The 57,316-nt window shown below is 59.7% G+C and carries 52 protein-coding genes and 1 pseudogene (1 of these 53 cut by a window edge); 21 read left to right on the top strand and 32 right to left on the bottom strand.

Translation table 11 applies throughout. From position 1 onward, the window contains the following. A protein-coding gene (locus USG84_RS00265) for a pyridoxal phosphate-dependent aminotransferase (protein ID WP_151413403.1) crosses the window boundary here: on the bottom strand, positions 1–76 show its 5' portion. It extends 1,085 nt beyond the left edge of the window; only the first 76 of its 1,161 coding nucleotides appear in the window; the start codon lies at positions 74–76; its stop codon lies beyond the left edge, outside the window. A 122-nt stretch (positions 77–198) separates the two neighbouring features. Here USG84_RS00265 and USG84_RS00260 point away from each other — a divergent pair, with 122 nt between their 5' ends. From USG84_RS00260 to USG84_RS00250, 3 genes are read left to right on the top strand one after another with little or no spacing between them, the layout of a single operon-like run. Then, the gene (locus USG84_RS00260) at positions 199–813 is read left to right on the top strand and encodes a methylthioribulose 1-phosphate dehydratase (RefSeq protein WP_151413402.1); all 615 of its coding nucleotides are present in this window, start codon (positions 199–201) and stop codon (positions 811–813) included. After that, positions 810–1,499 carry an acireductone synthase gene (gene mtnC / locus USG84_RS00255; protein ID WP_151413401.1) on the top strand — a complete coding sequence of 230 codons (690 nt, stop codon included), beginning with the start codon at positions 810–812 and terminating at the stop codon, positions 1,497–1,499. The genes USG84_RS00260 and mtnC overlap by 4 nt, the downstream gene beginning before the upstream one ends. Beyond that, entirely contained in the window at positions 1,496–2,038 is a 543-nt protein-coding gene (locus USG84_RS00250) for a 1,2-dihydroxy-3-keto-5-methylthiopentene dioxygenase (RefSeq protein WP_253541204.1), read from the top strand. The genes mtnC and USG84_RS00250 overlap by 4 nt, the downstream gene beginning before the upstream one ends. A gap of 53 nt (positions 2,039–2,091) precedes the next feature. Here USG84_RS00250 and USG84_RS00245 read toward each other — a convergent pair whose 3' ends face one another. Beyond that, positions 2,092–2,562, bottom strand: coding sequence for an SRPBCC family protein (locus tag USG84_RS00245; RefSeq protein WP_151413400.1), 471 nt, complete (start codon positions 2,560–2,562; stop codon positions 2,092–2,094). Between the two features lie 42 nt (positions 2,563–2,604). Further along, the gene (gene mtnA / locus USG84_RS00240; protein WP_151413399.1) at positions 2,605–3,621 is read right to left on the bottom strand and encodes an S-methyl-5-thioribose-1-phosphate isomerase; all 1,017 of its coding nucleotides are present in this window, start codon (positions 3,619–3,621) and stop codon (positions 2,605–2,607) included. 105 nt (positions 3,622–3,726) lie between these two features. Here mtnA and mtnK point away from each other — a divergent pair, with 105 nt between their 5' ends. Continuing rightward, complete coding sequence (mtnK, locus tag USG84_RS00235) at positions 3,727–4,926, top strand: S-methyl-5-thioribose kinase (RefSeq protein ID WP_253541200.1); 1,200 nt, start codon at positions 3,727–3,729, stop codon at positions 4,924–4,926. A gap of 55 nt (positions 4,927–4,981) precedes the next feature. On the opposite strand, the gene USG84_RS00230 is transcribed toward mtnK, so the two are convergent. The 4 genes from USG84_RS00230 to USG84_RS00215 are packed head-to-tail and all read right to left on the bottom strand — an operon-like array spanning position 4,982 to position 9,799. Further along, positions 4,982–6,223 (bottom strand): LVIVD repeat-containing protein, encoded by a 1,242-nt coding sequence (locus USG84_RS00230; protein WP_253541198.1) that lies wholly within the window; start codon positions 6,221–6,223, stop codon positions 4,982–4,984. Next, a complete protein-coding gene (locus tag USG84_RS00225) occupies positions 6,220–7,284 on the bottom strand; it encodes a sugar ABC transporter substrate-binding protein (RefSeq protein WP_253541196.1) in 1,065 nt (354 codons plus the stop codon). The genes USG84_RS00230 and USG84_RS00225 overlap by 4 nt, the downstream gene beginning before the upstream one ends. Positions 7,285–7,304: 20 nt before the next feature. Next, the gene (locus tag USG84_RS00220) at positions 7,305–8,300 is read right to left on the bottom strand and encodes an ABC transporter permease (RefSeq protein ID WP_151413398.1); all 996 of its coding nucleotides are present in this window, start codon (positions 8,298–8,300) and stop codon (positions 7,305–7,307) included. Next, positions 8,297–9,799, bottom strand: a complete 1,503-nt coding sequence (locus USG84_RS00215) for a sugar ABC transporter ATP-binding protein (protein WP_151413397.1) — start codon at positions 9,797–9,799, stop codon at positions 8,297–8,299. Before USG84_RS00215 ends, USG84_RS00220 begins: the two co-directional genes overlap by 4 nt. A gap of 159 nt (positions 9,800–9,958) precedes the next feature. Between USG84_RS00215 and USG84_RS00210 the strand changes: the two genes are divergently transcribed. From USG84_RS00210 to USG84_RS00195, 4 genes are all read left to right on the top strand, one after another. Continuing rightward, a complete protein-coding gene (locus tag USG84_RS00210) occupies positions 9,959–11,047 on the top strand; it encodes an oxidoreductase (RefSeq protein WP_253541193.1) in 1,089 nt (362 codons plus the stop codon). A gap of 57 nt (positions 11,048–11,104) precedes the next feature. Beyond that, positions 11,105–11,848 carry an SDR family NAD(P)-dependent oxidoreductase gene (locus USG84_RS00205; RefSeq protein ID WP_061098910.1) on the top strand — a complete coding sequence of 248 codons (744 nt, stop codon included), beginning with the start codon at positions 11,105–11,107 and terminating at the stop codon, positions 11,846–11,848. Positions 11,849–12,031: 183 nt separating this feature from the next. Further along, a complete protein-coding gene (locus tag USG84_RS00200) occupies positions 12,032–12,337 on the top strand; it encodes a type II toxin-antitoxin system RelE family toxin (protein ID WP_253541190.1) in 306 nt (101 codons plus the stop codon). Further along, positions 12,309–12,713: a helix-turn-helix domain-containing protein gene (locus USG84_RS00195; RefSeq protein ID WP_032670385.1), complete on the top strand. Its 405-nt coding sequence runs from the start codon at positions 12,309–12,311 to the stop codon at positions 12,711–12,713. Before USG84_RS00200 ends, USG84_RS00195 begins: the two co-directional genes overlap by 29 nt. Here the strand turns inward: USG84_RS00195 and USG84_RS00190 are convergent. From USG84_RS00190 to entC, 7 genes are all read right to left on the bottom strand, one after another. Continuing rightward, entirely contained in the window at positions 12,710–12,907 is a 198-nt protein-coding gene (locus tag USG84_RS00190) for a YbdD/YjiX family protein (RefSeq protein ID WP_126544125.1), read from the bottom strand. The genes USG84_RS00195 and USG84_RS00190 overlap by 4 nt on opposite strands. Positions 12,908–13,023: 116 nt before the next feature. Continuing rightward, positions 13,024–15,129, bottom strand: coding sequence for a pyruvate/proton symporter CstA (gene cstA, locus USG84_RS00185; protein ID WP_061098912.1), 2,106 nt, complete (start codon positions 15,127–15,129; stop codon positions 13,024–13,026). A gap of 149 nt (positions 15,130–15,278) precedes the next feature. After that, positions 15,279–15,692 (bottom strand): proofreading thioesterase EntH, encoded by a 414-nt coding sequence (entH, locus tag USG84_RS00180; RefSeq protein ID WP_151413396.1) that lies wholly within the window; start codon positions 15,690–15,692, stop codon positions 15,279–15,281. Further along, positions 15,692–16,444, bottom strand: a complete 753-nt coding sequence (gene entA / locus USG84_RS00175; RefSeq protein WP_151413408.1) for a 2,3-dihydro-2,3-dihydroxybenzoate dehydrogenase EntA — start codon at positions 16,442–16,444, stop codon at positions 15,692–15,694. The genes entH and entA overlap by 1 nt, the downstream gene beginning before the upstream one ends. Beyond that, positions 16,444–17,298: an isochorismatase family protein gene (locus USG84_RS00170; protein ID WP_151413395.1), complete on the bottom strand. Its 855-nt coding sequence runs from the start codon at positions 17,296–17,298 to the stop codon at positions 16,444–16,446. The genes entA and USG84_RS00170 overlap by 1 nt, the downstream gene beginning before the upstream one ends. 10 nt (positions 17,299–17,308) lie before the next feature. Beyond that, complete coding sequence (gene entE / locus USG84_RS00165) at positions 17,309–18,919, bottom strand: (2,3-dihydroxybenzoyl)adenylate synthase EntE (protein ID WP_320738099.1); 1,611 nt, start codon at positions 18,917–18,919, stop codon at positions 17,309–17,311. A gap of 9 nt (positions 18,920–18,928) precedes the next feature. Beyond that, the gene (gene entC, locus USG84_RS00160) at positions 18,929–20,104 is read right to left on the bottom strand and encodes an isochorismate synthase EntC (protein WP_061098917.1); all 1,176 of its coding nucleotides are present in this window, start codon (positions 20,102–20,104) and stop codon (positions 18,929–18,931) included. Between the two features lie 187 nt (positions 20,105–20,291). Between entC and fepB the strand changes: the two genes are divergently transcribed. Continuing rightward, positions 20,292–21,251, top strand: a complete 960-nt coding sequence (fepB, locus tag USG84_RS00155; protein ID WP_151413394.1) for a Fe2+-enterobactin ABC transporter substrate-binding protein — start codon at positions 20,292–20,294, stop codon at positions 21,249–21,251. 476 nt (positions 21,252–21,727) lie between these two features. On the opposite strand, the gene entS is transcribed toward fepB, so the two are convergent. Continuing rightward, complete coding sequence (gene entS, locus USG84_RS00150) at positions 21,728–22,975, bottom strand: enterobactin transporter EntS (protein ID WP_151413882.1); 1,248 nt, start codon at positions 22,973–22,975, stop codon at positions 21,728–21,730. 108 nt (positions 22,976–23,083) lie between these two features. On the opposite strand from entS, the gene fepD reads away from it, so the two are divergent. From fepD to fepC, 3 genes are read left to right on the top strand one after another with little or no spacing between them, the layout of a single operon-like run. Then, positions 23,084–24,088: a Fe(3+)-siderophore ABC transporter permease gene (fepD, locus tag USG84_RS00145; RefSeq protein ID WP_151413883.1), complete on the top strand. Its 1,005-nt coding sequence runs from the start codon at positions 23,084–23,086 to the stop codon at positions 24,086–24,088. Further along, the gene (fepG, locus tag USG84_RS00140) at positions 24,088–25,077 is read left to right on the top strand and encodes an iron-enterobactin ABC transporter permease (protein WP_253543472.1); all 990 of its coding nucleotides are present in this window, start codon (positions 24,088–24,090) and stop codon (positions 25,075–25,077) included. Before fepD ends, fepG begins: the two co-directional genes overlap by 1 nt. Then, complete coding sequence (gene fepC / locus USG84_RS00135) at positions 25,074–25,874, top strand: iron-enterobactin ABC transporter ATP-binding protein (protein WP_151413884.1); 801 nt, start codon at positions 25,074–25,076, stop codon at positions 25,872–25,874. Before fepG ends, fepC begins: the two co-directional genes overlap by 4 nt. Positions 25,875–25,936: 62 nt before the next feature. Here the strand turns inward: fepC and entF are convergent, their stop codons facing one another. Genes entF through fes form a run of 3 tightly spaced genes read right to left on the bottom strand, consistent with a single transcriptional unit; the run spans position 25,937 to position 31,210 of the window. Continuing rightward, positions 25,937–29,794, bottom strand: coding sequence for an enterobactin non-ribosomal peptide synthetase EntF (gene entF / locus USG84_RS00130; protein ID WP_253541175.1), 3,858 nt, complete (start codon positions 29,792–29,794; stop codon positions 25,937–25,939). Continuing rightward, positions 29,791–30,003, bottom strand: coding sequence for an MbtH family protein (locus USG84_RS00125; protein WP_151413885.1), 213 nt, complete (start codon positions 30,001–30,003; stop codon positions 29,791–29,793). Before USG84_RS00125 ends, entF begins: the two co-directional genes overlap by 4 nt. 10 nt (positions 30,004–30,013) lie before the next feature. Then, positions 30,014–31,210 (bottom strand): enterochelin esterase, encoded by a 1,197-nt coding sequence (fes, locus tag USG84_RS00120; RefSeq protein ID WP_151413886.1) that lies wholly within the window; start codon positions 31,208–31,210, stop codon positions 30,014–30,016. 146 nt (positions 31,211–31,356) lie between these two features. Here fes and USG84_RS00115 point away from each other — a divergent pair, with 146 nt between their 5' ends. Together USG84_RS00115 and entD are read left to right on the top strand one after the other, a co-directional pair. Beyond that, positions 31,357–33,597, top strand: a complete 2,241-nt coding sequence (locus USG84_RS00115) for a TonB-dependent siderophore receptor (protein ID WP_253541172.1) — start codon at positions 31,357–31,359, stop codon at positions 33,595–33,597. 62 nt (positions 33,598–33,659) lie between these two features. Next, a complete protein-coding gene (gene entD / locus USG84_RS00110; RefSeq protein ID WP_151413887.1) occupies positions 33,660–34,334 on the top strand; it encodes an enterobactin synthase subunit EntD in 675 nt (224 codons plus the stop codon). Here entD and sitD read toward each other — a convergent pair. From sitD to betT, 6 genes and pseudogenes are all read right to left on the bottom strand, one after another. Beyond that, on the bottom strand, positions 34,288–35,127 hold the full coding sequence (sitD, locus tag USG84_RS00105) for an iron/manganese ABC transporter permease subunit SitD (protein ID WP_320738098.1): 840 nt from the start codon (positions 35,125–35,127) through the stop codon (positions 34,288–34,290). The two genes, entD and sitD, sit on opposite strands and share 47 nt — an antisense overlap. After that, entirely contained in the window at positions 35,124–35,972 is an 849-nt protein-coding gene (gene sitC / locus USG84_RS00100; RefSeq protein WP_047355404.1) for an iron/manganese ABC transporter permease subunit SitC, read from the bottom strand. Before sitC ends, sitD begins: the two co-directional genes overlap by 4 nt. Continuing rightward, on the bottom strand, positions 35,969–36,775 hold the full coding sequence (locus USG84_RS00095) for a manganese/iron ABC transporter ATP-binding protein (RefSeq protein ID WP_061098929.1): 807 nt from the start codon (positions 36,773–36,775) through the stop codon (positions 35,969–35,971). Before USG84_RS00095 ends, sitC begins: the two co-directional genes overlap by 4 nt. 2 nt (positions 36,776–36,777) lie before the next feature. Then, positions 36,778–37,689 (bottom strand): annotated as a pseudogene (locus USG84_RS00090) (metal ABC transporter substrate-binding protein). Between the two features lie 203 nt (positions 37,690–37,892). Beyond that, the gene (nadS, locus tag USG84_RS00085; RefSeq protein ID WP_022650557.1) at positions 37,893–38,177 is read right to left on the bottom strand and encodes a NadS family protein; all 285 of its coding nucleotides are present in this window, start codon (positions 38,175–38,177) and stop codon (positions 37,893–37,895) included. A gap of 138 nt (positions 38,178–38,315) precedes the next feature. Beyond that, positions 38,316–40,349, bottom strand: a complete 2,034-nt coding sequence (gene betT / locus USG84_RS00080) for a choline BCCT transporter BetT (RefSeq protein WP_151413888.1) — start codon at positions 40,347–40,349, stop codon at positions 38,316–38,318. Positions 40,350–40,477: 128 nt separating this feature from the next. Here betT and betI point away from each other — a divergent pair, with 128 nt between their 5' ends. The 5 genes from betI (at position 40,478) to USG84_RS00055 (ending at position 46,986) form a co-directional block, all read left to right on the top strand. Next, complete coding sequence (betI, locus tag USG84_RS00075; protein WP_253543471.1) at positions 40,478–41,065, top strand: transcriptional regulator BetI; 588 nt, start codon at positions 40,478–40,480, stop codon at positions 41,063–41,065. A gap of 13 nt (positions 41,066–41,078) precedes the next feature. Then, positions 41,079–42,551 (top strand): betaine-aldehyde dehydrogenase, encoded by a 1,473-nt coding sequence (gene betB / locus USG84_RS00070; RefSeq protein ID WP_253541157.1) that lies wholly within the window; start codon positions 41,079–41,081, stop codon positions 42,549–42,551. A 13-nt stretch (positions 42,552–42,564) separates the two neighbouring features. After that, positions 42,565–44,244 carry a choline dehydrogenase gene (gene betA, locus USG84_RS00065; RefSeq protein ID WP_151413889.1) on the top strand — a complete coding sequence of 560 codons (1,680 nt, stop codon included), beginning with the start codon at positions 42,565–42,567 and terminating at the stop codon, positions 44,242–44,244. A gap of 273 nt (positions 44,245–44,517) precedes the next feature. Continuing rightward, on the top strand, positions 44,518–45,258 hold the full coding sequence (locus USG84_RS00060) for an SDR family oxidoreductase (protein WP_253541154.1): 741 nt from the start codon (positions 44,518–44,520) through the stop codon (positions 45,256–45,258). A gap of 33 nt (positions 45,259–45,291) precedes the next feature. Beyond that, positions 45,292–46,986 (top strand): thiamine pyrophosphate-binding protein, encoded by a 1,695-nt coding sequence (locus tag USG84_RS00055; protein WP_151413890.1) that lies wholly within the window; start codon positions 45,292–45,294, stop codon positions 46,984–46,986. A gap of 33 nt (positions 46,987–47,019) precedes the next feature. Here USG84_RS00055 and USG84_RS00050 read toward each other — a convergent pair whose 3' ends face one another. The 5 genes from USG84_RS00050 to budA form a co-directional block, all read right to left on the bottom strand. Beyond that, positions 47,020–47,718 carry a GNAT family N-acetyltransferase gene (locus USG84_RS00050; protein ID WP_151413891.1) on the bottom strand — a complete coding sequence of 233 codons (699 nt, stop codon included), beginning with the start codon at positions 47,716–47,718 and terminating at the stop codon, positions 47,020–47,022. 107 nt (positions 47,719–47,825) lie between these two features. Further along, entirely contained in the window at positions 47,826–48,299 is a 474-nt protein-coding gene (locus USG84_RS00045) for a cold-shock protein (protein ID WP_151413892.1), read from the bottom strand. Positions 48,300–48,430: 131 nt separating this feature from the next. Beyond that, positions 48,431–49,201: a (S)-acetoin forming diacetyl reductase gene (locus tag USG84_RS00040; protein WP_151413893.1), complete on the bottom strand. Its 771-nt coding sequence runs from the start codon at positions 49,199–49,201 to the stop codon at positions 48,431–48,433. Between the two features lie 20 nt (positions 49,202–49,221). Beyond that, positions 49,222–50,943, bottom strand: coding sequence for an acetolactate synthase AlsS (gene alsS, locus USG84_RS00035; protein ID WP_414146768.1), 1,722 nt, complete (start codon positions 50,941–50,943; stop codon positions 49,222–49,224). Continuing rightward, positions 50,915–51,694, bottom strand: a complete 780-nt coding sequence (gene budA, locus USG84_RS00030; RefSeq protein WP_061098944.1) for an acetolactate decarboxylase — start codon at positions 51,692–51,694, stop codon at positions 50,915–50,917. The genes alsS and budA overlap by 29 nt, the downstream gene beginning before the upstream one ends. Before the next feature lie 105 nt (positions 51,695–51,799). Between budA and USG84_RS00025 the strand changes: the two genes are divergently transcribed. Continuing rightward, positions 51,800–52,681 (top strand): LysR family transcriptional regulator, encoded by an 882-nt coding sequence (locus tag USG84_RS00025; RefSeq protein WP_253541151.1) that lies wholly within the window; start codon positions 51,800–51,802, stop codon positions 52,679–52,681. A gap of 72 nt (positions 52,682–52,753) precedes the next feature. On the opposite strand, the gene USG84_RS00020 is transcribed toward USG84_RS00025, so the two are convergent. Together USG84_RS00020 and USG84_RS00015 are read right to left on the bottom strand one after the other, a co-directional pair. Then, positions 52,754–53,116, bottom strand: coding sequence for a cupin domain-containing protein (locus USG84_RS00020; RefSeq protein ID WP_253541148.1), 363 nt, complete (start codon positions 53,114–53,116; stop codon positions 52,754–52,756). Between the two features lie 75 nt (positions 53,117–53,191). Then, positions 53,192–54,010, bottom strand: coding sequence for an AraC family transcriptional regulator (locus tag USG84_RS00015; RefSeq protein WP_151413895.1), 819 nt, complete (start codon positions 54,008–54,010; stop codon positions 53,192–53,194). 249 nt (positions 54,011–54,259) lie between these two features. On the opposite strand from USG84_RS00015, the gene USG84_RS00010 reads away from it, so the two are divergent. After that, the gene (locus USG84_RS00010) at positions 54,260–54,715 is read left to right on the top strand and encodes a hypothetical protein (protein ID WP_151413896.1); all 456 of its coding nucleotides are present in this window, start codon (positions 54,260–54,262) and stop codon (positions 54,713–54,715) included. A gap of 225 nt (positions 54,716–54,940) precedes the next feature. Here USG84_RS00010 and USG84_RS00005 read toward each other — a convergent pair whose 3' ends face one another. Then, on the bottom strand, positions 54,941–56,983 hold the full coding sequence (locus tag USG84_RS00005) for a P-loop ATPase, Sll1717 family (protein ID WP_063408938.1): 2,043 nt from the start codon (positions 56,981–56,983) through the stop codon (positions 54,941–54,943). Between the last annotated feature and the right edge of the window lie 333 nt (positions 56,984–57,316).

Raw genomic sequence — 57,316 nt, 5'->3', positions numbered from 1 at the left:
GGGCGCTCATCTGCGTAAAGATGGTGGTACCGAGACCGGGAAGTTTACTCTGCGGGATCAATGCGTTATTGCTCATTTTGTTGTGCCTGCTTGTAATACTTATGTTGCTGCCACTATAACACGATGTTAGTCTTTGGCAATCAAGACGCTTAGACGTCTATATGCTATAAATATTCCTGGCCGAGAGGGTAAAAGGAAATGACAGACAACCTGCAACTCACGCAACTGGTCGACGCCTGCCGCTGGATCGGCGCCAAAGGCTGGGCACCCGCCACCGGCGGCAACATGTCGGTACGTCAGGACGAACATCTGTGCTGGCTTAGCGAATCCGGCAAAGACAAAGGCAGCCTGACGACGGAGGATTTTCTTCAGGTTGAGATCGCCACCAGCCGCGCGCCGTCCGGTCGAAAACCGTCGGCGGAGACCGGGCTGCACACCCTTATCTATCGCCTGTTCCCGGAAGCCAACGCCGTCCTGCACGTTCATACCGTTAACGCCACGGTGCTGTCGCGTCTGGTCAAAGAAGCCGAGCTGAATATCAGCGGTTTCGAGATGCAAAAATCGCTTGCCGGGCAGACTACCCATCTGGATACGGTCGCCATCCCGGTATTTGATAACGACCAGGACATCAACGCCCTCGCCTCACGAATCGCCCATTACGCGCAGGAACGCCCGCTTAATTATGGTTTTCTTCTGCGCGGCCATGGCTTAACCTGCTGGGGACGCGACGTGGCCGAAGCCCGCCGTCATCTGGAAGGATTAGAGTTCTTATTTGAATGCGAAATGCGTTTACGACAACTGGAGAGAGTATGATTCGCGCGATTGTGACGGATATTGAAGGGACCACCAGCGATATTCGTTTTGTCCATGATGTTTTGTTTCCCTACGCGCGTGAGCGGCTGGCGGCCTTCGTGAGCGCCCAGCAGTACGCCGAGCCGGTGAAATCCATTCTGGACAATCTGCGCGAGGAAATCGGTAGCCCGCAGGCCAGCGTGAGCGAGCTTATCGACACCCTGTTTGCCTTTATGGATGAAGACCGCAAATCCACCGCGCTGAAAGCACTGCAGGGGATCGTCTGGCACGACGGCTACGTGAACGGCGACTTTACCGGCCACCTCTACCCGGACGTGCTGCCTGCGCTGGAAAAGTGGAAAGCGCAGGGGATTGATCTCTATGTATATTCCTCTGGCTCCGTCGCCGCGCAGAAACTGTTATTTGGCTACAGCGACGAAGGTGATATTACTCATCTGTTCAGCGGCTATTTTGATACCCGCATCGGCGCCAAGCGCGAGGTGCAGTCTTATCAGAACATTGCGGCGCAAACGGGCATCGCCCCGTCGCAGATCCTGTTCCTGTCCGATATTCATCAGGAGCTGGACGCGGCTGAACGGGCAGGCTTTCGCACCCTGCAGCTGATTCGCGGCGATGATGACGGCGCAAGCCATCACCATCAGGTCCACCAGTTTGACGAGATTAATCCGGAGCAGATCCCTTCATGAGCGCATTAACCATTTATTCCGATAAAGACGCCAGCCAGCACCAGTGGCACAGCACCGACGCCGCCGAAATTGCTCAACAGCTGAACGCTAAAGGCGTACGTTTTGAACGCTGGGACGCGGACCGCGATTTGGGGCAGGATCCTGCGCCCGAAGCCGTGATCGCAGCGTATCAACATGCGATCGACAAGCTGGTGGCGGAGAAAGGCTATCAGAGCTGGGACGTAATCAGCCTGCGCGCCGACAACCCGCAGAAAGCGGCGCTGCGCGCGAAGTTCCTGAACGAACACACCCACGGCGAAGACGAAGTGCGCTTTTTCGTGGAAGGCGCGGGATTGTTCTGCCTGCACATTGGCGATGAAGTCTATCAGGTTCTTTGCGAGAAAAACGACCTGATCTCCGTGCCCGCAGGCACGCCCCACTGGTTTGATATGGGCTCAGAGCCGAACTTTACGGCCATTCGTATTTTCGACAATCCGGAAGGCTGGGTTGCTCAGTTTACGGGCGATGCGATCGCGGATGCCTATCCGCGCCTCGCATAATCTTTTCTCCCTCTCCCTGTGGGAGAGGGCTGGGGTGAGGGCACCAGCGCGCGCTACGCGTTAAGCCCCTTCACATACCCCACCAGCTGATCCAGCACAATCCCCCACCCTTCGTGGAAGCCCATCTGCTCGTGCTGCTCGCGAATTTCCTTCGTCGGGTGGCGCGCAATCGCCGTGTAGCGGGTTTTGCCCTCGCCCACATCCTCCAGCAGCAGGATCGCCGTCATAAACGGCTTTTCAGCCGGCTTCCAGCCCTCGGTATAGCCGTCGGTAAAGACGAGCTTGTTCCCCGGGTCGATTTCAAGAAACACGCCCCGGTTATCCATCCGCTGCCCGTCCACCTCAAACACGGTGTTGAACCGCCCGCCCACGCGCAGGTCGAGGTCGCACTCGGTCACCTTATGGGGAGCAGGAATGAAGAAGTTTTTGATGTGCTCGGGCGTGGTCCAGCAGAGCCACAGCAGGTCGCGCGGTGCATCCACCACGCGCTCCAGTTTTAAGTCTGTTTCAGGATCGAGCGTCACGATGTTGTCCTCTTAAGGGAACCCCTTAAAGGATAGCCGGACTCAGGCAAATTTCCCTTCCGCAACCTCCAGGGGCGTGACCACGCCCGTATCCAGCACCCAGCCGCTAATCAGCGAGGCAGGCGTGACGTCAAACGCCGGGTTATAGACCTGCGCGTCTTCCGGTGCCCACTGCACCGCGCCAAAGCTTCCGGCAACGCCCGTCACCTCGCTGGCGGCGCGCTGCTCAATGGGGATCGCCTCTCCGTTCGGGCAGTCCGGATCGAGTGTCGTTTGCGGAGCTGCCACGTAGAACGGAATGCCGTGGAACTTCGCCAGCACCGCCAGAGAATAGGTGCCAATCTTGTTCGCCACGTCGCCGTTGGCGGCGATACGGTCTGCCCCCACCCACACGGCGTCCACCTGCCCTTTCGCCATCAGGCTGGCGGCCATGGAGTCGGTAATCAGCTGATACGGCACGCCCAGCTCGCCGAGTTCCCACGCGGTTAGCCTGCCGCCCTGTAAGAGCGGACGGGTTTCATCCACCCAGACGCTGCTGACGTTACCCTCCTGATGCGCGCGGGCAATTACGCCCAGCGCCGTACCGACGCCCGCCGTTGCCAGCCCGCCGGTGTTGCAGTGGGTCAACAGACGGCTGCCGGGCTTCACCAGCGCGCTGCCCGCTTTTGCAATCGCCTCGCAAAGCCGTTTGTCTTCGTCAATCAGGCGCAGCGCTTCCGCGACCAGCGCCGGAACAAATTCTTCCTGCCACAGCGCCCGCTTCATGCGGTCGAGGTTGTTCATCAGGTTCACCGCCGTCGGGCGGGACGCGCGAAGCGTGTCCAGCGCCGCCGCAAGCTCGTCGCGGCTTTTGCCGTTTTCCGCCAGCAGCGCCAGCAGCAGGCTTGCAGAGAGACCAATCAGCGGCGCGCCGCGCACGCGCAGAGCGTGGATATGCCCAACCAGTGCTTCAACCGTCGAGGCATCCAGCCAGCGTTTCTCCTGCGGAAGCGCCTGCTGGTCGAGAATAAATAGCTGATTATCCGCCACCCGCAGGCTGGTCGTCTGTAATGTCTGCATGTCGTTAATTCCCTGTTGCGTTGTTGTAGCACATTGTGTCAGGATGAAATCCAGATGTATAGACGTCTACATGTCTTAATAAGTAAAACTCGTGAGGAGCAGGCCATGTCGCAATACCGTACCTTTACCGCTCAGGACGCCGTGGAGTATGCCAGGCAGTTTGGCGGACTTGACGATCCTTCATCGCTGGTAGAGGCGCAGGAGGTAGGCGACGGCAACCTCAATCTGGTCTTTAAAATTTTTGACGGCGCGGGCGTGAGCCGCATCATCGTTAAGCAGGCGCTGCCCTACGTGCGCTGCGTCGGCGAGTCCTGGCCGCTGACGCTGGATCGCGCTCGCCTTGAAGCGCAAACCCTGGTTGAGCACTACCAGCACAGCCCGCAGCACACCGTGAAAATCCACCACTTTGACCCGGAACTGGCGGTGATGGTAATGGAAGATCTCTCCAGCCATCGCATCTGGCGCGGCGAGTTAATCAACAACATCTACTACCCGCAGGCGGCGCGCCAGCTGGGGGAATACCTCGCGCACGCGCTGTTCCACACCAGCGACTTCTACCTGCATCCGCACGAGAAAAAAGCGCAGGTGGCGAAGTTCATCAACCCGGAGATGTGCGAGATCACCGAAGATCTGTTCTTCAACGATCCGTACCAGGTCCACGAGCGCAACAGCTATCCGGCCGAGCTGGAAAAAGACGTAGCGGCCCTGCGCGACGACGCCCAGCTAAAAATTGCCGTGGCCTCTCTGAAGCACCGCTTCTTCTCACACGCCGAAGCCCTGCTGCACGGGGACATCCACAGCGGGTCGATTTTCGTGGCCGACGGCAGCCTGAAGGCCATCGACGCAGAGTTCGGCTATTTCGGGCCGATTGGCTTTGACGTCGGCACCGCCATCGGCAACCTGCTGCTGAACTTCTGCGGCCTGCCGGGGCATCTTGGCATTCGCGATGCCGCCGCCGCCCGCGAGCAGCGCCTGACCGATATTCAGGAGCTGTGGAACACCTTCGCGGAACGCTTCCAGGCGCTGGCAAACGAGAAAGCCCGCGACGCCGCGCTCAGCGCACCGGGCTATGCCTCCGCATTCCTGAAAAAGGTCTGGCACGACGCCATTGGGTTCTGCGGCACCGAGCTCATTCGCCGCAGCGTCGGGCTTTCCCACGTCGCGGATATCGACAGCATCCAGGACGAGGCCATGCGCCACGAATGCCTGCGCCACGCGATAACGCTCGGGAAAGCGCTGATCGTCATTGCTGACCGCATCGACGGTGCGGAAGAGCTGGTGGCAAGGGTGCGGCAGTACAGCTGATTTTTACCCTCTCCCCTTTGGAAAGAGGGTTAGGGTGAGGGGCATCAAACCGCACTCACCCCAAATACTCAATCACCGACAGCCCGCCGTTATAGTCCGTGCTGTAAATAATCCCCTGCGCATCCACAAACACGTCGCACGACTGGATCACCTGCGGGCGATTCGGCCGCGTGTCCATCATCCTCTCCGGTGCCGCGGGCACCAGCGCCCCCGTTTCCACCGGGCGATACGGGTTGGAAATGTCATACGCGCGCACGCCCGCGTTCTGATACGTCGCAAAAATCAGCGTCGAGCTGACGAAGCTCCCCGGCCGATTCTCGTGCAGGTTGTGCGGGCCAAAGTGCGCCCCTTTTGCCACGTAGTCGGTTTCATTCGGCTGCGGGAAGGTCGAAATGCTCACCGGGTTCGACGGCTCGCGGATGTCAAACAGCCAGATCAGCTTCTCGCCGTCCTGCTGGTTATCCAGCACCGCTTCGTCCAGCACCACCAGCAAATCGCGGTCCGGTAAGGGCAGCGCGGTGTGCGTCCCGCCGCCAAACGGCGGGCTCCAGTTGCGGTGGCTAATGAGCTTAGGCTGGGTACGATCCTTCACGTCCAGCAGCGTTAAGCCGCCGTCGCGCCAGCTGCCGTAGGCGGTATCGCCCGCGATAATCGCATGGTGCAGCGCGTAGCGTTTCCCTTCAGGCCAGCTGGGCTGTTCGCCTGCGGCCTGGTTCATCCCCGGCAGCCACCAGCGCCCCGCCACCTCGGGCTTACGCGGGTCCGCCAGGTCGATGGTCAGGAAAATGTAGTCGGTAAAGCCGTCGATCAGCGCCGACACGTACGCCCAGCGCCCGCCCACGTACCAGATGCGGTGAATGCCGATGCCGCTCAGCGACAGAAAGCCGATTTCGCGCGGCGCGTCCGGCGTGGAGATATCAAACACGCGCAGCCCGGCGCTCCAGCCCCTGTCCTGCACGTCGCTAACGGTCTCCCCTACCTGGCGGGTGTAGTAGACCTTCTCGTCGGCAAAGCGGGCATCGGCAAACAGATCCCGGGCGTTAATCACCAGCAGCAGATCGTCATGCGCCTGTAAATGGACGTTCCAGGTGCCCGGCGGTGCGGGCACGTAGCCCGCCGCTTTCGGTTTTTTCGGGTCGCGCACGTCAACAATCGAAAAGCCCTGCGACACCATATGGCCGATATAGGCGAAGCCGCGATGCACCATCAGCTGCACGCCGTCCGGTCGGCCGCCCTGGTCGCTATGGCCAATCAGCCGCATATTGCGGCTGTATTCTGGCGTGGGAAGGATGCTCATTTATTTTTCGCTTCCAGCGTCGCAAACCACGGCGCAATAAAATCTTCCGTCTGGCCCCAGCCAGGAATGATTTTCCCCAGCGACGCCACGTTCACCGCGCCCGGCTGGGCGGTCAGCAGCGCCTGCGGAATGGCTGCCGCTTTGAAATCGTAGGTCGCAGGCGTCGCTTCCCCGGCAATCTTGTTGGCTACCAGGCGCACGTTGGTCGCGCCAATCAGCTTCGGATCCACCGCCACGCTCACTGACCACGGGCTACCCGGCTCGCGCATCAGCTGTAAGTCCTGGTTGGAGATGTCGATGCTGTAGAGCTTGATCTCGGTGCGTCCGTTCTCTTTCAGCGCCTTATACGCGCCCTGGCTGAAGGCGTCCCAGGTGCCCCAGATGGCGTCGATTTTGCCTTTCGGGTATTTCGCCAGGATCGCCCCCACCTTGTTGGCGGTGTCGCCCTGCACGTCAGAGGAGACCGCGCCGATGGACTCCAGCTCTTTAATCTCCGGGTACTGCTTTTGCAATTCTTTATAGGCAGCCTGACGGCGCTCCATCGGCGGGAAGCCCGCCACCCACAGCTTGACGATATTCGCCTTGCCGTTGAAATCTTTTGCCAGCTGGCCGAAGGAGAGGTTCGTCAGGGAGGCATCGTCCTGCTGCGTCACGGTCACGCCCGGGATATCCCCATTAACGGCGGTATCAAACACGGCGACTTTAATCCCGGCATCCACCGCCTTCTTCACCAGCGCGGTGGAGTACGGATCGCGGCCCTGAGAGAGAATGATCCCGTCATACTTCTGGCTGATGGCCTGGTTAACGAAGTCCTGGAATTTGGCGTCGTCCCCGTTGCTCAAAAAGGTGCTGACCTTAAAGCCAAGCTTTTTCCCTTCCTGAATCGCCCCGGCAACAAACTGCGTGGTGTTGTCGTCCGAGCCGAGGTTACGGATCACCGCAATGCGGATCGGGCCGTCGTGGTTCGCAATGGCAGCCGGAACCGGCGCGGGCGTGGCCGCGAAGCCCGGCAGTGCCGTGAGTAACCCCAGTGCCACCAAAGAGAGCGCAATCTTTTTCATTTTTTTATCCCGTTGTGTTGTCAGCGTTTTTGTATGTAGGTGATCGCCAGTGCCGCCGCGAGCACCAGCCCTTTTATTATGTCCATCGCGTAATACGGCACGGAGAGCATCACCAGCCCGTTCGACAGCACACCGAGAATAACCGCTCCCACCAGGGTCCCCAGCGCGTTCGGCTTGCCGGACCCGGCCAGCGAGAAGCCAATCCACGCCGCCGCCACCGCGTCCATCAGATACCCGCCGCCCGCGTTCACCTGCGACGACCCGATGCGCGAGGCCAGCAAAATCCCGCCCAGCCCCGCCAGCAGCGAGGCGATGACGTAGGCCGCCACCCTGTAGCGCGTGGTGCGAATGCCCGAGAGGCGCGCCGCTTCCGGGTTGCCGCCAATGGCGTACATCCGGCGTCCATGAGTGGTCAGCGACAGTCCAAGCTGCGCCAGAAGGGTCACCGCCAGCATGATGATGACGATGGTCGGCACCTGCCCCAGCAGGCTGAACGCCGCCGGAATGGTGCCTTCCGCCATGTCGCCGCTCGGCAGCACCATGTTCTCGGTAATCGACCCGCCGTAGCTGTAGGTCATCGCCACGCCCTGGATAACAAACAGGCTGGCGAGCGTCGCGAGCATGTCCGGGATGCGCAGGATGACGATCAGAAAGGCGTTAAACAGGCCGACCAGCGTGCAGAGCGCGAGGGTGATCAGAATCGACTCGGTGGTACCGAAGCCGTGCCAGACAAAAAGCGAAATCACCAGCGCGTTCGCCAGCGACGCGGTCGATCCCACGGAGAGATCGAACCCGCCGACGGTCAGCGAAATCGACACGCCGACGGCAATCACCGTCACGATGGCGATCGAGCGCAGAATGTTAATGATGTTGTTTGGGTCGAGGAAGCTGTCCGACGCCAGGCCAAAGATTGCCACCAGCGCGACGACGGTCAGCAGCATGCCCCACTTATAAAGAAAATCAAAAAGTTGCTGACGGCCAGACGCCGCCGCCGTTACTGAAAGGGCCTTGCTCACGACGCCGTTCCTCCGGTTGAATAATAAAGTAGTGTCTCTTCGCGGGCCTCGGCCCCGGCGATTTCCGCCACGATGCGCCCGTCCCACAGGACGCAGATGCGGTCGCACAGTCCCACCAGCTCGGCGAACTCGCCGGAGGCGTAAATCACCCCTTTGCCCTCGCGCGCCAGGCCGTCAATCAGCTGGAACAGATCGGTTTTGGCCTTTACGTCCACGCCTTTGGTCGGCTCGTCAAATATCAGCACGCTGGCGTCGTTGCGCAGCCATTTGCCGATGGCGACCTTCTGCTGGTTGCCGCTGGATAAGCGGCGCAGCACCTGCCCCGGCCCGCGCGTTCGCACGCCGACCCGGGCGATGACCTCTTCCGCCCAGCGCCACGCCTGACGATGGCCGAACAGGCTCCAGCGCGAAAAGCTGTTATCGGCGCTCACGGCAAGGTTCATGCTCACCGGCTCGTCGATAAAAATACCCTCCTTGCGCCGCTCCTCCGGTACCAGCGCCAGCCCGCGCTGCACGGAGTCGGCCGGGTCGCGCGGGGACCAGGCCTGATGATTCAGCTCACCGCGCGCAACGCGGCTTTTGGTGGCGCCAAACAGCGCCTTGCAGAGTTCGGTTTTCCCCGCCCCCGCCAGCCCGGCAATCCCGAGAATTTCGCCTTTGCGCAGGTGCAGGGAGATATCTTTAAGCAGCGCGTCGTCGTGCAGCCCTTCCACCCGCAGCAGCGTTTCGTCGCCGTGCGGCGGCCGCGCGGGCGGGTAGATATCGCTCAGCACGTGGCCGAGCATCTTTTCGACGATCTCCTCTCCGCTCAGATCCGCCATCGGGCCGGACTCGACCAGCCTGCCGTCGCGCAGCACCGTCAGGGTGTCGCAGATGGCCTTCAGCTCGTGAATGCGGTGGGAGATAAACACCACGCCGATGCCCTGCTCTTTTAAACGTCTCACCACCGTAAACAGGCGCTCGCTCTCGTGCGCGTCCAGCGGCGCGGTGGGCTCATCAAGAATCAAAAAACGGCAGTGTTGGGACAAGGCGCGTGCCAGCAAAATCTGCTGCTTTTCGGCCAGCGAACAGCCGTCGATGGAGCGGCGAACGTCCAGCGTAACGTCGAGCTGCGCCAGCGCCTGCCCCGCCTGCTGGCGGATGTCGCGCCAGCGGTAGCGGTGCCCCGGCTGCGCCAGCTGGTCGAGCATGATGTTTTCGGCAATGCTCAACCCCGGGATCAGCGCCACGTCCACCTCCTGCTGCACGAGGTGGATGCCCAGCCGTTTGGCGTCCAGCGGCTCGCGAATGCTTACCGGCTGGTTGTTGATGCAGATTTCGCCTTCATAGTGGTCGTGCGTCCCGCACAGCACCGCCATCAGCGTTGATTTCCCCGCGCCGTTGGCGCCGATCAGCGCGTGCACCGATCCGCCGTTCAGCGTGAAGTCCACGCGCGACAGCGCCTGAAAGCCGGAAAAGGCCAGGCTGATACCGCGCATTTCAAGGCGACTGGAAACCATCCGCGTAAATCCTTCATAACTCTTCTGATTTATCGAATTTTTCACAGCTCCGGTTGACTGACAACGACGGAAAAGGCATAAGATAAAGCGAAATATTATTAGCCATCCGGATGTCCAGACATAACATCGGGTTAGCGCTTGCGAAAAAAGGACAACACCATGAGCAACACCGACATCCGCGTCGTGCCCGGCCCGGCGAACTACTTCTCTCATTCCGGAAGCCTTGCGCATCTGAATGACTTCTTTACCCCGGAACAGCTTTCCCGTGCGGTATGGATTTACGGCGAGCGCGCAATAGAGGGCGCGCGCCCGTTCCTGCCGGAGAGCTTTAACGCGCCGGGGGCGAAGCACCTGCTGTTTAAAGGCCACTGCAGCGAGCGCGACGTCACCCATCTGGTGAACGAGTCCGGCAGCGATGCCAGCGTGGTGATTGGGGTGGGCGGCGGCGCGGTCATGGACACCGTCAAGGCCGTGGCGCGCCGCTTAGGGGTGCCGTTCGTGGGCATCCCCACCATTGCCGCTACCTGCGCCGCGTGGACCCCGCTCTCCGTCTGGTACAACGATGCCGGGCAGGCGCTGCAGTTTGAGATCTTCGACGACGCCAACTTCCTGGTGCTGGTGGAGCCGCAGATTATCCTCAACGCCCCGGCGGAATACCTGCTGGCGGGGATCGGCGATACGCTGGCGAAGTGGTACGAAGCGGTAGTATTGGCACCTGAGCCGGAGAACCTGCCGCTGACCGTGCGTCTTGGCCTTAACGGCGCGCTGGCGATCCGCGACGTGCTGCTGGAACACAGCGAGCAAGCGCTGGCCGACCAGCAGCGCGGCGAGCAAACGCAGGCGTTCCGGGACGTGGTGGACGCGATTATCGCCGGCGGCGGGATGGTCGGCGGCCTGGGCGAACGCTACACCCGCGTGGCGGCGGCGCATGCGGTGCACAACGGCTTAACCGTGCTGCCGCAGACGGAAAAATTCCTCCACGGCACCAAGGTGGCCTACGGCATTCTGGTGCAGAGCGCCCTGCTCGGCCAGGACGACGTGCTGGCGCAGCTGGTGGCGGCATACCGGCGCTTTAACCTGCCGACCACGCTTCGCGAGCTGGACGTCAACATCAATAACCGCGACGAGCTGGACAGGGTCATTGCCCACACCCTGCGCCCGGTGGAGTCGGTTCACTATTTACCCGTTACGCTAACGCCTGACGTTCTGCGCGCCGCGTTTGAGAAAGTGGAATCCTTCCACCGTTAATCGCGCCGACGGGCTATACCTAATGATGGTTCTCACCACTCTCGTAACGAGGTCATCATGCAGATCGATTTAACAGGTAAAAAGGCGCTGGTTACCGGCGCCAGCCGCGGGCTGGGTCGTGCGATTGCCCTGTCGCTGGCGCGCGCCGGTGCCGATGTGGTCATCACCTATGAAAAATCCGCCGATAAAGCCCAGGCGGTCGCCGATGAGATTAAGGCGCTGGGGCGGCACGGCGAGGCCGTTCAGGCGGACAGCGCCAGCGCGCAGGCGATTCAGGATGCCGTCACCCATGCGGCGCGATCCCTCGGCGGGCTGGACATTCTGGTCAACAACGCCGGGATTGCGCGCGGCGGCCCGCTGGAGTCCATGACGCTGGCGGACATCGACGCCCTTATCAACGTCAACATCCGAGGCGTGGTCATCGCCATTCAGGAAGCGCTGGTGCACATGTCCGACGGCGGGCGCATCATCAACATCGGCAGCTGTCTGGCGAACCGCGTGGCGCAGCCGGGCATTGCCGTTTACTCGATGACCAAATCTGCACTGAACTCCCTCACCCGCGGACTCGCCCGTGATTTAGGGCCGCGCGGTATAACCGTCAACCTGGTTCACCCCGGCCCCACCAACAGCGATATGAACCCGGAAGACGGCGAACAGGCTGACTCTCAGCGTCAGCTTATTGCATTGGGTCATTACGGTCAGCCGGAAGACGTCGCGGCGGCGGTCACCTTCCTCGCCAGCCCGGCTGCCGGTCAGATCTCCGGTACCGGTCTGGACGTGGACGGCGGTTTGAACGCCTGATCGCATATTTCCTGCAAGCCTCTGTCGCCCGGCAGAGGCCTTCTCAAGCGCTCTCGACGATTCGCGTTTTGCCGCTTTCTCCCGCTTTTTCTCAGCTCTACAGTACCCCATTAGAAATTCGGAATTTATCTAATAGTCTTATTATTTCCTTATATTTTGTGTGGGCGTACAGTGGAGGTACGGATGAAGATTGTCTGGTCCAATGGTGCAAAAAAGGCGTTTTCAAAGATTGACGAGCGGTATCAGCGACGCATTGAGGTAAAGCTTACTGAGCTGGATGACCGCTCGGCTCCCCGGCCCGATATCAAAAAAATATCGGCGACCGAAGATCGTTACCGGTTACGCGTAGGCGATTACCGCATCATCTATACGCTTCGGGACGATCCCGATAACCATTGTTATGTTTTGGCCGTCAAGCGCAGAACTTCAACGACTTACCTGCATGAGGAGAGTGCCACCTATGGCTGTACAGCTAATCAAGGACGATAACGGGAAAACGCAGTACGCCGTTATTCCCTATCACGAATATTTTCGTATGCTCTTACAGATGTCGGAAATTGACGACGAAACCGATGACGACCTGGAGGATATTGAAGTCGAACACGATAGCCTGGATGACGTGGAATTGCCCGGAGAAGTGTGCAGCATCATGACCTGGCAGAACGTCAGCCTGCAGGCCGCGTGGCGTATCCTGCGCGGCATGTCCCAGCAGGAGGTGGCGGAGAAACTCGGCATCAGCCAGTCCGCCGTGTCACAGCTGGAAGCGCTGGACTCCCGTCCGCAAAAGCGCACCCGCGAAAAGCTGGCGGCCATCTACGGCTGTAAACAGGAGCAAATCAGCCTCTATTTACCCAAAGAGGGTTAACAGCACTTTGCCCCGCCCTTACCGCCGTAGCGGGCGTCCTGGCGGTTGCGGAAAAATTCTTCGTAGGTCATCGGCGTCTGGTCCGGATGGTTGACGCGCATATGCTCGACGTAGTTGTCGTAATCCGGCACGCCAATCATCATTTTGGCGGCCTGGCCCAGGTACTTACCTGCTTTGGATAGGGTGTCGAACATAGGTCGTTTCTCACATGTTCCCCTCACCCTAACCCTCTCCCCATAGGGGAGAGGGAACTTACAACACCCTCTCCCCTATGGGGAGAGGGCCGGGGTGAGGGGTATATTTGGTTAAATTAATGCGCCCCTTTCGCCTGGGTCACAATCTCTTCCAGGTTTTCAGGCATCGGCTCATACGGTGTCTCTTTCGCCGTTGGCTTGTCGACTTTCAGCGCAGCCAGCGCGGTTTTGAGAGAATACAACGCCAGCACCACAACCACCACCATAAAGAAGATGGTCAGCCCGGCATCCAGACGGTTGTTGAACACCAGCTGCGACAGCTGCGACTCGGTGTACTGAGCCGGGATCTTGCCGCTGTCGATCATCGCCTGGAACTTGTTGGCGATCGCCAGGAAGCCCACCTTGTTGTCCGGGCTGAAGGCTTTCTGCCAGCCCGCCGTCAGGGTACAGATCAGCAGCCAGGCGGTTGGCACCAGCGCCACCCACGCGTAACGCTGGCGCTTCATCTTGAACAGCACCACCGCGCAGAGCATCAGCGCCATGCCCGCCAGCATCTGGTTGGCGATACCGAACAGCGGCCACAGGGTGTTAATCCCGCCCAGCGGATCCACCACGCCCTGGTGCAGGAAGTAGCCCCACGCCAGCACGCACAGCGCCGTCGCCAGCAGGTTAGCCGGGAGCGAGTCGGTACGCTTCAGGTTCGGGGAGATGACCCCCAGCAGATCCTGCAGCATAAAGCGCGCCGCACGGGTTCCCGCATCCACAGCCGTCAGAATAAACAGCGCTTCGAACAGGATGGCAAAGTGATACCAGAACGACACGTCCATCAGCCCGCCCAGCGCGCCGTGAAGGATGTAGGCCATGCCCACCGCAAGCGTAGGCGCCCCGCCCGCGCGGGAGATGATCGACTGCTCGCCCACCTCATTAGCAATATGCGTCAGCGTTTCCGGAGTAATCGCAAAGCCCCAGCCGCTCACCACCTGCGCGGCGGATGCCACCACGTCAGCGGTGCCCGCCGGGGCCAGTACCGCCATCGGGCTATTCATCGCGAAGTAAACGCCCGGGTCGATAATGCAGGCCGAGACCAGTGCCATAATCGCGACGAAGGACTCCATCAGCATGCCGCCGTAGCCGATCAGGCAGGCCTGATTTTCATTGGCCAGCATCTTCGGCGTGGTGCCGGAGGCAATCAGCGCGTGGAAGCCGGACACCGCGCCGCAGGCGATGGTGATAAACAGGAAAGGGAACAGGTTGCCGGTCCAGACCGGGCCGGTACCGTCGATGAACTTGGTCAACGCAGGCATGGTCAGGGTCGGACGCATAATCAGAATGCCGATTGCCAGCCCGACGATGGTGCCGATTTTCAGGAAAGTAGAGAGGTAGTCGCGCGGGGCCAGCAGCAGCCACACCGGCAGCACCGCCGCCACGAAGCCGTAGCCCACCAGCATCCAGGTCAGCTGCACGCCGGTAAAGTCGAAGAACGGTGCCCAGGTCGGGCTTTCCGCCACCCAGCCGCCGGAGATAATCGCGAACACCAGGAACACCAGGCCAATCACCGACACTTCACCAATGCGGCCCGGGCGCAGGTAGCGAATGTAGATCCCCATAAACAGGGCCAGCGGAATGGTAAAGGCGACGGTATAGGTCCCCCACGGGCTGTGGGTCAGCGCTTTCACCACGATCATCGCCAGCACCGCGAGGATGATTACCATGATCATAAAGGTCGCCACCAGCGCGATCACCCCGGCGGTTGCCCCCATCTCCTCTTTCACCAGCTCGCCCAGAGAACGGCCGTCGCGGCGGGTGGAGACGAACAGCACCATAAAGTCCTGCACCGCGCCCGCCAGCACCACGCCCGCGAGGATCCAGATCATCCCCGGCAGGTAGCCCATCTGCGCCGCCAGCACCGGCCCTACCAGCGGGCCCGCTCCGGCAATCGCCGCAAAATGGTGACCGAACAGCACTTTTTTGTCGGTCGGCACGTAGTCCAGTCCGTCATTGTGACGCACGGCAGGCGTCATACGCGTGCCGTCAACCGCCAGCACGGTATTCGCGATATAGCGGCCATAAAAACGGTACGCGATCAGATAAATGCAGACGGAGGCGACGACGATCCAGAGCGCATTGATCTGTTCCCCCCGGTTGAGGGCGATATAGCCCAGGGCAAAGGCTCCCACAACGGAGAGCACCGCCCACGTAAGGTATTTCCCTGAGTTGTTCATAGTTGTTTTCCGTTGTTGTGAAACATTGAGATGTTACATTTTGTTTCTAGAACAACGGATAAAATTTAACAACTTTGAAACGCAATAATGCGTGGTCAAACCAGAGATTTACACCACAGTGTTAAGCCGATCACTTTCAGCTGGATGACCTACCCCAGCACCATCGTACTCAACCGACAGGTGCAGCACCGCCGCCCCTGCTCGTCGAATACCACGATCTCCCAGCTCTGGCTCGAACGCCCCAGATGCAGCGGCTGACATACGCCGCGCACCTTACCGTGAGAGACCGCGCGATGGTGCGTGGCGTTCAGCTCCGTGCCCACCACGCTCTGCCCGTCGCGGGTCATCAGAAAACCGGCCATTGAGCCGAGCGTTTCCGCCAGCGCCGCCGACGCCCCGCCGTGCAGCAGGCCAAACGGCTGATGGGTGCGCGCATCCACCGGCATCTCCGCTTCCAGCGTGTCGTCCCCAAGGCGGGTATAGATAATGCCCAGGTGCGCCACCAGGGTGTTCACGCTGGTGGCGTTCAGTTCTTCAAGCGATAAATGACGTTTCCAGATCATCACGCCCCCAGCGTGGAGCCGCCGTCCACCACGATATCCTGCAGGGTAATATGGCTGGCGGCATCGGATGCAAGGAACAGCACGGTGCTGGCAATCTCCCGCGGACGGGCGATTTTGCCCAGCGGAATGCCGAGCTTAAACTGCTCGCCAAAGCCGCGAATGCGCTGCTGTTCTGCGTCGTCGCTGGTCCACAGGGTGCGCTGCATGTCGGTGTCCGTTGAGCCGGGCGACACCAGGTTACAGCGCACGCCGCTGCCCGCCAGCTCCAGCCCGACGGTCAGAGCCAGGCTTTTCAGCGCCGCCTTCGACGCGCCGTAGGCGCTCATGCCGATGCGCGGCGTATGTGCCGCGTCGGAGGCCACGGTGACAATCGCCCCGTCCTGCTGACGGCGGAACTGGCCCATCGTCTGCTGGAACAGGTTGAACGCGCCACCTACGTTGACCGCGAAGGTCTGCTGCCAGTCCTCCAGCAAGAGCTCATCCGTCGCCCCCATGCGCAGAATGCCCGCCGCGTTAACCAGCACGTCAAGGCGTTCAAGCGACGCCAGCGCGCGCCCGCAGACCTCGCCCACCTGCGCGGCGTTCGCCACGTCCAGCGTCTCGGTGGTAAAGGGATAATCGTCCTGCGGAAAGGCCAGATCGAACCCGGTCACCCGCGCGCCCGCCTCTACAAACGCCAGCGCCGTCGCATAGCCAATCCCCTTCCCCGCGCCCGTTACCCAGACGGTTTTACCGGTGAAATCAAAACCCATCACTTCACCTCGCGGGAGAGCAGCGCCCACCAGGCGTCGAGGGTAGGATTTTTTGCCAGCATCACGAAGTCAATGTCGCCGTGCACTTTGCGCCAGCGGGCGGCCAGCGCCATCATGCGCACCGAGTCCAGACCGTAGTCGATCAGGTTTTCGTCATCCATCGGCTCGTCGGATTCGTCCAGCAAAGGCAGGATCAGCTCGCGCAGCGCGGCCTTCGAGGCCGGAACGGACGGCAGCAGCTCGTCGGTCATCACCACGCGGCCCGAGCGTCCGGCCACGTAGTTGAGCGACATCAGGTGCTCGTCGCGGGTAAAATCCGCCAGCGCGTCGGCAATAAAGAACGGCTTGATGTCGCGCATAAAGGCGTCGGTGGCGGTGGTCATGCAGCCGATGTGCGCATAAACGCCGGTAATCAGCAGCTGGTTGCGGCCGGTCTCTTTCAGCATCTGCTCCAGCGGCGAGCGGTGGAACGCGCTGTAGCGCCACTTCACCAGCACCGTGTCCGCTTCGTCCGGGGTCAGCTCAGCAACGATGCGCTGCTGCTCCGGCGAGCGGGTCAGCCCCGGTCCCCACATGTCGTTCAGCAGGGCGCGGTCTTCGTCGCTCTGCTCTTTCGGCTGGGCGGTATAGTACACGGGGATATTGTGTTCTTTGCAGTAGGCGCGCAGTCTGGCGATGTTCGCCACCACCTGCTGCATCATTGCGCTGTTTTCGCCCCAGAAGTTCAGGAAATACTCCTGCATATCGTGGATCAACAGCGCGGCGCGCTCCGGCTCAAACGCCCAGTTCACCTTGTTGGTCGGCAGCTCTGCGGCGGTTGGCAGCGCGTATGCGGTTAATTTTGGAATAGCCATATTCTGTTCCTCAGCCCCGGGCGCGTTCAGCGAGCCACAGGCGCAGCTGTTTCTTATCGACTTTGCCGACCGGCGTCAGCGGAAGCGCGTCCACGCTCTCCACGCGGTCCGGCAGCTTGAATTCGGCAACGCCCTGCTCGCGCAGGAAGCGGCGTACCTCGACCGCGCGCAGGGGCTGTTTCACCACCAGATACGCGCAGCTTTTTTCGCCCAGCAGGCTGTCCTCCATGCTTACCAGCGCGGCGTGGATCACCGCCTCGTGGCGCAGCAGCAGGTTTTCGATCTCTTCGGCGGCGATCTTCTCCCCGCCGCGGTTTATCTGATCCTTCTCGCGCCCCTGCACGGTGATGTAGCCCTGCTCGTCGATGGCGATCAGATCGCCGGAGCAGTAGAAGCCGTCGGCGTCGAAGGCGCTGGCGTTGTGTTCCGGACTGTTGAAATAGCCGCGGAAGGTATACGGACCGCGCGTCATCAGACGCCCAACCTCCCCGCGCGGCAGCGGGTTGCCGTGCTCGTCCGCGACCCACACCTCGTCATCAGGGCACATCGGACGGCCCTGGGTGTTGATGATGCGCTCGAGCGCGTCGTCGAGCGCGGTGTAGTTCACCAGCCCTTCCGCCATGCCGAACACCTGCTGAAGCTTGCAGCCGATTTCCGCCGGAATACGCGCCGCGAGCGTGGCGGAGAGGCGCGCGCCGCCCACCTGGAGCAGCCTGAGGGATTTAAGCTGCGCGTTGCCCGCGCCGTCGGCAATCGCCTGCAGCCACAGGCTCACCGCCGGAGGGACCAGCGAGGTGACGTTGATCTGATGCTGCTCAATCAGCGGGAAGCAGAGCGTGGCGCTCGGATCGTTCGCCAGCACCACGCAGCCGCCCGCCGTGAAAACGCCTAACGATCCCGGCGAGCTCATGGCGTAGTTATGCGCCGCGGGGAGCGCGTTCAGGTAACGCGTTTCGGCGGTAATGCCGCAAATCTCGTTGCTGCGGCGGATGCTGTAGTCGTAGTCATTGTGCGTGCGCGGGATCAGCTTCGGCGTGCCGGTGCTGCCGCCGGAGAGCTGGAAGAAGGCCACCTCGTCGGCGGGCGTCGGGTTCGGGATAAAGTTGTCCGCCGGGCGGGCAATCGCCGCTTCCAGCGCATGTTCGCCCTTATCGCCGCGCAGCAGCACGGCGCGAACCGAGCGATGTTCATCCACGAAGGTGTTAAGAAAATCATCGCCCGCGAACAGGGCATGGTCGCGATCGGCGATCAGCACGGCGGGTTTGATCTGGGCGGCGTAGGCGTTCAGCTCGCTGCGCTGATGGCTAAAAAGCGCGTTAACCGGCGCGACGCCGATCTGCAGCAGCGCGAAAAAGGTGATGTAGAACTCGGCCACGTTGCCGAGCTGCACCAGCGCGGTCTCGCCGCGGTGCAGTCCCTGCGCCTGAAGGGCGGACGCGAGGTTATTCACCGCCTGATGAAACGCGCGGTAGGTGATGTGCCGCTCGCCGTCGATAATCGCCACCGCATCGCTGTCCGCACGATCCGTCAGGATGTGGGTCAGGGGCCGATCCTGCCAGTAGCCTTTCTCACGGTAGTGGCGGGCAAACTCCTCGGGCCAGCGGGTAAAGGGAATAGTCATGAGCGTTCCTTAGTGCAGGCCAAACACGTTGAGCATGGTGGAGAGCTTCACGCCCGTTTCGCGCCACTCGCCCACCGGCGAGGAGGCCGGCACAATGCCCGCGCCGGCAAACAGGCGAACGGTATTTTCGCGAAGACGCGCGCAGCGGATGGTCACCACCCACTCGCCGTTGCCTTCGCTGTCGCACCAGCCGACGATGCCGCCGAACAGCTCGCGGTCGAACGGCTCCAGTTCGGCAATCAGTTCTTTTGCCGCCTGATGCGGGAAGCCGCTCAGGGCCGGGGTCGGGTGCAGCAGGCAAGCCAGCGTCAGGGCGTTTTCGTTCTCGCGCGCGTCACCTTCTACCGGCGTTGCCAGGTGCCACAGCGTCGGCGTGGTGATGAGCTGCGGGGAAGACGGCATGCTCAGGTGATGGCTGCGCGGCGCCAGAATGGCCTTCATCGCCTGGGTCACCAGGTCGTGTTCGTGGCGGTCCTTTTCGGAGGCCAGCAGCTTATTGCCCGCTTCGCGATCCAGCACGTCGTCCGGCTGACGGCGCGCGGAGCCTGCCAGCGGCAGCGAGCTGAAGTGCCTGCCCTCTTTGCGCAGCAGCAGTTCCGGGCTGGCGCCGAGCAGCACGCCTCCGTCCTCCAGCGGCACGTGGAAGTTAAAGCTCGCCGGGTTCTGGGCGATCAGGCGCTCCATCAGCGCGCCGCTGTCCATTTTTTTGTCGGTGGCGATATCAATCAGGCGCGACAGCACCACCTTGTTCACCTGCGGCGTGGCGGTCAGCGACGCGGCGCGAGCGACCATCTCTTCAAAAACGGGCTGAGCGGGGATCTCGGTGCGCTGTTCCACCTTCAGCGCCTGCGCGCCGGAGAAATAGCGCGCGGACTGCTGACGTGCGGGACGGGAAAACGTCTCCCAGCGTTGCGGAATAAACAGCGAAGACGGCTTGCGGGTATCGAACGGGATGGCCCCTACCATGACCGGATGGGCGATGCCGCTGGCTTTCGCATCCCGAAAAGCACGGGCTAATTTCTGCTGGAACTGCCCCGCCGGATCGTCGCCGCCGACGGCAGGTTCAGAGAAGCGGGCAAAACAGCCTGAGGTGGTAAAACTGCGGTAAGGCGACATAAAGAAAAAGCTGTCTGATTGCAGCGCGGTCGCGGTGTGCTGAACTTCCTCAGCCAGGGACGTGTCCATATCATCCTCCTCAAAATGATAAAAGAAGCAATAATGATTATCATTTATATTTTCGTCGGCTAACCTAATCCCACAGCGCCCCGCTGTCAACCGTCGGGTAAAGACTTGTGCGACAAACCCTTGCATCCGTTCTCCACAACCATGAAAATGAGAAGCATTATCTTCAACAAAAACAGGATGCCGCTCAGTGAAACTCCCTGCCGTTTGCCGCAATACCCTTTTTTTGACAGGACTTTTTGTTTTAGGACTAACCTCAGCCACCGCCGCAGACTGGCCGCGCCAGGTCACCGACAGCCGCGGCGTGCATACGCTTGAGCGCAAACCGACGCGCATTGTCTCCACCAGCGTGACCTTAACCGGCTCCCTGCTGGCGATTGACGCGCCGGTCATTGCCAGCGGCGCAACCACGCCGAACAACCGCGTGGCGGACGCGCAGGGTTTCCTGCGCCAGTGGGGGGATATTGCAAAACAGCGTAAGGTTGCGCGGCTGTACATCGGCGAGCCGAGCGCCGAAGCGGTCGCCGCGCAAATGCCGGACCTGATTTTGATCGGCGCCACCGGCGGGGATTCCGCGCTGGCGCTGTACGATCAGCTCTCCGCCATCGCCCCGACGCTTATCATCAACTACGACGACAAGAGCTGGCAGGCGCTGCTGACGCAGCTGGGAACCCTCACCGGACACGAAAAACAGGCCGCGGATCGTATTGCCGCGTTTGATAAACAGCTCGCGCAGGTGAAACAGCAGATGAAGCTGCCGCCGCAGCCGGTCAACGCCATCGTCTACACTGCCGCCGCGCACTCGGCCAACCTGTGGACCGCGGAATCCGCGCAGGGCAAGCTGCTGCACCAGCTGGGCTTTACGCTGGCGGACCTGCCCGCCGGGCTGCACACCTCCCAAAGCCAGGGCAAACGCCACGACATTATTCAGTTGGGCGGGGAAAACCTGGCGACGGGGGTGAACGGCGAAGGGTTGTTTGTCTTTGCCGGCGACCAGAAAGACGTGGAGGCGATTTACGCCAACCCGCTGCTGGCGCATCTGCCGTCGGTGAAGAACAAACGCGTCTGGGCGCTGGGAACGGAGACGTTCCGCCTGGATTATTACAGCGCGATGTTGGTGTTAGACAGATTGAATGCGTTGTTTAAGTAAGCATTTTCCCTCCCTCTCCCCGTGGGCTGAGGAATCCCCACAAATTAATGCGAGCAGTGAACAATCCCCTCGCCCCTTTGGGGAGAGGGTTAGGGTGAGGGAAACATACGGCAGTGGTGGTCATTCCGTTCACTTTATGTTCCTTGCTACTCTGTAAATCCTGTTTCGGTGAACGTGCCTGGGCGGCTCAATCGCCGCCGCCCTGGCGACCCGGGCTCCCGGCGGTAAATCGCCGCTTCGCGGTACCCTCAGCTTATTCCTTCAGGCTATCGGGTCGGGCATGAGCCTGCATCCCTGCAGGCCACGCCCTCTCGGCGCATCCCTGCGCCTCGCCCCGGCCTTACGGAAACGCTTCGGCGATTTACAGCCGGACCAGGGCGTCGCTGAAAGACTTAAATCGTTCTGAAACAACGTTATTGCTTCTGTTTAAAAATTAGGATTCCTCAGCCCCGTGGGAGAGGGCCGGGGTAAGGGCATCAGGCCGCACCGTCGTTTAACACAACCTCCTGCCTGAACCGCCGCAACTCCACCAAAACCGCCAATAAAATTACGCCAACAACGGCTAACGCAAACCCGCTGCTGCTCGCCGACGCCACCGGGGTCATTATCGCTCCCAGCCCGCCGAGGATCGCCGCACCGATCGCATCGCCCGTCACGTTCTGCGCGGTCCACAGGCCGTTAATGCGCCCAAGCATCCCTTCCGGCGTCTGGGTCTGGATCAGCGTGTACTGCAAAAGCGAGCTGATGGCGCTCAGCCAGCCGAAAATCACCAGGCACAACACGCCCAGCGCCCACACCGGCATCAGACTAAAGAAGCCAATGGCGATAAACGAGGCCAGCGTGGCTAGCAGCATAATCAACCCCGGACGCGCGCTCTGCGCCAGGTTGCCGCTGGTCAGCGCCCCCAGCGCCGCGCCGAGCGGAATGGCCGCGTACAGCACGCCAATTTCCGAGGCGCTCATCTGCCACTCGCCCGCCAGCGCCGGGTAGAGCACGCGCACGGCGCTCGCCATGGTCAGCAGGCCGCCGAGCAGCGCAATGCCGCCAATCAGCGGGTTACTGAACAGGAAACGAATTGCAGCCATCAGCGATTTCAGCGGATGCTCGCGCGGCTGCGGCGGAGGCGGCAGGAGCGGCAGGCGCAGCAGCGTCAGGGTGGTGATAAACGTCCCCGCCGCCGCCAGCCCGTAGTTCCACGCCACGTTGCCGGTCGCCAGCAGCAGCCCGCCCACCATCGGCGAAATCACCGACCCGAGGCGCACGGTAAGCATGGTGATCGCCCCCGCCTGCATCAGGTTCTCGCGCCCGACCAGCGCAGGCGTCGCCGCCAGCAGCGCCGTCACGCCCAGCGAGGCGAAAAAACCGTCCCACAGGCCAAGCGCGTAAATGGCAATCAGCGACGGCTCCGGCAGCATGGCGTTCAGGCACAGCCCGATAAAGCCCACGCCGCAGGTGCCGCGCGCCAGCAGGATCAGCTTCTTACGTTCGTAGCGGTCCGCCAGCACGCCGCCGACCATCAGGCCGATAAACATCGCCCCGCCGGTTAAGGTGACGGATAACCCCACCAGCCAGCTGGAGTGCGTCATGGTCTGGATCTGGACCGGCACGGCGACGCCGAGCAGGCCGAGGGACAAAATGGAGATAAAGCGAGCGATAAAAACGGCGCGATACGCCGGGTGCGTTTTCAACAGGCTGAGGTTGAGCAGCCAGGATTTTTGATTCATGACAAAGCCTTGAGTCTATTTCTACCCATTCCATGGGCGCACATGCTAACATAGCCAAATAAGATAGATAACGATAATCACTATCATTATCAAATCATGGATGTTGCTATGTCGTTTTCCTCTTCTGCGGTGCGCGCCGTTGCCGTGCCCGCTTTATTGCTGCTTTTGAGCCTTGCGATTGCACTCAGCCTGCTGGTCGGCGCAAAGCCGCTGCCCGCGTCCGTTATTGTTGATGCGCTCTCCGGCACCTGTCAGAGCGCGGACTGCGTCATCGTGCTCGACGCCCGCCTGCCCCGCACCCTTGCCGGACTGCTGGCCGGTGGCTCGCTCGGCCTTGCCGGAGCCCTGATGCAAACCCTCACCCGCAACCCGCTGGCGGACCCCGGCATTCTCGGCGTCAACTCCGGCGCCAGCTTTGCTATCGTGCTCGGCGCGGCGCTCTTCGGGTTGACGTCTCCCTCTGAACAGCTGGCGATGGCCTTCTGCGGCGCGCTGGCCGCCTCGCTGGTGGTCGCGTTTACCGGCAGCCAGGGCGGCGGGCAGCTGAGTCCGGTTCGCCTGACGCTTGCGGGCGTCGCGCTCGCGGCGGTGCTGGAAGGCCTGTCCAGCGGCATCGCCCTGCTCAACCCGTACGTCTACGACCAGCTGCGCTTCTGGCAGGCCGGCTCGCTGGATATCCGCACCCTTGAAACATTAAACGTGGTGGCAATCCCGGTCATTATCGCCGCCGCCGTGGCGCTGTTTTTAAGCCGGGCGCTGAACAGCCTGAGCCTCGGCAGCGACACCGCCACCGCCCTCGGCAACCGGGTTGCGCGCACGCAGCTGATTGGTCTTTTAGCCATCACGGTACTGTGCGGCAGCGCGACCGCCGTGGTCGGCCCGATAGCCTTTATCGGCCTGATGATGCCGCACATGGCGCGCTGGCTGGTGGGGGCGGATCACCGCTGGTCGCTGCCGGTAACGCTGCTGGCCACTCCTGCCCTGCTGCTGTTTGCCGACGTGCTGGGCCGCCTGCTGGTCCCCGGCGAGCTGCGCGTTTCGGTGGTGAGCGCCTTTATCGGCGCGCCGGTGCTGATCTTCCTGGTGCGCCGCAGGCGCGGAGGTGGCGCATGATGGCTTCGTCCCGTCGTTTAGTTATCGGCGTCTCCCTGCTGACGATCGCTATTCTGCTGCTGGCGGTCTGGAGCCTGCGCAGCGGCGCGGTGACGCTCGATTTTACGCAGGTCTTTCATGCCCTCACAGGCAGCGCGCCGCGCAACATCACCATGGTGGTGACGGAGTGGCGACTGCCGCGCGTGGCGATGGCGATTCTGGTCGGCGCGGCGCTCGGCGTGAGCGGCACGATTTTTCAGTCTCTGATGCGAAACCCGCTGGGCAGCCCGGACGTGATGGGCCTCAACACCGGGGCCTGGAGCGGCGTGCTGGTGGCGATGGTGCTGTTCGGCCAGCACCTGACGGCGATTACCTTCACGGCGATGGCGGGCGGCATTCTGACGTCCTTACTGATCTGGGCGCTGGCCTGGCGCAACGGCATCGACACCTTCCGCCTGATCATTATCGGGATTGGCATCCGCGCCATGCTGATGGCCTTTAACACCTGGCTTTTGCTACAGGCATCGCTGGAAACGGCGCTCTCCGCCGGGCTGTGGTACGCAGGCTCCCTCAACGGCCTGACGTGGGGCAAAACCTGGCCCGCCGCGCCGCTGATTGTGCTGATGTTTATCGGCGCGCTGCTGCTGGTGCGGCGTATGCGCCTGCTGGAGATGGGCGACGACAGCGCCTGCGCGCTGGGCGTAAGCGTCGAGCGCTCGCGCCTGATGCTGATGCTGGTCGCGGTACTGCTGACCGCCGCCTCCACCGCCATCGCCGGGCCGATCTCGTTTATCGCCCTCGTGGCCCCGCACATCGCGCGGCGTCTTAGCGGCACCGCGAAGTGGGGATTAACCCAGGCGGCGCTGTGCGGCGCGCTGCTGCTGCTGGCTGCCGATCTCTGCGCCCAGCGGCTGTTTATGCCTTATCAACTGCCGGTGGGCGTGGTGACCGTCAGCCTCGGCGGGATTTACCTCATCGTCTTGCTCGTTCAGGAGTCACGCAAGAAATGACAGACACAACCTCCCGCTTGCGCGGCGAAAACCTCACTCTTGGCTACGGCAAAAAAATCATTGCCCGTGACCTATCCGTTGCCATTCCGGACGGCCACTTCACCGCCATTATTGGGCCAAACGGCTGCGGCAAATCGACACTGCTGCGCACGCTGAGCCGCCTGATGACGCCGGCTGAGGGCAGCGTGTTCCTCGACGGGGAGCAGATCCAGCGCTTCGCCAGTAAAGAGGTGGCCAGGCGCATCGGGCTGCTGGCGCAAAGCGCCACCACGCCGGGAGACATTACGGTGCAGGAGCTGGTCTCACGCGGACGCTACCCGCACCAGCCGCTGTTTACCCGCTGGCGCAAGGAGGACGACGAAGCGGTGAAACGCGCGATGCAGGCGACGGGGATTACCGATCTCGCACAGCAAAGCGTGGACACCCTCTCCGGCGGCCAGCGCCAGCGGGCGTGGATCGCTATGGTGCTGGCGCAGGAAACGTCGATCATGCTGCTGGACGAGCCGACGACCTGGCTCGATATCAGCCATCAGATTGACCTGCTGGAGCTGCTGAGCGAGCTAAACCGCACGCAGGGATATACCCTGGCGGCGGTGCTGCACGACTTAAACCAGGCGTGCCGCTACGCTACGCATCTGATTGCCTTGCGCGACGGCGAGATTGTGGCGCAGGGCGCGCCGAAGGAGATTGTCACGCCGGATCTGATCGCGCGGATCTACGGCATGCGCTGCATGATTATTGACGATCCGGTGGCGGGCACGCCGCTGGTGGTGCCGCTTGGAAAACGTGCGGTTTGATGACCCCTCACCCCAGCCCTCTCCCCTTTGGGGAGAGGGTCAGGGTGAGGGGGATATTTGCACTATCCCAATATCTCCCTCAACACCGGCCCTATCTTCTCAAACGCCTGCGGTGAAATGATATCCACGTGGGCGCAGTCCTGGCTGTAGACCTCAAGCTCACCCACCCACGGCGCCCACGCCACATGCGGATCCATCGTTCGCGTGCGTTCGGCAACGAACAGCGTCGCTTTACCGTCGAACCGCGCGCTGTGCGCGGTGGTGAGCAGCCGCACCGCGTCGGCGTAGTTGCCTTCAATGGTGTTAAACAGCTCGCTGGAGCCCTGCCCCTGCTGCGCGGCAATAAACGCCTGACGCTCGCGCTCGATCTCCGCCAGCACCTCCGGGTCAAGGCCGTTGGCCTCTTTCTCCGACCAGTTCTGGGTTTCCGGCGGCCAGGTATCCAGCAGGCCGAGGAACGCCACCGCTTCACCCTGCTCGCGCAGACGCGCCGCAATGCCCTGCGCCAGCGTGCCGCCGAGGGAATAACCGAACAGGTAATACGGCCCCTGCGGCTGCTGCGCGCGCAGCGTTGCAAGATGATGCTCGATCACCCCATCCAGATCCGCGCACTGCTGCATCGGGCCGTCCGGGCGCGGCGACTGAATGCCGGTAATTGACCAGCGCGGGCTGAGGTAGCGCGCCAGCACGCTGAACTGCCAGGCAAAGCCGGACGCCGGATGGAAGCAGAACAGCGTCGGCCCGCTGCTTTCGCGCAGCGGCAGGAGGGTTTCGTACCCCAGACGCTGCGCCTGCTCGTCGCTCATCTGCGAGTCCAGCAGCGCGCTGAGCTTGCTCACCGTCGAGGCGACCATAACCTGCCCCGGCGTGACCTTACGCGAAAATGTGCGGCTGAGCTGTGCCGCCAGGCGCATCGCCAGCAGCGAGTGTCCGCCGAGGGCAAAGAAGTCGGCTTCGATATCGTTCACCTCGCAGCCCAGCAGCGCGGAAAACGCCTGCGCGACGGCGGCTTCGGTTTCCGTCTCCGGCGCGCGGCCGGATGTTTTGCTGGTCAGCTCCGGCAGCGGCAGCGCCTTGCGGTCGAGCTTGCCGTTCGCGCTGAGCGGCAGCGCGCTGATTTGCAACAGCACCACCGGCACCATGTGCGGCGGCAGCTGGGCTTTTAGCGATTCCAGCAGCGCGTCGCGGTCCAGCGGTAAGCCGGACTCGGAGACGACGTACCCCACCAGCTGGCGGGCATCCCCGCCCGTTGCCGCCGCCTGGTTGAACACACAGGCGTGCGCCACGGCCTGAGCCACGCCCGGCAGCGCGAGCATCGCCCGGTCAATCTCGCCCAGCTCGATGCGCTGGCCGCGGATTTTGAGCTGATCGTCGCTGCGGCCCAGATATTCCACCGCGCCGTTGTCCAGCCAGCGTGCGACGTCACCCGTGCGGTACATCCGCTCGCCGGGGGCGAACGGGTCGGCAATGAAGCGGCTGGCGGTGAGGTCAGGACGGCCCAGATACCCCTGCGCCAGCTGGATGCCGGTGAGGTAAAGATCCCCCGCCACGCCGAACGGCACCGGGCGCATCATCGCGTCCAGAATGCGCAGCCCCGTGTTCCACACCGGGAAACCGATCGGCACGCTGTTGCCCTCCACCGCCGCCAGCTCCGGGCCAAATGCCGGATACCAGCTGACGTCCACCGCCGCTTCGGTTGGGCCATACAGGTTGTGCAGCGGCGCACGGGTGAGCTGCTCCCACTCGCGGCACAAGTCGGCCGGCAGCGCTTCGCCGCTGCAGAACACCTGCTTAAGGGTTTGGCAGCTCGCCACGTTTTCCGGCGTCAGCGAGGCGACAAACGCCGCCAGCATCGACGGCACGAAGTGGGTCGTCGTCACGCCGTAGCGTGCGAAAAAGCTCTGCATCGCCTGCGGATCGCGGTGCGCGTCCGGCTCGGCCATCACCAGCTTCGCCCCGGCGATAAACGGCCACCAGAACTCCCACACCGACACGTCAAAGCTGCACGGCGTTTTCTGCGCCACCACGTCATTCGCCGTAAGAGGGTAATGATCCTGCATCCACTTCAGGCGGTTAACGATGGCGGTATGCCCGACCATGACCCCTTTCGGACGCCCCGTTGAACCGGAGGTGAAGATGATGTACGCGGTCTGCTCCGGCTTCGCCAGCCGCAGGGGTTCAGCATCGGCAGCGGGTAAAAGCATGTTGTAACTAAAAGCAGAAATGGGCAGATCGCTAAAGCGAGGGAGCTGCTCGTCGGTGGTAATGAGCAGGGACGGCTTCGCGTCCTCCAGCATCATCCGCAGGCGATCGTCCGGGTAGCCGGTATCAAGCGGCAGCCACGCGGCGCCTGCTTCAACAATCCCGTGCAGCGCCAGGGTCAGGAACACCGAGCGCGGGAGCGCCACCGCCACGCTGTCGCCCGGCTTCACGCCGCGCGCGCGCAGCAGGTTTGCCAGCGCGACCACCTGCTCGCGCATCTGCAGGTAGTTCAGCTCAACGTTTGCATCCGCCAGCGCGGGGGCTTCCGGCGTTTTGCTCGCCTGCTCCGCCACCAGATCCGCCAGCGTGGTGGACGGCAGGGCCAGCCCGGTATCGTTGATGCGCGCCAGCTGCTGGTATTCCTGTGCTGAAACGGTTTCCACGTCGCCACAGCGCAGGTCCGGGTTGGCGGCAAACTGCGTCAGCATCGCGTTCAGACGCGCGACGTGACGGGTGAGCGTCGCCTCATCGTAACGCTGCCTGTTGGCGAGGATCTCAATACTCAAGCCACCTTGCTCGTCCGGGAACAGCGCCAGCTCGAGATCGTTCACCGGGCCGGTCGCCAGCGTGTGGGTGATGGCCTCCACGCCGTCGATATCAAGCTGATAATCAAACACCTTAACGTTAAGCACCGGGCCAAACAGGGCTTCGTCGCCCGCGGCACGCCCGCTGTCGCGCACGATCTGCTCGGCGTCGTAGCGCTGATGGCGGCGCATTTTTTTCAGCTGGTTAGCCAGGCGCAGCGCCAGCTCCGGCAGGCTCTCCTGCGGGTTGATATTCACCGCCAGCGGCAGGACGTTGAGCACCGGGCCCGTCGCGGTCAGCGCCGCGGACCCCATGCGGCGCATAAAGATAAACCCGGCGGCGTAGTCCAGCCGTCCGGTGAGGCGGCCCAGCCACAGCGCCACCAGCGCAAGCGCCAGATCGGTGCGCTGCGCCTGCCCTGCCGCCTGCGCAAGCTGGCTAAAGGCGCGAGCGTCGGCGGCAATTTTCAGGCGCAGGATGTCGGTGGTGGCGGCCCGTCCCGGCAGCGGCGCGGAAGAGAGCGAGACCGGAGAAGGAAGCCGCTTGCGCTGCTCTGCCCAGAAGGCGCCGTCGCGCTGATACGCCTCGCTGCCGCGATAGCGCTGATACTCGTCAACGACCTCAGCGAACGGCGTAAACGGTGAGGCAGGCGTGGGTTCACCTTTTTTCCAGGCGGCGTAAATTGCGGCGATCTGGCGGGTAATGGCCGGGAAGCTGAAGCCATCCACCACCAGGTGGTGATAGCGCTGATACCAGTACCAGTGGCCTTCGCCCACCTGAATGAGCTGGTGAAACGCCAGCGGCTGGCCGCTGTCGACGCGCAGGTTCTGGTTGAGATCGGCCTCCATCAGCGCTACGGCGGCGTCGTGAGAATCAACGCGAACGATGGGCGGCTCCGGCAGAATGACGGTGTCATCCACCCACTGCCACACCTCGCCGTTCTCTTCGGCAAAGCGCATGCGCAGGGTATCGGCCTGCATCATGCCCTCGGCGATGGCTTTAGCCAGCAGCGGCGCGTCGATATCGCCCTTAAGCTCGGTGTAGTGCGCCACGCTCCAGGCGTTGGGCAATGCGGACAGCTGCTCCGCCATCCAGATGCCCGGCTGGGCGGCGACGAGAGGAAGACGGTTCATGCGTTCTCTCCCGCAAAATAAGACGGCTCAAGCGTTTGCCAGTGCCCGGCCAGCCACTGCTGGCACGCCTCCTGAGACTGCGCTTCACGCACCACGCGCCAGCCTGCGGGCAGTTCGCACTGCTGCGGCCACAGGCTGTACTGCCCCCGGTCGTTTTGCAAAATGGCGAACTGTCCCTGCGGATTATCGAAAGGATTGCTGAATTCCATACAGACTCCGTTATTGAATTAGCGGCTGCCAGAGGGTCATCAGCCCCTGCGTCAGCCCACCGCGCCAGCAAAGCGCGTCGTGTCCGCCGTCAACCTGACGCCAGTCAACCTGCTGCGCGCGCAGTTCGGCGTAAATCGCCTGGTTCGCGCGGAAGATAAGCGGCTCGTTGCGCCCGGCCTCAAGGACGATGCGCAGCCCGCGTGCATTTTTTTCACCCGCTCTAAGCTGCCCGATAAGCAGCCCGTCCTGCAGCCCGCCGCGGTGCGGCCACCAGTAGGATCCGGACTGGCTGAGGATGCAGCCAAAGCGCTGCGGCCAGTTGAGGCCCGCATAGAGTGAGGAAAGCCCGCCAAAGCTCTGGCCCGCGACCACGGTACGGTCGGCGCGGTCGCTGAAGGGTGCGAGGGTGTTTACGTGAGGGAGAAGTTCTTCCTGCACCGCCAGCCAGAAATCGGGGTTGCAGGGCAATTCGCGGCTGCGATGTTCCATGTCTATTACATCGATTAACACATAGACGGCAGGCGGCAGTTTGCGCGCTTCGGTGAGCGACGCCAGCGCAGGCCAGACCGGCATGCTTTCGGCCCAGAACTGACCGTCGAGCAGCACCGCCAGCGGGCGATCGGAGCCTTCATCGCCGGTGGTAAAAATCCACACGCGGCGGGAGTTTTTCAGGCGCGCGCTGTTCCACTCAATGCAGACGGGCGGTTGAAACGGCGTATCGGGACGATCCCAGCCCGGCTGAACGGGGGCTTCCGGCATCTCCAGCGCCGAGACGGCATGCCCGCGTCCGCCGCGCCAGCTCTGCGGATTCAGCGGGTCGGACACCGCGTGCGGCAGCAGCCTGCCCCAGCCTTCGCGCAGCGCCATGCGGTCCGGCAGCTGGCCATCAAATACGGTATCGGCAAAATCGTTTTCATTTACGGAGGGGATAAAACAGTAGCTGCCGCGCCATTCGGGGCTGAACTCGCCCTGCCACTGCCAGACGTCGGTATCCGGGATGCGTTCCAGGGACTGCGGACGGGCATTCTGATGGTGGTCGGTCACGCCGGTAACGTAGAGCCAGACGCGTTTAACCGTTGACGTTTTCTGCGTGCCTGCCGGGTCCCGCCACCAGAAGGTGACGCGATAGCTCTCCTTCTGACGTTCCCATTCCGGCCCGTTTTTCGACCGCCACCACGCTTCACTTCCGGTTGCTAACGCCGTCACCCTTATAACCCCATGCTTAACAGACTTTTTTGTTTCAGAGCAAATTTTATTGATAATATTATTGATAACTATTTGCATTTGCAATAGCGTAATGCCCGCGCTGTGGGAAGCGCGCTCATTAAATAACCATAAAAGCGGGACGTACAATGAATAAGAAGATTCACTCTCTGGCCTTGCTGGTCAATTTAGGGATTTATGGCGCCGCGCTGCCCGCCATGGCAGACGACAACACCGCCTCTGCGCAGCACGAAGACACCATGGTGATTACCGCCGCCGAGCAGAATTTGCAGGCGCCGGGCGTGTCGACCATCACCGCCGACGAGATCCGCAAAAACCCGCCCGCGCGCGACGTGGCGGAAATCATCCGCACCATGCCGGGCGTTAACCTCACCGGGAACTCCACCAGCGGCCAGCGCGGGAACAACCGTCAGATTGATATCCGCGGCATGGGCCCGGAAAACACCCTGATCCTGATCGACGGCAAGCCGGTGACCAGCCGCAACTCCATCCGACTGGGCTGGCGCGGCGAGCGCGACACCCGCGGCGATACCGGCTGGGTGCCGCCGGAGATGATCGAGCGCATCGAGGTCATTCGCGGCCCGGCCGCCGCACGCTACGGTAACGGCGCGGCGGGCGGCGTGGTGAACATCATCACCAAAAAGTTCGACGACCAGTGGCACGGCTCCTGGAACACCTACCTGAACGCGCCTGAACACAAGGATGAAGGCTCTACCAAGCGCACCAACTTCAGCCTGAGCGGCCCGCTGGGCGGCGACTTCAGCTTCCGCATGTTTGGTAACCTGGATAAGACCCAGGCCGACGCGTGGGACATCAACCAGGGCCACCAGTCCGAGCGTACCGGGGCCTACGCCAACACCCTGCCCGCGGGCCGTGAGGGCGTTGAGAACAAAGATATCAACGGCGTGGTGCGCTGGGACTTCGCGCCAATGCAGTCCCTGGAGTTTGAGGCGGGCTACAGCCGCCAGAACAACCTCTACGCGGGCGACACGCAGAACACCAACAACGACAACGCGCTGGTGAAGAAGAACTACGGCAAAGAGACTAACCGTATTTATCGCCAGAACTTCGCGGTGACCTGGAACGGCGGCTGGGACAACGGCATTACCACCAGCAGCTGGGCGCAGTACGAACACACCCGCAACTCCCGCCTGGGCGAAGGGCTGGCGGGCGGTACGGAAGGCCTGTTCAACAGCGATAAATTCACCGACACCGACCTGGCCGACGTGATGCTGCACAGCGAAATCAACCTGCCGATTGATTTCCTCGTCAACCAGAACCTGACGCTGGGCACCGAGTGGAACCAGCAGCGCATGAAGGACTCAACCTCCTTCTCGCAAACCCTGCAGGGCGGCACCATTCCGGGCATGAGCGACGACCGCAGCCCGTACACCTCGGCGGAAATCTTCTCCCTGTTCGCCGAAAACAACATGGAGCTGACCGACAGCACCATGCTGACCCCTGCCCTGCGCTTCGATCACCACACTATCGTCGGCAACAACTGGAGCCCGTCGCTTAACCTGTCGCAGGGTCTGGGGGATGACTTCACGCTGAAGATGGGGATTGCGCGCGCCTACAAAGCGCCGAGCCTGTACCAGACCAACCCGAACTACCTGCTCTACAGCAAAGGCCAGGGCTGCTACGCAAGCTCCGACGGCGTGGGCTGCTACATGATGGGCAACGACGACCTGAAAGCCGAAACCAGCATCAACAAAGAGATTGGCCTGGAGTGGAAACGCGACGGCTGGCTGGCGGGCGTGACCTGGTTCCGCAACGACTACCGCGACAAGATTGAAGCGGGCTACGCGCCTGTCGGCCACACCTCGTCCGGTAAAGTGCAGACGGACATCTACCAGTGGGAAAACGTGCCGAAGGCGGTGGTGGAAGGGCTGGAAGGCTCCCTGAACGTGCCGGTCAGCGACACGATCAACTGGACCAACAACATCACCTACATGCTGCAGAGCAAGAACAAGGAGACCGGCGACCGTCTGTCGATCATCCCGGAATACACGCTGAACTCGACCCTGAGCTGGCAGGTGCACCAGGATGTGTCATTGCAGTCCACCTTCACCTGGTACGGCAAGCAGCAGCCGAAGAAGTACAACTACAAAGGCCAGCCGGTGACCGGGTCTGAGAAAGACGAAGTCAGCCCGTACAGCATCGTTGGCCTGAGCGCGACCTGGGACATGACCAAAAACGTCAGCCTGACCGGCGGCGTGGACAACGTCTTCGACAAGCGCCAGTGGCGCGCGGGTAATGCCCAGACGACCGGAAATGCCACCACCGGTGCGTATATGTACGGTGCGGGTGCCTACACGTATAATGAACCGGGTCGCACCTGGTACATGAGCGTGAATACGCGTTTTTAAGGCACTGAAGTCAATCCTTCCCTCTCCCCTCCGGGGAGAGGGTCAGGGTGAGGGGAAAATCCATGCACACCACCCACAGCACATTTTCTCTCGCCGGCCTCACCCTCCACCGCGTCACCTTCTACCCCACCACCTTCACCGACGCCGATCTCCTCTGGCTCCCGCATCACGCGCAGCTCGCTGACGCCGGACGCAAACGTAAGGCCGACCACCTGGCAGGCCGCATCGCCGCCATGCATGCGCTAAACGAGCGCACCATTCCCGCCATCGGCCCCAGCGGGGAACCGCTCTGGCCGGAGGGCGTTTCCGGCAGCATCACCCACAGCGGCACGCAGGCCATGGCGGTGGCAGTTCGCGACAGACACGCGCTTATCGGCATCGACTGCGAAACCATCCTGCCCGAAAATGAAGCCAGAGAAATCAAGGACGGCATTATTGATGCCCAGGAAGAGGGCGTGCTTTCCCGCTCGGGATACCCGTTTGCCCTCGCCCTGACGCTGGCGTTCAGCGCCAAAGAGAGCCTGTTCAAGGCCCTCTTTCCTCAGGTGCAGGCATATATGGGTTTTGACAGCGCCCGCGTCACCCTGCTCGACGATAAGACGCTTACGCTGGCGTTGACCCGCCAGCTGGCAGGCTTTAACGAAGGCGCCACCTTCATCCTGCACTGGCAGCAGCGCGGCGAGCAGGCAATCACCCTGCTGTCACACGCTCCTGCCGACGGGCCTTCACGCTGGTGACCGCAAACGTCACGATAAACACCATCGCGAACAGCACCACGATGGTCGGCGCTGGCGCGCTGTCGAGATAAAACGAGGCATAGACGCCGCTAACCGACACAAGTGCTGAAACGGCGACCGCCACCAGCAGCGCCATGTGGAAGCGCCGGGTGATGAGCACCGCCACCGCGCCGGGGGCAATGAGCAGCGAAATCGACAGAATAATCCCCACCGCCTTCAGCGTCGCCACGATGGTCAGCGAGACCATGCACAGTAAGCCGTAGTGCAGCCAGCGGGTGCGCAGGCCGCTCGCCTGCGCCTGCTGATAGTCAAAGCAGAACAGCAGAAAATCGCGCCACTTCAGGCCAATCACCAGCGCGATCAGCCCCGCCACGATGCCGCTTTGCAGAATGTCCATGCCGTTTATGCCCAGCATATCGCCGAACAGGATGTGGTCGAGATGCACCTCGGGCTTAACGGCGATGTAAAGGATCAGGCCCGCGCCGAACATGCCGGAAAAGACAATCCCCATCACCGTATCCTGCTTGATCCGGCTGTTGTCCTTCAGGTAGCCGGTGGCGACCGCGCAGAACAGACCGGCCACGAACGCGCCCATCGCCAGCGGCAGACCCATCATCCACGCCAGCACGACGCCGGGAAATACCGCATGGCTCATGGCGTCGCCCATCAGCGCCCAGCCTTTGAGCACCAGAAAAACCGACAGCAGCGCGCAGGGCACGGCCACCAGGAGTGAAATCAGCAGCGCGTTGTTCATAAACGCAAACTGGAAGGGTTCAAGGAGCAGCGCCATCATGGGTGGGCCTCCCGCGCGCGACGGCGGCTGGCGAGCAGACCGTGCTTCGGCGCAAAGACGAACGCCAGCAGGAACAGCAGCGTCTGGGCGACCACGATAATGCCGCCGGTGGCGCCGTCCAGATAATAGCTGGCCCACGCGCCGAGGAAGCTGGTGATGCTGCCAATGGCGACGGCAATCATCAGCAGGCGAGGGAAGCGGTCGGTCAGCAGCCACGCGGTTGCGCCGGGCGTGACCACAAGGCAGATCACCAGAAACGCGCCGACGGTTTGCAGCGCCGCCACGGTGGAGACCGCCAGCAGCGTGAAGAATAGAATTTTCAGGCGTTCCGGACGCAGGCCGATGGCGCGGGCGTGGTTCTCATCAAAAAAGGTCACCATCAGATCTTTCCACTTGAACAGCAGAATAACCATCGATACCACGCCGATAATCGCCAGCTGGACGATATCTTCCGGCGCAATGGCGAGAATATTGCCGAGCACGATGGTCTGAATGTTCACCGAGGTCGGGTTAAGCGAGACCATAAACAGCCCGAGCCCGAAAAAGGAGGAGAAGATCAGCCCGATGATGGCGTCCTCCTTCAGGCGGCTGCGCTGGTTGAGAAACAGCATGCTGCCTGCCGCCAGCCCGCCCGAGAGGAACGCCCCCAGCGAGAACGGCAGCCCGAGCATGTAGGCCCCCGCCACGCCGGGCACGATGGAGTGCGACAGCGCATCGCCGATCAGCGACCAGCCTTTGAGCATCAGATAGCACGAAAGAAACGCGCACAGCCCGCCCACCATCGCCGAAACCCACATCGCATTGAGCATGTACTCGTAGCCAAACGGTTCCAGAAGCGCGTTCATTTGGCCTCCTGACGGTGCGTCACGAACGGGCGTTCATCGTCGGTAATAATACGGTCTTCCGAGCCGCTGAGCACCACGTGGCGCAGCACGCCGCTGAAGGCGCGCTCAAGGTTCTCGGCGGTAAAGGTGGTTTCCGTCGGACCGCTCGCCAGCACGGTGCCTTTGACCATCACCGTATAATCGCAAAACTCCGAGACCGAGCCTAAATTGTGGGTCGAGACCAGCATGGTTTTGCCCTCGTCACGCAGCTCCCGCAGCAGGCTGATGATCCTGGCTTCGGTTTTGACGTCCACGCCGGTAAACGGCTCGTCGAGCAGGATCGCCTCGCCCTGCTGGGCAATCGCCCGCGCCAGGAACACGCGTTTCTTCTGCCCGCCGGAAAGCTCACCGATCTGCCGGTGGCGCAGCTCGAGCATGTCCACGCGCTTCAGGGCGTCGGTCACGATCTGCCTGTCGCACGCTTTTGGCCGACGCAGGAAACCCATATGCCCGTAGCGCCCCATCATCACCACGTCTTCCACCAGCACCGGAAACGACCAGTCGACCTCTTCCGACTGCGGCACGTAGGCGACCAGGTTCTGACGCAGCGCCCGGTGAGGCGGCAGCCCCTGAATGGTGATGGTGCCGCTCGCCGCCCGCACGAAGCCCATTATCGCCTTAAACAGCGTGGACTTGCCGGAGCCGTTCACCCCCACCAGCGCGGCAATCGATCCGCCCGGCACGCTGAACGACGCGTCGCGCAGCGCCGTGTGGCCGTTGCGGTAGGTCACGGTTACGTCCGTGACGACAATCCCCTTCTGCATGGTCACTCCTTCATCCCGTCGCGGATGCCCTGCACCAGCGTGCGGGTGGTGACGTTCAGCAGATCGATATAGGTCGGCACCGGGCCGTTTTCCGCGCTCAGGGAGTCAACCTACAGCACGCCGCCGTAATGGGCGCCGGTTTCACGCGCCACCTGACGGGCGGGCTTATCCGAGACCGTGCTTTCGCTGAACACCGCCGGTATGCGATGTTTTTTCACCAGATCGATAACCTTGCGCACCTGCTGCGGCGTGCCCTGTCGATCGGCGTTAATCGGCCACAGGTAAAGTTCCTTCATGCCCAGATCCCGCGCCAGATAGGAGAACGCCCCTTCGCTGGTCACCATCCAGCGCTTGTCTTCCGGGATCTCCGCGACCTGCTTACGCAGCGGTGCGAGGGTGGCGACGATCTTCTGCTTGTAGGCTTCCGCGTTGCGTTGATACGTCTGCGCGTTGGCCGGATCGTACTTCACCAGCGCGTCGCGAATGTTGTCGACGTAGATCAGGGCGTTGTCCGGCGACATCCACGCGTGCGGGTTCGGCTTGCCGTCGTACGGCCCCTCGCTGATGCCCATCGGCGTAATGCCTTTGGTGACAATCACCTCCGGTACGCCGTTCAGGTGCTGATAAAAACGCTGGAACCACAGTTCCAGATTCATGCCGTTCGCCAGGATCAGCTGCGCCTTCTGCGCGCGTTTAATATCCCCCGGCGTGGGCTGATACTCGTGGATTTCCGCACCCGGCTTAGTAATGGAGGTCACGTCTGCGGCGTCACCCGCCACGTTTTTCGCCATATCGGCGATAACGGTAAAGGTGGTGATGACCTGAAACTTTTCAGCCGCCTGCGTGCCGGTAGTGGTCGCAGTCATAAGCAGCGCGCCGAGCAACAGACGCTTCAATCCTTGCAGTGGGTGCATCGCAGAAGTCTCCAGAGGTGATTAAATTCAAAGCAAAATTAGCCCGTGCTATAAGGTATAGCACAGGCTATATTTAAATGAAAATAGTTATCATTAAAGTTGTGTCAATGAAGGGCGTGCCTGATGGCGCTTCGCTTATCAGGCCTACGGAAAAGCAGTTTTGAAGGCCGGGTAAGCGCAGCGCCACCCGGCATAAGGGCGACTCACTGTCCGGCAAGTGCCTTATAAAATGCAGGGTTCTCCCGAATCACATTAAGTACCTTTGCCGCCAGCCCGGTTGGATTGCGGCGTTTGGACTCCCAGCTTTTTATCGTATCGACGCTCGTGCCAAGCGCCTTCGCCATTTCGCTTTGCGTGATATTGAGCTGCTCTCTGATGGCGCGCACATCTGCAACTTCATAGCGGGTGACTCGGGAAGCGGCTTTTCTGCCGCTATGGATCTCAACAGCTTCTTCAAGCGAAGTTTTAAGTTCATCGAAGATGCTCATTTTATACCTCGGAACAACATAAAGGCGTACATAGTACACTTCTAGTTAAAGATATAATAAGCACTATTCGAAAAGTACAGGGCCAGATTCATAACAATCTGGCCCCTCAACTTTCATGAACTTTATTCAGATCAAACTTTAAACATCCGGGAACATCACGCTATTTCCCGGCGCTTCCCTGTGCAGATGGATAAAGTTCAGGTGCCGTTCATACTGGTCCAGAATGTCCGTTATCACCTGCTCCTTGCTGTAATCCATCAGATCATTCCCCTGGCTGCCTTCGAGCAGGAAGGTTTCCAGCCGGTAGTAGGTCGATTTACCGCTGCGCGCCCGGTAGGTAAACCCGGGCACGGAATACTGCTGCGGCCAGATCTGATAAACAAAGTTCTGCTCGTCGCCCATGTGCACCAGCAGATCCAGGTGCCCCAGGGTTTCGCCCTCCTCTGGCGGCAGTTTTTTCAGCTCCACGTACGCACCGCGCAGCTTCAGCTCCTGCGCTACCTCTTCCATCGCCGGGAAGCAGACCGTCTCCATCATCTGGCTGGTGTAGCGCGTGCCCGGGTAGTTCATCAGGCGAGACAGGCGTTTCTTCCAGCTCAGCCTGTCCTGCGCGCCCATCGGCCGCGGGGCGGTGTCGCGGCTGGCGCTGACGCGGCGGTAGTCTTCCACCTTGAGCGATTTATACAGCCCGGCCATCACGAAGAAGATGACGAAGCTGAACGGCAGGCCCATGATCACCGTGGTGTTCTGCAGCGCCGAGATGCCGTTGGTCATCAGCATCCCAAGCGTCAGCAGGCCGATGGCGACGGACCAGAAGATGCGCAGCCAGTTCGGCGCGTCGCTGTTGATGTCTTTGAGCTTCGAGGTGAAGTTCCCCAGCACCAGCGCGCCGGAGTCCGCCGAGGTGACGTAGAACAGCAGGCCGGTGATGGTCGCCACGGAGGCGCTAAAGGTGAACGCCGGATACTGCGCCAGCAGGCTGTAGAAGCCGCGCTCCGGGTGCGCCATCGCCTCCTGCGCAAACGCCGCGTCGCCGTGAATGATCTCGTACAGCGCGCTGTTGCCGAAAATCGACAGCCACAGCAGGGTAAAGGTGAACGGGATAATCAGCGTGCCCATCACGAACTGGCGGATGGTGCGCCCGCGCGAAATGCGCGCCAGGAACAGGCCGACAAACGGCGACCACGCCACCCACCACGCCCAGAAGAACAGCGTCCAGTTGTTCATCCACTCTACCGGGCGGTCGAAGGCGAAGCTGTTCAGCGTCATGCCCATAAAGCGGTTGACGTAGTCGCCCACGTTCAGCACTAAGGCATTGAGCAGGAACGAGGTGTCACCCATAAACAGCACAAACAGGATCAGGCCCAGCGCCAGCGCCACGTTCAGCTCGGAGAGCACGCGGATGCCCTTATCCACGCCGGAGGTCACCGAAATGGTGGCGATAATCACCGACAGCGCAATAAGCGCCGCTTTGGCCGCCATCGAATCCGGGATGTCAAACAGCACGCTCAGCCCGTAGTTGAGCTGCACCACGCCAATCCCGAGCGTTGTTGCAATACCGAAGATGGTGCCGATCACCGCCGCGATATCGACGCTGTGACCAATCGGGCCGTTAATCTTTTTACCGAAAATCGGATAAAGCGCGGAGCGGATGGTGAGGGGCAAATTATAACGATAGCTAAAGTATCCGAGCGCCATGCCCATCAGGGCGTACATCGACCAGCCCGTCAGGCCGTAGTGGAACAGCGTCCAGACCATCGCCTGGCGCGCGGCCTCCATCGTCTGCCCTGCCCCTTCCGGCGGCTGCATATACTGCGTGACCGGTTCGGCCACGGAGAAGAACATCAGGTCGATGCCGATGCCCGCGGCAAAGAGCATCGCGGCCCAGCTCAGCAGGCTGAACTCGGGCTTGGACTGCTCTGGCCCGAGCTTCACCGAGCCGAAGCGCGAGCAGGCAATGCACACCACGAAGACTATATAGAGCGTCGCGGCCAGCAGGTAGTACCAGCCGAAGGTCTTCGACACCCAGTTCAGGGTGCGCCCAATCCACTCGGCAGAAAAATCACGAAAGAAGATCGTCGTCAGGGAAAACAACAAAATCAGCCCGGCGGAAGTATAAAAAACGACCGGGTTGATTTTGTCTTTTTCTCTGTCCTGTGAAAGGTCTGTCATCCAGTATCCTCACTGTTTTTGTAACTATTAAAATCCAAATCCGCAACAATTAAGACACATTTTATATTGAACGTCCAATCAAAAACCGCTTTAATATATAACCAACGCTGATGAATGGAGTGGCAAAAATGCCCAAAGTGGGGATGCAGCCGATCCGGCGCAGGCAGCTTATCGACGCCACGCTGGAAGCAATAAATGAAGTGGGCATGCATGACGCGACCATCGCGCAAATCGCCCGTCGGGCGGGCGTGTCCACGGGGATCATCAGTCACTACTTCAAAGATAAAAACGGCCTGCTGGAAGCGACCATGCGCGACATCACCGGCCAGCTGCGCGACGCGGTATTAATCCGCCTACGCGCCCTGCCGGGCGGCAGCGCAGAGCAGCGATTGCAGGCGATTGTCGCCGGCAACTTCGATGAAACCCAGGTAAGCGGCGCGGCGATGAAGGCCTGGCTGGCCTTCTGGGCAAGCAGCATGCACCAGCCGATGCTCTACCGCCTGCAGCAGGCGAGCAGCCGACGCCTGCTCTCAAACCTGGTGTACGAGTTCCGCCGCGAGCTGCCGCGTGAACAGGCTGAAGAGGCGGGCTACGGGCTGGCGGCGCTGATCGACGGGCTGTGGCTGCGCGCCGCGCTGAGCGGCAAGCCGCTGGATAAGACCCTGGCGCAGTCGCTCACCAGCCACTTTATCAGCCAGCATTTACCGACCGAATAACCGAGGAGAATTTATGTCCCGAATGGCAGAACAGCAGCTTTATATCAATGGTGGTTATACATCCGCCACCAGCGGTCGCACCTTCGAGACCATTAACCCGGCCAACGGTGAAGTTCTGGCGAGCGTACAGGCCGCCGGGCGTGAAGACGTCGACCGCGCCGTGGAAAGCGCACAGCGCGGGCAAAAAATCTGGGCAGCGATGACCGCCATGGAGCGCTCGCGCATCCTGCGTCGCGCCGTCGATATCCTGCGCGAGCGCAACGACGAGCTGGCAACGCTTGAGACCCTCGACACCGGTAAAGCGTATTCCGAAACCTCAACCGTCGATATCGTCACCGGCGCGGACGTGCTGGAGTACTACGCGGGGCTGATCCCGGCGCTGGAAGGCAGCCAGATCCCGCTGCGTGAGACCTCGTTCGTCTACACCCGCCGCGAGCCGCTGGGCGTGGTGGCGGGCATCGGCGCGTGGAACTACCCGATCCAAATCGCCCTGTGGAAATCCGCCCCGGCTCTGGCGGCGGGCAACGCGATGATCTTCAAGCCGAGCGAGGTCACCCCGCTCACCGCGCTGAAGCTTGCCGAGATCTACACCGAAGCGGGCCTGCCGGACGGCGTGTTTAACGTCCTGCCGGGCGTGGGCGCGGAGACCGGCCAGTACCTGACCGAGCATCCGGGTATTGCGAAAGTCTCCTTCACCGGCGGCGTCGCCAGCGGCAAAAAGGTGATGGCCAACTCGGCGGCCTCGTCCCTGAAGGAGGTGACGATGGAGCTGGGCGGCAAATCTCCGCTGATTGTTTTTGACGATGCGGATCTCGATCTCGCGGCAGACATCGCCATGATGGCGAACTTCTTCAGCTCCGGCCAGGTATGCACCAACGGCACCCGCGTGTTCGTGCCCGCGAAGTTCAAGGCCGCGTTTGAGCAGAAAATCGCTGAGCGCGTGGGCCGCATCCGCGCGGGCGATCTGTTCGATGAAAAGACCAACTTCGGCCCGATGGTCAGCTTCCCGCACCGCGACAGCGTGCTGCGCTACATCGCCAAAGGCAAAGAGGAAGGCGCGCGCGTGCTGTGCGGCGGCGACGTGCTGAAGGGCGAAGGCTTTGACAACGGCGCGTGGGTTGCCCCGACCGTGTTTACCGACTGCACCGACGAGATGACCATCGTGCGCGAAGAGATCTTCGGCCCGGTGATGTCCATCCTCACCTATGAAAGCGATGAAGAAGCCATTCGCCGCGCCAACGACACCGACTACGGTCTGGCGGCGGGCATCGTCACCGCCGACCTGAACCGCGCGCACGGCGCGATTCATCAGCTCGAAGCGGGCATCTGCTGGATCAACACTTGGGGTGAATCCGCCGCGGAGATGCCGGTCGGGGGCTACAAGCACTCCGGCATTGGCCGCGAGAACGGCGTGATGACGCTGCAGAGCTATACCCAGGTGAAGTCCATCCAGGTTGAGATGGGTAAATTCCAGTCCATATTTTAACCGGGAGGTTTATTTGCAATTTGACTACATCATTATCGGGGCCGGCTCTGCCGGCAACGTCCTGGCTACACGACTGACTGAAGATCCGAACACCACCGTCCTGCTGCTTGAGGCGGGCGGGCCGGACTACCGCTTTGATTTCCGCACCCAGATGCCCGCCGCGCTGGCGTTCCCGCTGCAGGGCAAGCGCTACAACTGGGCGTACGAAACCGAGCCTGAACCATTCATGAACAACCGCCGCATGGAGTGCGGGCGCGGCAAAGGGCTGGGCGGTTCGTCGCTCATCAACGGCATGTGCTACGTGCGCGGTAACGCGATGGATCTGGATAACTGGGCCAAAGAGCCGGGTCTGGAGCACTGGAGCTACCTCAACTGCCTGCCCTACTACCGCAAGGCGGAGACGCGCGACGTGGGGCCGAACGACTACCACGGCGGCGACGGTCCGGTGAGCGTTACCACCTCGAAGCCGGGCGTGAACCCGCTGTTTGAGGCGATGGTGGAAGCGGGCGTGCAGGCGGGCTATCCGCGCACCGACGATCTCAACGGCTACCAGCAGGAAGGTTTCGGCCCGATGGACCGCACGGTCACGCCGCAGGGCCGACGCGCCAGCACCGCGCGCGGCTATCTGGACCAGGCGAAGCAGCGTCCGAACCTGACCATCCGCACCCACGCCACGACCGATCGCATTATTTTTGACGGCAAGCGCGCCGTGGGCGTCGAGTGGCTGGAGGGCGAAAGCACCATCCCGTCCAACGCGACGGCGAACAAAGAGGTCCTGCTGTGCGCCGGGGCCATTGCCTCCCCGCAGATCCTCCAGCGCTCCGGCGTGGGCAGCGCGGAACTGCTGAAGAAGTTCGATATCCCGCTGGTGCACGACCTGCCCGGCGTGGGTGAAAACCTGCAGGATCACCTGGAGATGTACCTCCAGTACGCGTGTAAAGAGCCGGTCTCCCTCTACCCTGCCCTGCAGTGGTGGAACCAGCCGAAGATCGGCGCCGAGTGGCTGTTTGGCGGCACCGGCGTGGGCGCGAGCAACCACTTCGAAGCGGGCGGATTTATCCGCAGCCGGGAAGAGTTCGAGTGGCCGAACATTCAGTACCACTTCCTGCCGGTGGCGATTAACTACAACGGTTCGAACGCGGTAAAAGAGCACGGCTTCCAGTGCCACGTTGGCTCCATGCGCTCACCGAGCCGCGGGCACGTGCGCATTAAATCTCGCGATCCGCACCAGCATCCGGCGATCCTGTTTAACTATATGTCCCACGAGCAGGACTGGCAGGAGTTCCGCGACGCGATCCGCATCACCCGCGAGATCATGCACCAGCCCGCGCTGGACAAATATCGCGGCCGGGAAATCAGCCCTGGGATTGAGTGCCAGACGGACGAACAGCTGGACGAGTTCGTGCGTAACCACGCGGAAACCGCGTTCCACCCGTGCGGCACCTGCAAGATGGGCTACGACGAAATGGCGGTGGTCGACGGTGAAGGCCGCGTTCACGGGCTGGAAGGGTTGCGCGTGGTGGATGCGTCGATCATGCCGCAGATTATTACCGGCAACCTGAACGCCACCACGATTATGATCGGTGAAAAAATTGCTGACGCCATTCGCGGGCGCGAGCCGCTGGCGAAGAGCACGGCAGCGTATTATGTGGCGAACGGAGCGCCGGTTCGTCAGGCATTACAGAACGTTTAATATTCTGCCCTCTCCGTAAAAGGAGAGGGTTTTCAATACATCCCTTCATTACGATAATATTTTTCGATACCTATAAGAAATAAATATTACCCGGCAATTATTTTGTTCATTTAAAAGTCTGTTGACACTGTTCCCGCAATTCAACTATGTTTAATCGAATGTCTTTCCATTCGAAATATACAATATATTTAAACCTGAAATTAAAGAAAACGTCATTATTCTTTAATTCCCCCCTGCCTTTATTTTTGCATCACTCAACGGCGAGATAAGATCATGAATAATAGTGCAAACAAAGTTGTTGTTATCACCGGCGCCAGCAGCGGTATAGGTCAGGCTATTGCCCTGTATTTAGCGAATAAGCCCTTTTCGCTGGTGCTGGTGGCGCGTCGCCTGGACAGAGTTAACGCCCTGGTGGATCGCATCATCCAGCAGGGCGGCCAGGCGATCGCCGTTAAGGCGGACGTGACCCGTCAGGAGGAGGTCCAGCACGCGATTGACGCTGCGGTTGCCACATACCAACGCGTCGACGTGCTGATCAACAACGCGGGCTTTATGGCTATCGCCCCCATCAGCGAGCGCAAGACCGACGAGTGGGACCAGATGATCGATACCAATCTCAAAGGCGTTTTATATGGCATAGCGGCGGCGTTACCGGTGTTCCAGCGTCAGGGCGGCGGACATTTTATTAACGTTGCCTCAGTGGCCGGAATTAAGGTGCTTGCCCCCGGCGGCGTGGTCTACAGCGCCACGAAATTCGCCGTCCGCGCGCTGAGCGAAGGCTTACGCCAGGAGGTTGGTAAAACGGTCCGCACAACGCTTATTTCCCCCGGTGCGGTCGAAAGCGAACTGCAATTCGGCAGTTCTGACGAAGAGAGTAAAAAATTTCTCCATGAATTTTATAAGCAGGCTATTCCGGCAGACGCCATTGCACGGGCCGTATTATTTGCTATTGAACAGCCTGATGATGTTGATGTAAATGAAATTATCGTCCGACCCACGCAGGAAGAATTTTAGCATGCCTTAAATAACGCTGAATGAGGTGTCATTATGATTAAGTCATTAACGTCCTTATCAGATTTAAATATGCGAACAGGTGCCGACATTCTCCTTGAAGTGCTGGAGAGTGAAGGCGTGGAATATATTTTTGGCAACCCCGGCACCACCGAACTTCCGCTGATTGATGCCCTGCTCCGGCATGAAAACATTCACTATATTCTGGCGCTCCAGGAGAGCAGCGTGGTCGCCATAGCCGACGGCTACGCAAAAGCCTCTGGCAAAACGGGCTTTATCAATTTGCATACCGCCAGCGGTCTCGGGCACGGCATGGGGAATCTCATTAACTCGCGGATCATGAAAACCCCGCTGGTGGTCACCGTCGGGCAACAGGATACGCGCCACTACGTGCGTGACCCGCTCCTGTATGATGACATTGTTTCCATCGGTTCCCCGGTCATGAAATGGGCGCAGGAGGTCACCAGCGCCGACCAGCTTCCGGTGCTGGTGCGTCGAGCGTTCCACGCTGCCAGCTATCCTCCCGCCGGTCCCGTATTGCTCTCACTGCCGATGAACGTGATGGAAGAGCTCAGCGATGCCGGGATACAAACGGCATCCAAAGTGAACTATCACACCGTCGCGGGCTCGCTGGACGAGCTGGCGGAGGAGCTGAGCCAGGTTACGCCCGGCAGGATCATGATTGTGGCGGGGGATGAGGTTCACTCCAGCGGCTCGACGCAGGAGATTGTCGAGCTGGCGGAAAACCTGGGCGCTCACGTCTACGGCTCCTCCTGGCCGTTGAACCTTCCCTTTCCCACCCAACACGCGCTCTGGCGCGGCAACATGCCCACCACCGCCTGCGAAATCGCCAGCATCGTTAACGCCTACGACGCCGTCTTTATCATCGGCGGCAGAAGCCTGATCACCATCTTATACAGCGAAGGGGACGCGATTCCGGGAACGTGCGCGGTTTACCAGCTTTCGGCCGACATGAACGAGCTGGGCCGCACCTACGCCACCCGCCTCTCGGTGATGGGGGATATCAAACTCTCCCTGAAGGCGCTGTTACCGAAGCTTGAGCAACGCCGCATGGCAGGCAAACTGGTTCATCAGCAGCTGCTTAAAACCGCGCTCGGCGAACGAGAAAAAGAGTGGCAGCAGCAGGAAGAACGCCTGTCGGCAGAGCGGCTGCGCCCGGCCATTTCGCCGATGGTGGCGGCCTATGAAGTCATCAAAGCCGTTCCGCCGGGCACCACCATTGTTGATGAAGCGATTGCCACCGCGAGACATGTCCGGCGTTTTATTTCCGACCAGCAGCACCAGCGCTACTATTTCATGCGCGGCGGCGGTCTGGGCTGGGGTATGCCTGCGGCGGTGGGTCACTCGCTGGGGCTGGGCCGCGAGCCGGTAGTCTGCCTGATGGGCGACGGCGCCTCACTGTATTCACCGCAGGCGCTCTGGACGGCGGCACACGAAAATCTGCCGGTTACCTTCATTGTGATGAATAACCTGGAGTACAACGTTCTTAAAAACTTTATGAAGGGCCAGCCGGGCTACAGCTCGACGCAGCTGGGGCGCTTTATCGGAATGGATCTGATTAATCCGCACATTGACTTCCAGTCCCTGGGCACCGCCATGGGCATTCACTGCTGTCGGATAACCGATGCCGCAGACATCGCCGAAGCGGTAGCCCGCGGGCTGCTGTCAGGAAAAACCAATCTGATTGAAATCGTGATTTCCGCGGATTAACCGCGCGTTTACGCTGTACCCTACATATAAAGCTTATAAACGAAACGCCTCCAGCCGCGTAATCTGCTGCCCCTGGGCGTCAAAATTCTCCGCCGCCAGCCAGGCGCGCAGCTCCGCATCCCTTTGCGGCCATTCGCCGTCAATAATCGAAAGCATATCGCTGTCGCGGTTGCGCCCTTTACGCACCAGCTTCTGGCGCAGGCATCCTTCCCAGACAAACCCCAGCCGCTCCGCCGCGCTGCGTGAGGCGGTATTCATCGAATCGCACTTCCACTCCACCCGACGGTACTTGTGCGCAAAGGCATTTTTCAACAGCAGCCACACCGCTTCGGTGCCGATGCGGGTGCCTTTCATCCTGCGCGACCAGGTAACGTGGCCAATTTCCACCGAGCCCTGAAACCGCTCAATCGCCATGTAGCTCACCAGCCCTACCGCTTTTTCAGTGCGTAAATCGATTACCGCAAACGGGACCAGATCGTCATCCATCACCTTGCCGAGCACCCAGTGCGCGGTGGCTTCCACGCTTTCAGGCTGGGTGCTGGCAAGCCACGTCCAGTCGCTGTCATCACCCAGCGCGTAGGCCTCGTATAAATCAGCCGAGTGACGATCGGCGTCCAGCGGCTCCAGACGGCAATACTGACCGGTGAGCGGGGTGCGGGTTAAGACCCGGGCGCATTTCCAGTCCGGGACGATATCGTTAACGGTTTGACCATGTTGATTGATTTCGGGCACGGCGATGACTCCCTGAAAGGTAAGGAGTTTGTTATAGCAGGTTAAAAAGCGGGCGAAAAGGGAGGATTTGCAGGCCGGGTCAGGCGGAACCGCCGCCCGGCATAAGATTACTTCAGCAGCTTAACCGTAGCGTCGATATCGATTTCATCTTCGGTAAAGATCATCGTCGTGTTCTGGAAGGTGGTGATCGCCAGCTTCTTCACCGTACGCATTTCGCCCGGCTTTTTGTCGGATTTTGGTTTGATGCTGTTCATCAGCAGCCCCACCGACAGCACCGCGTTCTCTTTGTCGATTTTGGTATCAACGGGCTCTTCTTCGCTGAACACCACGAAGGATTTGATCGAGGTGAGCTTCACGCGCTCGCCCGCAATATAGAGGTGCTTACTTTCAGGGATCACCTTCACCGCGAAGGCGGAGAGGCCTTTGTTGTTGGTGGTCGGCTCGAAGGTCACCGCAGCGTCTTTTTTAATCAGATCGGGGTTCGCGACCTTAATCACATGAAAATAGCGGTTGTCGCCGTTTTCATCTTTGATAAATCCGAAGCCTTTATCTTTAAACCACGTTGTGATTGTACCGTTCATCGCTGTTACCGCCTGTCAGATCGTAATGACTAAAGTTTTGCAGCGCGCAGTGTAATGCACAATGGCGGAGGAGACAAAAAAAAGCCCCTGCACGGAGGCAGGGGAAAACTCATGTCAGAGCTTATTAGAATTTAATTAAACACCATTCCACCATCAATTAAGAGCGACTGACCGGTCATGTAGTCGGAATCCGGGCCAGCCAGGTATGAGACACAGGCGGCCACATCTTCCGGCTCGGACAGACGGCCAAGCGTAATGCGTTTGGCAAAAGTTTCGGTCCCGTAGCCGAGCGGTTTACCCGCCGCCTCGGAGACCTGACGGTCGATTTCCGCCCACATCGGCGTTTTGACGATGCCCGGGCAGTAGGCGTTCACGGTGATCCCCAGCGGCGCGAGGTCTCGCGCGGCGGTCTGGGTCAGGCCGCGAACCGCAAACTTGCTGGAGCTGTATACCGCCAGCTCCGGGTTGCCGGTGTGGCCCGCCTGGGAGCAGGCGTTGATGATTTTCCCGCCGTGCCCCTCTTTGCGAAACGCGTCGATGGCAGCCTGAATGCCCCAGATCACCCCTTTCACGTTGATGTTGTAGACCTTGTCGACAATCTCCGGCGTGATGGTTTCGATGGGCGTAGACGGCGCTACCCCGGCGTTGTTAACGATAACGTTGAAGCCACCCAGCGCGGTGCGCGCTTTCTCCACCGCCGCAAATACCTGTTCGCGGTCAGAAACGTCGACCTTCACGGCGACGGCGTTGCCGCCGTTACGGATGATTTCATCGGCAACGGCTCTTGCCGTCTCAACGTTATAGTCGGCGATGGCGACGGCAAAGCCGTCTTTCACCAGGCGAAGCGCAATCGCTTTACCAATCCCCTGGCCTGAGCCTGTTACGAGAGCCACTTTTTGCATTTCTCTGTCCTTATATTGATTCACAAAATCTGGCTGAGATGGAGCTGGCCCATCAGCAGCGGGTTATCGCTGTAGTCGACGGGAATAGCCACCACGGCCGGGCCGTCGACATCCATTGCCGCGCGAAGCGTCGGCTCCAGCGCCTCGGCGCTCTCCACGGCGAAGCCCTTGGCGCCGAACGCGTCGGCATAGGCTTTGAAGTCGACCGGGCCGAACTCCACGCCGGAAAGACGCTGGTATTTTTTCTCTTCCTGAATGGCCACCATGTTGTAGGCGTTATCCACCCAGATGATGTGCAGCACGTTGGCATTGAGGCGCACCGCGGTTTCCAGCTCCATGCTGGACTGTAAAAAACCGCCGTCACCGGAGACTGACACCACCTTGCGGCCCGGGTTGACCAGCCACGCGCCAATCGCCCACGGCAGCGCGACGCCCATGGTCTGCTGACCGTTGGAGATCATCACCTGACGCGCGCGGAAGCTGTAGAGGTAGCGGGCGATCCAGATATGGAAGCTGCCCATATCGACGGTGAGCGTCACGTCGCTGTTCACGATGTCCTGCATGGCGCGCACGATGCGCAGCGGGTGCAGGGCGAACTGGTTGAGCGAGGCGCCGCGGCGGTCGAGCAGATCGCGCTGATGCTGGCGATCGACCAGGATCTCTGACGCACGCTGGCTCAGCTCCAGCTTACGTTCGATCCGGTTAGCGAGCAGGTTCAGCGTTTCGGCGATGTCCCCCACCAGCTCCAGATCCGGCACGTAGTTACGCTCTTCATAGGCGGGCAGCACATCAATGTGCACCAGCGTCGCGTCGCCGCTGTTCCACATAGAAGGCTCGTACTCCACCGGGCTGTAGCCGATGCAGATAATCAGGTCCGCCAGATGCAGCAGCCGGTCGCCCGCCTGGTTGTTGAACAGGCCGACGCGTCCGGCAAAGCGGGTAAAGTGCTCCTGGTTCACCGCCCCGGCGGCCTGATAGGTGCTGGTGACCGGGATGCGGCTTTTCTCCAGCAGCTTGCGCAGCGCGGCGCTGTTCGCGGGCTGGCTGGCCATCAGGCCGAGCAAGATGACCGGATTTTTGGCGTTTTCGATAAGCTTCGCCACGTCGTTAATCGCGGACTCCGGCGCCGGGCCCATCAGCGCCGGGCCGCTGGCGGGCAAAATCGCGCCCGTCGCGGGCTGGTCGACAATATCCTGCGGCAGGCTGACGAACGCGCCCCCCGGCCTGCCGTGCTCGGCGGCGCGAAACGCGTTCGATACCACCTCGGCAATCGCGTCCGGCGAACTGACCTCCACGGCGTATTTGGTGACCGGACTGAACATGGCGACGGTGTCCATGCTCTGGTGCACCAGCTTGGCTTTATCCGCCCGCTTCACCGCCCCGCCCAGCGCCACCACCGGGTCACCCTCGCTGTTGGCGGTGGCGATGCCGGTGATCAGGTTCGAACAGCCCGGCCCGGAGGTGACCAGCGCCACCCCGGCCTTGCCGGTCAGCCGCCCCACCGCCGCCGCCATAAACGCCGCGTTGGCCTCGTGGCGCACCGGAATAATCTCGATGGAGGAGTCCAGCAGGGAATCAAACACCTTGTCGATTTTCGCCCCCGGTATGCCGAACACCTGCTTCACGCCCTGCGCTTCCAGCTGGCCGACAACCATATCGGCGCCGTGCGCCCACTGACGTGACTGTTTCTCACTGTTCACGGTAGTACTCCTGTTAGTTTTCGACGGCGCGGATAGCCGCATCAAGGTTGCTGGGGTGCAGGTTGGCCTGTAAAAACGCGCTGTCGGCGGGCAGGTCAATCATCAGCTTGTGAATTTCACCGAAGGTGAGCACGCCGCTCTCCAGCTGGTAGTCGAGCAGATGTCCCCCGCCCTGGCGGTCGTCGGTGATAAAATGCTCGTGATACCCGGCCACGTTAATGCCCTGCATGTGCTGCGGCGTGCGGAACCCGACCAGCACCCCTTCGCGCTGGTTAAAGCGGAACACCGGCTGGTCGTCCAGCACGTCGGTCATCGCCCGGTACGGCGGCTTCTGTCGCGGCACCGTGCGGGTGTGGGCGTGGCGGAAATTGCCGTCAATGCGCAGCGCGCAGAACAGGTTGTCGGAGGGGATCTGCTGGTCGATGACGTCGTGGATCTGCTGGCGGCTGACCGGCGCATCGAAGGTTTTGCGGTACTGCGGCTGGAACCAGGTCATCACCGCGAACGGCGTTTTCTGCTCCGGCTTCGCGGCCCGGGCGCTGCCGTCGGCGCGCAGCTGGTACACCTGGCTGCTGAAGGCAATCATTTCGCCATCCAGCTCGTTAAAGGTGCCGAGACCAAAATCACCGTGTGCCAGCAGGTCGGCGATCGTCGTCTCCCCTTCGTACACGCCGCTTAGCAGGGCGCTCATTAGCGATGTCTGGTAGATCACGCTGTCAGGATGCTGGGCGGAGAACCCGCGCAGGGTCTCGCACAAACTCGCCTCACAGTCGCAGGCAGATGAATGCATCATCGTGCTCGTCCTCTTCAACTTTATTTAGAAAGGTTAAATAAATGTTGACCCGATTCAGCAGAGAGTTCCAATATAGAAACCATGCTGGTTTGAGACGTTTTAGATATGGAACTTCGTTATCTGCGGTATTTTGTCGCGGTTGCACGCGAGCGACACTTCACCCGGGCGGCCGAAGCGCTGGGTATTTCACAGCCTCCTCTGAGTCAGCAGATCAAACGGCTCGAAGAGGAAGTGGGCACGCCGCTGTTCAGGCGCCTGACGCGTGGCGTGGAGCTGACCGAAGCGGGAGAGGCATTCTACGAGGACGCCTGTAAAATCCTGGCGCTGAGCGATGCCGCGCTGGAGAAAGCCCGCGGCATCGCGCGCGGGCTGAACGGCAACCTGTCGATTGGCATCACCAGCTCCGACGCTTTCCACCCCAAAATTTTCGCGCTGATTCGCCAGTTTCAGGTGCAGAACATGGCGGTGCAGGTTCACCAGGTGGAAGCCAATATGTCGTCGCTGACGACGATGCTGGCGGAAGGTGAGCTGGATATCGCTTTCGTGCGCCTGCCCTGCGAGAGCAGCAAGATGTTCGAAATAAAAATCCTCGACCGGGAGCCGATGGTGGTGGCGCTGCATCGCGATCATCCGCTGGCGGCGTGCGGTTCGCTGGCGTTAGATCAGCTTCGGGATACGCCGGTGGTGCTGTTCCCGCAGGAGGTCGCGCCGGGCCTGTACGACCGGGTGCACGGCTGCTGCGAGCGGGCCGGGATTGACGTGCAGCACGCGCTGCAGTCGTCGCAGCTCTCCTCCTCCCTGAGCATGGTTTCCGCGGGCGGCGGGTTTGCCCTGGTGCCGAAATCCATGGCGGCCATTTCACCGCCGAATGTCACCTATCATGCGCTGAACTCGCCGGAGCTCTACACCGATATCGCGCTCTGCTGGCGGCGGTTTGAACGCTCGCGGACGGTGAAGCGGTTTTTGGGGATGATGAGCGAGGGGTGACGGCCGGTTTGGTTGGTGGTTTTTGTAGGCCGGGTAAGGCGTAGCCGCCACCCGGCAAGTCAGCTTCCGGCGTCAAATCCAGACATCGTTCTCTGCGGTGCGATCCCCGCCTTCGTGTCCGGTATTCAGGACCCCGCAAGGTTCTATCATCATCATTTTCACAATACCCTCAGCAGAGGTTTTGTGCTCAACGCCTTTTGGCACAACGTACAGCTCTCCCGGATTAACGAGCACGTGTCCGTCACGAAAATCAATACGTAGCACGCCCTCGACCACGATAAATGCTTCATCGGTTTCAGGATGCGCGTGCCATATAAAATCTCCCTCTATTTTGACAATCTTAAACTGGTAGTCATTCATCTGAGCGATGACCTTCGGCTGCCAGCGCGCGTCGAAGAGGGAAAATTTATTTTCCAGATTAACGGGTTGATACATGGTGACACTCCCTATGGTTGAGAAGTGTCCAGAATAGAGTTAAGCCATTGCGCCAGTCTTGAACGATCGTGCAGCTCAGGCGCGGCTGTTTTGGATGATTTTCTGCCAGCGTCCCGGCGAGATCCCAAGCGTTTTGATAAACTGGCGAGTCATATGGCTTTGGTCGGAAAACCCGGCCTCAACGGCCGCTTCAGCAAGAGACAGGCCTTTTTCAATCAAACGTCGGCAATATTCAAGACGCCGCATCGTCACATAGCGATACGGGCTTGTTCCGTAAAGTGCACGAAAATCCCGACTCAGGCTCCAGCGATCCCTGCCGCTGACCTCGGATAGCGTGTCGAGCGTAATGTCCTGGCTGAATTCTGTTTGAATATACTCGCGTGCACGCTCTGCGCGACGATAATCGAATGCGCATCGACGAAAGCGTTGTCCTCCCACCATGGCCAGCGTGTTGGCCAGATCGTAAAGCGCATCCTCTTCTTCCAGCGTATCGACAGGTTCTTCTGGTGCTTTTAGCAAGGATTCGGTCGCCGCAAAAAGCCGGGGATCGGATGAGATCCCGCCGGGAATAAACGGCAGCGGTTTTCCGCCCAGGATTTTCTGAATTAACGCGGGATCGATATACAGCATCCGATACTGAAAACCTTCAATCGTCCCCGCTTCTCCGTCATGCATTTCATCGGGGTGCAGAACCATCGTCCCGCCAGGAAGGCTGTGTTGTTGACTGCCCCGATAGTGAAAGCTCTGCACCCCGGACAAGGTTCTGCCTATCGCGTAGGTGTCATGCCGATGTGGCTCATAGCCATGTCCGCTAAAGTACGCCTCAATGCGCTCTATTTTCCCTGGCGTTTGCGCAAATTTGACCCAGTCTTTGCTCTCGCTGGCGCTCGGCATATGTGCAACCTGATAACGGTAGAGGGGGAAGTAACACCATAAACGCATGGAGTGGCATTTGGAAAGATATTGATGTCAGGGCTTTTTGGAAGACTCCTCGCAAACCTGCAAGTAACCTTATGTAATTCAGGGGCATCCCTTTTCATCCCTTCTTCGCGGTCGTAAAGTGCCTGCGTTGCGGCACATCCGTAACCGGGCGTAGGAACCCGTTAGCATAACATGACATTTTTTGAACAAAGAGGATGCTAAATGGCGACTACCCCTGGATTTACATACGCGCTTTCTGAGGAAAGTGCTGTTCATCATCTTGTTAACACTTCAATTCCCGATTCCGCAGATCTTTTTGAACTGGCCGACGCCTGCACCGCCTATGTGAGTGTACTACTGGAAACTGACGACGTGGTGACGTTTGCCACCCTCTGTAAGCGATTGCTGGCTGCGCTGAAGCGGCTGCGGGAATGCTGCGATGCTGAACTCCCGCCGTATCTGGTTGAACAGCTGATTGCGGGGGAAAAGACCGCTTCCTGTGTGCCGGACTGCTGGCAAGAGACGGCGTTGCAGGTGGATTATGCCGTGGCGTTAACGCTGGCAGTAATGGGCGGGACGTTGCCTGCGAGCGTGGCGAAAGAACTCACCGGGCTGCTGCATGATATGGTCTGGCTGCTGGCGGAGTTTGTGAAGGAGCCTTATATCCAGGCGCACTGAGGCGAGTGATGGGAGGCCGGGGTTCTGCTGGGTAAGAAGCGGGATTTCGGCCTTACGCTAACGTTGAATGTCTGCAAAGATCGATAAGCAGACATGAAGCATCCAAAGAAAAAATACTTTAAACTTATGATTAAGTTGAGAGCATCAGTTCAATCCTGATAATGTATTTTTACACACAAAAAAAACATTCGATTTAATAAGCTTTTAATCATTCACCCACAAGACTTAAGATATTTGCCTTACCATATAATCATACTTGTCTTGCAAGTGAGACTCTTTAAAAGTTCCTTTTATCGCCTGTCTTAAAAATACTTCTAAATCTTTAGTATTTAAGATTAGAATCAAACCACTTTTATTTCTATTGGCAATATTAGAAATATGTCTGAAATATTGTGATTTTAGCTCATCACCTCTGTAAACAATAATACCAAAATGTCCGAATGTATCATTCAAGTAATATCCCAGCTGATGAAAATCATCCGCGCTCAAATCTGTGTAATTTTTACACTCCCAGACAATCTGAGTTGCTCCATATTTGGCCCTAATTACTTCCCAAAAGCCATCCGATGCTCTATTTGAAGCTACCCAGTCTCTAACGGAGGTGTTATCGTGAGAACGAGCCTGAGGTTGAACATTGGTCAATGTTCTGAAGAAACACAAACGAATAACATTGCCTACAATATCTTCAAAATCTTTGGCCGACTCCTTTCCTGTTGGCAAGGCCTTCAGCTTATCCAATGTATCTTCTAAGGCCATTTTATACTCATCAAGTTTAAAACTATCTGGTAAATCTTCTAATACACCTTCGTTTCTTAATGTTGTTTGTTCTTTCAAATCATTTAACAAAACAGCCCTTAAATTTAAAGCCTGATGATAAGTTGGATGGATGTAAAAGGTAGATGAGTGTTCAAAGGAAGGTTTTGAATTAGAGTCTTTACCCGAATCTTTATATTCAATTGTATTTTTACGCCTAATACCTAAAAAACCAATACCATAAAGTAATTCTATGAACCTAAATGGGGTCGAAAAGTCGTAGAACCATGATTTACAATATTTAGAAATAGCATCATTAACTAAAAGTTTCTGAATAAAATCCTCTATGGCGACCAATGTAAACTCATTGCCAAGACCAAAGAAATACTCTATTACCAAACTAATATTTGGATAATTCTCAGCATATTCATCGCCTAAATCCTTAAGTCGGCTGGTACTATATCTTTTCGCAGCATAGACCAAATCATCTTCAGTGATTGTTTTATTATTACGGCTTATTGCTGAATCAATTGAATAACTTGTAAGCATTAATACATCTCTAGGACGATGCTGACAGATCTGCATAACCCGCTCTATACTTTTGTCTTTATCACCATCAAAAAAATGTCCCCACGCTTCCCCTCCTAATTTAGGTTTGGCTGTGAAAGGTCTCACAAGTCTTCTCTCAACAAGTTCTGTAAGCTTTTCAGTTGTCCACTCAAGAAAAACAACTGATGTTTCTAATCTTGAAAATTCGTTATCACGTGCACGAATGCGATCGTAAATATTCTCTCTAATGAACACATATGGCTTAACATAAGGCGTAGATGCTATTAACCTAACTGTGGCATGCATCAAAGCCATTAGACATATTATAGCTGAGTCCGAACCATCCCATGATTCATCAAGTCTATCAATCAAAAGAATAAAATTATGATTAGCATTGAGTTCTAAACTATTAACTTCTTGGATTAATTTTTTACTCCTATTTATTTGTCGCAACCATAGTTTTTCATTTTCTTTAGTGTAGGCCTCAAAAATTTCCTCAACTAAATTTAGTACTCGCTGGTCAAAGTCACAATCCTCAATAAGACTTCTTTCTTTTCGTATAGACTCAGGGGCCTTAGAGAAATCGAATCCTAATTTTTCATTCCATGCTTTTATTACTTCATCAATTAATGCTCTTTCCATTGAATGCATCAATGATTTGAACGGCCGTTGGCGAGTATCAAGGAACTCTTCATGTTGTAAAGGCAGTCTTAGCAAATCAAAAATTTGAGGAACTATGGTAATAGATTTAGATATCCGCCTCTCAACTTCAATTGTAATTGCCGTTTTACCTGCACCACGTCTTCCAATGAAAAAACAACTAGTATTATCTACGTTTAATGCAGCTAGTGTCGCGGGAGTTGATACAAAAAGCTCCGTTGATTTCCTAATAATGTCATACTCGGCAAAGGACTGGCCAAGCTGTACCCTCTGTAAAGCATCTTTAGGTAATTGAACATTTCCCACAAGCCACCCTCCGTAACATTATTATGCTCTGAAATAGTTCGTTTCAATCATAGACGGCAAAGTTTCTTATAGCATTTCTCACTGATTCTTATGAAACTATTTTTAGATTCTCTAATCTTATATTTAACAAACCACACCTAACCAACTGATATTGTTGACTAATTTAACTACATTACTTAAAGATACATCTCCGTTAAACTCATCTCAACATTGAACTTTAATCTGTTATGAGCCAATAGGATCATGACGTGCTCTCTTTCGAACTTTTTTATCAATGTCTGCTCCTGGCACAAAACAGACATTCATACTCACATCTATCCCCCCACCGCCTCG

The sequence above is a fragment of the Enterobacter sp. 168J2 genome, from assembly GCF_034107265.1.
In the GTDB taxonomy this organism is placed as follows: Bacteria; Pseudomonadota; Gammaproteobacteria; order Enterobacterales; family Enterobacteriaceae; genus Enterobacter; species Enterobacter nematophilus.
Note: the sequence above shows the minus strand (reverse complement) of the source record. Positions and strands in the feature narration are given on the sequence as shown.

Bases quoted from the DNA above. Each gene is read 5' to 3' on its own strand.
- USG84_RS00260 (WP_151413402.1), top strand. From the start codon at position 199: ATGACAGACAACCTGCAACTCACGCAACTGGTCGACGCCTGCCGCTGG.
- mtnC (WP_151413401.1), top strand. From the start codon at position 810: ATGATTCGCGCGATTGTGACGGATATTGAAGGGACCACCAGCGATATT.
- USG84_RS00250 (WP_253541204.1), top strand. From the start codon at position 1,496: ATGAGCGCATTAACCATTTATTCCGATAAAGACGCCAGCCAGCACCAG.
- mtnA (WP_151413399.1), bottom strand. From the start codon at position 3,621: ATGCAGACATTACAGACGACCAGCCTGCGGGTGGCGGATAATCAGCTA.
- mtnK (WP_253541200.1), top strand. From the start codon at position 3,727: ATGTCGCAATACCGTACCTTTACCGCTCAGGACGCCGTGGAGTATGCC.
- USG84_RS00230 (WP_253541198.1), bottom strand. From the start codon at position 6,223: ATGAGCATCCTTCCCACGCCAGAATACAGCCGCAATATGCGGCTGATT.
- USG84_RS00225 (WP_253541196.1), bottom strand. From the start codon at position 7,284: ATGAAAAAGATTGCGCTCTCTTTGGTGGCACTGGGGTTACTCACGGCA.
- USG84_RS00215 (WP_151413397.1), bottom strand. From the start codon at position 9,799: ATGGTTTCCAGTCGCCTTGAAATGCGCGGTATCAGCCTGGCCTTTTCC.
- USG84_RS00210 (WP_253541193.1), top strand. From the start codon at position 9,959: ATGAGCAACACCGACATCCGCGTCGTGCCCGGCCCGGCGAACTACTTC.
- USG84_RS00205 (WP_061098910.1), top strand. From the start codon at position 11,105: ATGCAGATCGATTTAACAGGTAAAAAGGCGCTGGTTACCGGCGCCAGC.
- USG84_RS00200 (WP_253541190.1), top strand. From the start codon at position 12,032: ATGAAGATTGTCTGGTCCAATGGTGCAAAAAAGGCGTTTTCAAAGATT.
- USG84_RS00195 (WP_032670385.1), top strand. From the start codon at position 12,309: ATGGCTGTACAGCTAATCAAGGACGATAACGGGAAAACGCAGTACGCC.
- USG84_RS00190 (WP_126544125.1), bottom strand. From the start codon at position 12,907: ATGTTCGACACCCTATCCAAAGCAGGTAAGTACCTGGGCCAGGCCGCC.
- cstA (WP_061098912.1), bottom strand. From the start codon at position 15,129: ATGAACAACTCAGGGAAATACCTTACGTGGGCGGTGCTCTCCGTTGTG.
- entH (WP_151413396.1), bottom strand. From the start codon at position 15,692: ATGATCTGGAAACGTCATTTATCGCTTGAAGAACTGAACGCCACCAGC.
- entA (WP_151413408.1), bottom strand. From the start codon at position 16,444: ATGGGTTTTGATTTCACCGGTAAAACCGTCTGGGTAACGGGCGCGGGG.
- USG84_RS00170 (WP_151413395.1), bottom strand. From the start codon at position 17,298: ATGGCTATTCCAAAATTAACCGCATACGCGCTGCCAACCGCCGCAGAG.
- entE (WP_320738099.1), bottom strand. From the start codon at position 18,919: ATGACTATTCCCTTTACCCGCTGGCCCGAGGAGTTTGCCCGCCACTAC.
- entC (WP_061098917.1), bottom strand. From the start codon at position 20,104: ATGGACACGTCCCTGGCTGAGGAAGTTCAGCACACCGCGACCGCGCTG.
- entS (WP_151413882.1), bottom strand. From the start codon at position 22,975: ATGAATCAAAAATCCTGGCTGCTCAACCTCAGCCTGTTGAAAACGCAC.
- fepD (WP_151413883.1), top strand. From the start codon at position 23,084: ATGTCGTTTTCCTCTTCTGCGGTGCGCGCCGTTGCCGTGCCCGCTTTA.
- fepG (WP_253543472.1), top strand. From the start codon at position 24,088: ATGGCTTCGTCCCGTCGTTTAGTTATCGGCGTCTCCCTGCTGACGATC.
- fepC (WP_151413884.1), top strand. From the start codon at position 25,074: ATGACAGACACAACCTCCCGCTTGCGCGGCGAAAACCTCACTCTTGGC.
- entF (WP_253541175.1), bottom strand. From the start codon at position 29,794: ATGAACCGTCTTCCTCTCGTCGCCGCCCAGCCGGGCATCTGGATGGCG.
- USG84_RS00125 (WP_151413885.1), bottom strand. From the start codon at position 30,003: ATGGAATTCAGCAATCCTTTCGATAATCCGCAGGGACAGTTCGCCATT.
- USG84_RS00115 (WP_253541172.1), top strand. From the start codon at position 31,357: ATGAATAAGAAGATTCACTCTCTGGCCTTGCTGGTCAATTTAGGGATT.
- entD (WP_151413887.1), top strand. From the start codon at position 33,660: ATGCACACCACCCACAGCACATTTTCTCTCGCCGGCCTCACCCTCCAC.
- sitD (WP_320738098.1), bottom strand. From the start codon at position 35,127: ATGATGGCGCTGCTCCTTGAACCCTTCCAGTTTGCGTTTATGAACAAC.
- sitC (WP_047355404.1), bottom strand. From the start codon at position 35,972: ATGAACGCGCTTCTGGAACCGTTTGGCTACGAGTACATGCTCAATGCG.
- USG84_RS00095 (WP_061098929.1), bottom strand. From the start codon at position 36,775: ATGCAGAAGGGGATTGTCGTCACGGACGTAACCGTGACCTACCGCAAC.
- nadS (WP_022650557.1), bottom strand. From the start codon at position 38,177: ATGAGCATCTTCGATGAACTTAAAACTTCGCTTGAAGAAGCTGTTGAG.
- betT (WP_151413888.1), bottom strand. From the start codon at position 40,349: ATGACAGACCTTTCACAGGACAGAGAAAAAGACAAAATCAACCCGGTC.
- betI (WP_253543471.1), top strand. From the start codon at position 40,478: ATGCCCAAAGTGGGGATGCAGCCGATCCGGCGCAGGCAGCTTATCGAC.
- betB (WP_253541157.1), top strand. From the start codon at position 41,079: ATGTCCCGAATGGCAGAACAGCAGCTTTATATCAATGGTGGTTATACA.
- USG84_RS00060 (WP_253541154.1), top strand. From the start codon at position 44,518: ATGAATAATAGTGCAAACAAAGTTGTTGTTATCACCGGCGCCAGCAGC.
- USG84_RS00055 (WP_151413890.1), top strand. From the start codon at position 45,292: ATGATTAAGTCATTAACGTCCTTATCAGATTTAAATATGCGAACAGGT.
- USG84_RS00045 (WP_151413892.1), bottom strand. From the start codon at position 48,299: ATGAACGGTACAATCACAACGTGGTTTAAAGATAAAGGCTTCGGATTT.
- USG84_RS00040 (WP_151413893.1), bottom strand. From the start codon at position 49,201: ATGCAAAAAGTGGCTCTCGTAACAGGCTCAGGCCAGGGGATTGGTAAA.
- alsS (WP_414146768.1), bottom strand. From the start codon at position 50,943: ATGCGGCTATCCGCGCCGTCGAAAACTAACAGGAGTACTACCGTGAAC.
- budA (WP_061098944.1), bottom strand. From the start codon at position 51,694: ATGATGCATTCATCTGCCTGCGACTGTGAGGCGAGTTTGTGCGAGACC.
- USG84_RS00025 (WP_253541151.1), top strand. From the start codon at position 51,800: ATGGAACTTCGTTATCTGCGGTATTTTGTCGCGGTTGCACGCGAGCGA.
- USG84_RS00020 (WP_253541148.1), bottom strand. From the start codon at position 53,116: ATGTATCAACCCGTTAATCTGGAAAATAAATTTTCCCTCTTCGACGCG.
- USG84_RS00015 (WP_151413895.1), bottom strand. From the start codon at position 54,010: ATGCCGAGCGCCAGCGAGAGCAAAGACTGGGTCAAATTTGCGCAAACG.
- USG84_RS00010 (WP_151413896.1), top strand. From the start codon at position 54,260: ATGGCGACTACCCCTGGATTTACATACGCGCTTTCTGAGGAAAGTGCT.